Genomic DNA, 44,774 nt, shown 5'->3' with positions numbered 1-44,774 from the left:
GGATCATATTGTTCTGTACCAACAAGCTTGCCTTGATTGGCTTTGTTATGCCAGTTTGATAGCGTTTGCATGGCAATGCCAAGTTGCTTTGCAGTCGCTGAGATATTGCCGTTATTGTCTGCTATCTTCTTAACGGCTTCTGCTTTAAATTGGGTGCTATAAGTTCTGATTTTCTTGGTCATGATAAACTCCAGTTAATACGCTTAGTTTACCAAGTTTATCTCTACGGTTTCTTCAGCATAGCTCAAGCACCTGCTTGGCTATATTGTGAAAGTGAATAATAGTCAAAGACTCATCGGCATAAAGGCTGTCATACAGCTTCCTTGCCATTCGAGTTAAAGGTTTAGTTAGGACGCCAATACCGGAATCATCTTCTAGGGATGCTAGAGATATGTGTTCAAGTTTGGTATGGAGGTTCGCGGTAAACTGTCCGATTTTACCGCGGTTGAGAAGGTTGTCTCTCATTGTGTGTAATAGCTCATCATGAATAACAGATAAGTTATATCTAGCCTTAGCTAGTAACTGTAGAGGCACTGATGGATTATGTAGATTTAATAGATTAATGCTCATGTAAACGTCTTGAGCTTCATTACTTACGGGGCTGTAGATTCGTTGAACTTTTTTGTTTTGAATAATCATGGTTATACTCCCTCGCTAATAGGAGTGTTTTGATTATTCAGCCATTCGATAACATCAGCATTGCGCCATGCAGTCATAGTATTCGACAGGCGAATGGGAGAAGGAAATCGTCCATCTCTTGACCATGCCCATAAGGTACTGCTACCGAAAGGTAGAAATGGTAGAAGCTGGCTGGCACGACTCATGCCTTGCGGTGGTAAGTATTTTGCGTGTAGGTTATCTACTATTTGCTCAATATCGTTCGATATATTATTAAAGAGAGTGATAGCGGGGGTTTGTGTACTAGCGTTTGTCATGTCAATAATTCCATACTACGTGCTACTACGGTTTATAGTAGCTTGTCGTGTATGGGTTATCTTACAAAGTACAATTATTGCAGAGAATATTTATGCATCGCAAACAGTAGGGTATGCGATGCATACCATATTTCATTTATTAGTAAAAACCCCTTTACGGGCCTTACTTAAATGATCTCTAATAGTCTCGAATTCTAAATCTTCCTTGTTATGGTATTGATGTATCCATGTTGCAACTTTCTTGATGCTTATATCATTTCCCATCTCGTTTCGGCGACGCTCGTCTAATTCAAGGTACTTACGTCTTAGCTTTTCTACACGTCCTTTCCATCTGACATCGTTAGGCTTTCTATTTCTACGTGATAACTCTTGCTTGAAATTTTCCATAAACTGTAGATTTGCAAACTCCATTTGTGAATGCAGTCTCTTACATAAATTATGCAACCTCATAGCCACATAATAGTGAGAGTTAGCAAAAGCAAGTAATGAAGCTTCTCTATATAATATTGTCGCCGCTGCCATGAATAGAAATGTATTTTTTTTATGGTTTAGAATTATATTAACGAACTCTCTATTCTCTGATTCCGATAGAAAAGCTGTTAAAAAAGAGTTTATAGAGTCCTCTGTACTATAGTATGTTGAAAAATCAAAATTATTGATATTAATCTTGATATGCTTCTTTACGTCTGTTTCTATAGTATTTAATAACTCTAAATATTCAGTATTGGCTAAGTCAGTATCTAATTTAACATCATTAGGGTTATGTCTATCTGCAAAAGCTGCCCATGCTATTATTTCGTTTGTCAGTTCCTTGAGTGTATGCTCAATAGTCATATGCAAGTCTTTATTCATTCGCTCTAAATTATTTTTTTCACTGTGGGTACTCATATTTACATTCCTTAACCCTGAAAAATTAGCGGCTACTAAGGATCAACTTAGTTTTTTTTGCTTAAAGTTGCCATGTATAACGTTATCAATCTTGCCAGCGTAAGCATCATCGATGAAGTTTGCCCATTGGTGCATCATGTCTGTTCGATAAGGCAGGTGCTGCGCTCCGTTATAAGCTTTACTTATTTTGTTCTCTTTCTCATGTGCCAGCTGTAGCTCTATTGCTTCGTGCATAAACTCTTGCTCATGTAGGGTTGTGCTGGCAAGCCCTCGAAATCCGTGACCAGTCATGCGTCCTTTATAGCCCATACGCCATAGGGCAGTAATAAAAGCATTGGTACTGTAAGGTTTGCGCGTTGTCGTATTAAAAAACACATATTTATCTGAAAAGCCCATCGCTTTAATTTCTTGCAATATTTTCATTGTTTGTGGCGCGAGTGGTACGAGATGAGGTCTATCCATTTTCATCTTCTCGGCCGGTATGCGCCATATTTTGGCCTTGTAATCTACTTCCGACCATTCCATAAGACGAAGCTCTTGTGTTCGTACAAACGTGTAGCACATGAACCAAAAGCCTAGCTTGACCAGGGCGTCGCCGCCATACGCATCGATATCTTGAAGTAATTTAGGTAACTGCTGACTGGTTATGCGGCTATGGTGTTTAACCTTATGCGGCTGCAAAGCTTCCGTTAAGTCATTGGCTGGGTTATGAGTTATCAAACCCTCGCGTATAGCTTGTTTGAATATCTGCCCTGTTTGACGTATTGCGCGTCGAGCCATGTCAGTAGCGCCCCTTGCTTCGACAGCTTTGCCAATAGCAAGAATATCAGGCGCGGTAATCTCATCTATGTTCAGATGACCAATAGTAGGCTTAATATCGCGCTGGTACTGTGAATAGTCACGACTATGAGTAGTAGGTGCAATGTGGGGTTTTCGGTCCTTATGCCAGCGTTGCGCTAAAGCATCAAATGTTTTGGTGCCGTCGGTATCTGCTTGCAAGCGCTTTTTATCTTGCTTAGGATTAATGCCTTGTGCTATTAGGTCTTTGATTTGTTGATTGCGCTGGCGAGCATCGGCTAAGCTCATTGCTGGATATTTACCAATAGTCAAGCTTTGGCGTTTATCAGCGTATTTATAGTCGCATACCCATACCTTGCTACCAGTGCTACGCACCCACAAGCGTAGGTTATTACCGTCGCTATATTTGTCAGGTCGGCTAGGTGTACAAGTATCGGATGGCTTAAGACGTTTGATTTGGCTATCAGTTAGAGACATGACGGTATATTTCCATGACGGTATAAAATATACCGTAAAATATACCGCAATTTTACATGGATTACCACGTTTTATGATAGAGGACTATGGAGGGTAGTTAGCCTACAAGCGGGCAAAATAAAGGGCAGACGGTCAATGACGGTCTACCCTAATATTATGTTTGGTCGGAACGGCAGGATTTGAACCTGCGACCACTACACCCCCAGTGTAGTGCGCTACCAGACTGCGCTACGCCCCGAATGACTGACTATTTTACGCAAAATTATGCATATTGCAAGGGCTATTTATTTTAGTCAAAATCTACAATGGCATTTTACTTATCACAGTCAGTTGCATACATAGTTATTCAACCTTAACCTAGTAATTCTTTTAGGATTTGGTTGACTTGTTGCGGGTTAGCACTGCCGCGGCTGGCTTTCATCACTTGCCCAACCAAACCGTTAAAGGCTTTTTCTTTACCGCCGCGATACTCATCGACCATCGCTTGGTTTTTGGCAATAACGTCTTCAACGATGGCTTTAATTGCGCCCGTATCGGTTTCTTGCTTAAGCCCTTTTTCTTCGATGATTTTATCAGCAGCGTCATCAGCATCGCCGCCTTCACGCTCATAAAGCGCACTAAAGACTTGTTTGGCCAATTTGCCCGATAAAGTGTCATCTTTGATACGTGCCAGCATGCCCGCCAATTGTTTGGCACTGATAGGCGAGTCAGCGATGTCTTTATCATCTTTGTTAAGGGCACCGAGTAGATCGCCCATGACCCAGTTAGCGGCCATTTTGGCGTCTTGTTGTCCGACCTCAGTGACGACATTTTCAAAATAATCGGCGAGCGTACGGCTACCGGTCAAGATGCGAGCGTCGTATTCTGATAGTCCAAGCGCTTCTTCAAAGCGTGCACGGCGAGCAACAGGCAATTCGGGCATCGCAGCCTTGATGGCATCGACCGTATGCTGCTCGATACGCACTGGCAATAAGTCAGGGTCAGGGAAGTAGCGATAATCATTGGCGTCTTCTTTGGTACGCATGGTGCGGGTTTCATCGCGCTCAGGATCGTATAGCATCGTCGCTTGGATAACTTTACCGCCGTCCTCGATGATGTCGATTTGACGCTCGATTTCACGATTGATGGCGCGTTCGATAAAGCGGAATGAGTTAAGGTTTTTCAACTCCGTACGTGTTCCCAAATCTGCGCCCGGTTTACGCACAGAGACGTTACAGTCGCAGCGGAATGAGCCTTCTGCCATAATCGCATCTGAGATACCAAGCCATGTGACCAGCTGGTGAATGGCTTTGATGTAAGCAATCGCTTCGGCAGCTGAGCGCATATCAGGCTCAGAGACGATTTCGATAAGTGGCGTACCTGCGCGGTTAAGGTCAACGCCTGTCATACCATCGACGGCATCGTGTACGGATTTACCCGCATCTTCTTCTAGGTGCGCGCGGGTGATACCCATACGTTTAGGGTATTCGTTTTTCTCGCCTTCATTGACCACCACGTCAATATAACCTTTGCCAACGATAGGGTTGGCCATTTGGGTGATTTGATAGCCTTTTGGCAAGTCAGGATAGAAGTAGTTTTTGCGGTCAAAGGTGTTAAATAGACCTAATTCAGCATTGACACCGATACCAAACTTTAAGGCACGATCGACCACGCCCGTATTCAATACAGGTAAAACACCAGGCAAGCCTAAATCAACGATACTGGCTTGGGTATTTGGTTCGTGACCAAAGTCAGTCGGCGCGCTGGAGAATATTTTACTTTCAGTATTGAGCTGGCAATGAATCTCAATCCCGATGACCACTTCATAGCCATCGACGAACAGCTCTTTGCGGACAATTTCTTGCTGAGCGGCATTATCAGTAGTAGTTGCTGTGTTCATTATACCGTCTCCTTCGCGATGGTAGAGTGTTGTAAATGGTGGTCGGTATGCTGCTGGAATAGGTGGGCGGTAGAGAGCAGTTTGCTTTCTTGCCAATATTGACCAATCAATTGCAAACCAATAGGCAAACCGTTTGTGGTTAACCCAACCGGCTGACTAAGCGCAGGTAAACCCGCTAAGTTAACACCAATGGTATATACGTCCCCCAAATACATGGTTGCAGGATCAAGGTCTTCAGCAAGTTTATAAGCTGCGGTCGGCGCGGTTGGACTGGCGATGACATCACAATTGTTAAAAGCGTCTTCAAAGTCTTGTACGATGAGTCGGCGTACTTTTTGAGCCTTAGTGTAATAGGCGTCAAAGTAACCCGCGGATAGCGCATAAGTACCGGTCAAAATACGACGTTGTACTTCAGGGCCAAAGCCTTCTGAGCGTGAGCGCGTATATAAATCGAGCAGGTCGGTTGGGTTGTCACAGCGATAGCCAAAACGCACACCATCAAAACGTGATAGGTTCGATGATGCTTCAGCAGGGGCGAGCATATAATAAGTCGCAAGGGTAATTTCAGGGTCAGTGATGTTGACCTCTACAATCGTCGCACCAAGCGCTTCGTATTGTTTTAGCGCTGCACGTACCGCTTGCTCAACCTCAGCATCTAAGCCTTTGGTAAAGTACTCTTTTGCCACGCCAATACGTAAGCCTTCTAATGGCTTGGCGTTGTCGCCAGCAGTTGTGACGGCATCATTTAAGTCTTGCACGTAATCTGGCATATCATGCTTGATAGAAGTGGCATCGCGTGGGTCGTGACCAATCATCGGTTGTAGCAGATACGCACAGTCCATAGCACTGCGGCCCATGCTACCCGCTTGGTCAAGGCTTGACGCATAAGCAATCATACCAAAGCGCGAGATACGACCATAAGTTGGTTTGATACCGGTTAAACCACAAAATGAAGCAGGCTGACGGATAGAACCACCAGTATCGCTGGCAGTAGCAACCGGAACAAACCCTGCGGCAACGGCAGCGGCACTACCACCTGATGAGCCACCTGGGACGCGCTCAAGATTCCAAGGATTGTGTACCGCGCCATAATGCGAGCTCTCATTATCCGAGCCCATCGCAAACTCATCCATATTGAGCTTACCAAGGCTAATCATGCCGGCTTTATTGATATTGGTGACGACAGTGGCATCATAAGGTGACACAAAGTTATGCAGCATTTTTGAGCCACAAGTCGTTAAGACACCTTGGGTACAAAAGATATCTTTATGCGCCATCGGCACACCAAGCAGGGGACGCTTGTCACCTTGGGCACGCATCTCATCAGCGGCTTGTGCTTGCGCGCGCGCGGTTTCGGAGGTGTGGGTGATAAAGCTGTTGATCTTACTGTCGAGCGCGTCGATACGCTTGATATAGTGCTCAGTTAATTCTGCACTGCTAAATTGCTTGTCTTGCAAGCCCGTAATCAGCTGCTGGGTACTTAAAAGGTGAAGTTCAGACATAAGGTGTCGTCCGTCAAAATGTGAATAACATTAAATAAAGTGAAATACGGTAAAAATTATTGGGGCAATTATTCAATCACTTGTGGCACAAGGTATAAACCTGCTTCTACGGCAGGCGCGACCGATTGATTGCGCTCGCGATTGATATCGTGTTTGGCGACATCGGCGCGCAAATCTTGGCAAACTTCATGAATGTTTGATAAAGGTTTGATACCAGTAGTGTCGACACTGCCAAGCGTTTGCATCAATTTTAATACATCACTGATATCGTCGGCGTAGCTGTTGGCGGTGTCTTCATCAACACCGAGGCGTGCAAGACGGGCGACTTCTAAGATTTCTTGACGGCTGACATTGCTTTCAGCGGCGAGGGTTTGCTGTGACATAGTTTCTCCAGTGAAGGATGGTTTTTATTAGAGTAGGGATAAAAATAGGTAATGACTAATAACTGAATAAAGTAATAATTAACTAAATAAAACGCCAATCTCAACTTATCGTAGGCTTTTGATTTTTATAGAATTTAAAATTCTAATTGTTTTAACTGAAATTTTAAAAAATAAGTAAACCAATACCTTAGAAGAATAAGTTGAGAGTGGGGTTAAATAAAGTAATAATGTTTAAAATACACGCAAATAAACAATCTACCTGAGTATTTTATAAAGAGTGCCTTTATTATAAAGCATCTCACCGAAGATTACAGAGCAGGGCATCGATTGCTGCTGTATCTTTACTAACTTTGTTCAAATAAAGAGCATTACAAAATTGACCCAATAGTTATGGATTGATTGTCAATTGCTCAGCATTGCGTTCAGAAATACGTTACAGTATGCAGCCACTGCTCAGCGAAACGTTAAGTAAATGCCCTTAAATGACTTAGCAAAACCCGCCGCAGCAATAATACTTGGTGATCGCGCCTTGTTAGTGTTTGAATTAAATGATGTTTCATTAAATGCCATGCTCTGCTCTGTCATTTCAAACTTTGTAACATCTTTTCGCGTTTAACGGCAAAATCCTAGCGTACTGATGCAAATTTCTGTGTTTTTTTTGAGCTAAATCGGTATAATTTAGCTCAGTTTCTTCATTTCATCATTATTGCTTCGGTTTGACTTGCTGCGATGATAAACTCGCGCCATCGGTCATGTCTTACGACGACCTGCTCAACACTGACGAGTAACCCTCAGTCAATTTCGTTCGCCTCATTCGCCTCATTTGTAATACGCTGGATATATTAGCCATGAACCCGTTTGGATTTTTATCAAATAATATCGCAATCGACCTCGGTACTGCGAACACCCTTATCTTTATTCCTGGTAAAGGGGTGGTGCTCGACGAGCCTACAGTGGTCGCGCTACGTAGTAATCGTACCCAAAACCCTACCGTCGCCGCCGTTGGTATTGATGCCAAACAGATGCTAGGTCGTACGCCTGCCAACATCACGGCTATTCGCCCATTAAAAGATGGCGTGATTGCAGACTTTGAAGTGACACAAAAAATGCTCAAGCATTTTATCACTAAAGTAAAAGCCAAGCGTTTTATGGCACAGCCCAACGTGGTGGTTTGTGTGCCATGCAAATCGACGTTGGTTGAGCGTAAAGCGATTCGTGAAGCGGTATCGTCGGCTGGCGCGAGCAAAGTATTGTTGCTAGAAGAACCTATGGCCGCCGCTATCGGTGCGGGTATGCCCGTGCATGAAGCCAGTGGTTCAATGGTCGTTGATATCGGCGGTGGCACGACTGAGATTGCTGTTATCGCGCTGTCAGGCTGCGTCTATGCCGAGTCGATTCGTATCGGCGGCGATATGTTTGATGAAGCGATTATTACTCATGTGCGCCGTACGCATGGCTGCGTGATTGGTGAAACCACTGCTGAGCGTATCAAGCAAGAGGTGGGTTCGGCATTAAATGAAGACAGCCAGTTAGAAGTTGAAGTTCGCGGTCGTAGCATGGCAGAAGGCGTACCAAAGACCTTTACGGTCAATTCTGAAGAAGTACAAAAAGCCCTCAGCGACCCATTAAGCGGTATCGTCAGCGCGGTAAAAGCAGCACTTGAACAGACGCCACCTGAGTTGTCATCAGACATCGCTGAGCGTGGTATTGTCTTAACTGGCGGCGGCGCATTGCTGCGTGATTTAGACAAGCTTATCTCTAAAGAAACCGGTCTGCCTGTAACGGTCGCTGAAGAGCCATTGACTTGTGTCAGCCGTGGCGGCGGTATTGCGCTTGATTTTATCAACAACAAAAGCCTAAATATGATTTTTGTTTAAGTTGTGAATATTAAAGCGCTATAAGAATTGTTTGATTCTATTTGTTTTTTCCTATTAAAGGTAGCCAATAAGGTTGCCTTTAATGACATTTAGCCATACCAAAATGCGATAGCAGTACGATAGCAGCTAAACGTCGCTAATAATATATCGACATTATTTTGAACTGACGCTATATGCTGATATTTGTTGCTCTTATGGCGCATCACAACTGTTGCTCACCTTAAAACCTCTAGATTAGACCAATTATGATTCCAAGTATTTTTGCTCGTCAGCCGCTCGCGCTTCGTAAGACTGCTATCGTATTGGTAGTGGCGCTGGTATTGATGTGGTTTGATAGCAAGAATCCAGAATGGTTTAAGCCGATACGCTCGACCACCCATGCCGCCATGCAGCCTATTTATGAGCTGTCGTTATTACCAAGTTATGCAAAACACTGGTCGAGCGGCAGCTTGCAGTCGAAAGAAGCGCTACGCCGTGAAAACATGCAGCTAAAAACGCAACTTATCCATGCCCAAGCCAAGCTGCAGCAGCAGGATTATGTCTTGGCACAGAACGCGCGTTTGCAAGGTATTTTATCGACCACGCGCCCTGAGCAATTTGATTTAAACCTCGCGCAAGTGATTGGAACGGATACCAATCTGCTCAGGCAAATTGTGGTACTTAATAAAGGCGAGCAAGATGGCGTGCAAGTCGGTCAAACGGTCATCGATGAAGTGGGCATTTTAGGTCAGATTATTAATGTCTATCCTAATACCAGTCGCTTATTGCTGATTACCGATGAGCAGCAATCGGTTGCTGTGACCGTCAAACGCACCGGACAGCGCGCTATCGTCACGGGCGAGGGCATACCGACCTCATTACGTCTCAACTACGTCTTTAAGACCTCAGATGTGCGCGTCGGTGATGAGCTGGTGTCTTCAGGCTTGGGCGGACGTATTCCGGCGGGCTATCGCGTTGGTCGTATCGCCCATGTCGAAGACACGCAAGAGGATAACTTTAGAAGTATTGAAGTCACGCCGGCAGCAAATTTTATTGATAACGCTTATGTGTTGGTGCTGCAAGATAAACTGGTTAATAGAAGAAATGCCGGTATTAAAGAAAACTAAGGGCTTGTCAGCTTACTCATAAGCCCGCATTGCGTGTCCTCATTGATACCCTAGACATTTGCACAGACATTTACATAGACGTCTGGATAGACAGATAAGATAAATAGTATTCAAAATTATTTGGTCAACTAGCGCTGCTACTCTTTTCAATATTAACTGAACGATTAAATAGCTGCTAAACTCTCGCTAAAGGTAAGTATTCATGGCATACGCGGATTTTGATGATGCAACTGGGGTACTCCCGGCCTTGATTATACTGAGTTTTATTATTGCCTCATCGCTGAGCGTCTATCCTTTAAGCCCAAGTATGGCCGCCCTGCGCCCAATGGTCATGGTCATGGTGCTGATTTTTTGGTTACTGTTTCAGCCGCGCTATGTCGGGATTTTCAGCGCCTTTGCTATTGGCATTATCGCTGATTTATTAATGGATACCCACTTAGGTCAGCAAGCCTTCGCTGCCGTTATGGTAGCGATGGTCATCAAAATCACCAGTATCTATATCAGACAGCTTAATACCATTAGCGCTTGGCTTATTGCAAGCCTAGGATTGGTTGTTTTCCAAGTCAGCTTATGGATATTGCAGCTATTTATCCAAAATACCTTTGTTGCCCAATCTGCCTTATCGTTATTTATGAGTATCATCAGCTGGCCATTAGTGTTATTAGCATTACGGAGATTTGCCCGCTAGTTTTTTACATTTATTTGTTTCATAAAGCTGAAAAACCATAAATTTATAAAATAAGAGTTATCACAATGAATCTCATTTTAGCGTCTGGCTCACCGCGTCGTCATGAGCTACTAACCAGAGCGCAACTAAACTTTACGGTCATGAGCGTCGATATTGATGAAACGCCGCATGTGAATGAATCTCCTAAAGATTACATTGAACGTATGGTTGCTAGCAAAGCAGAAGCGGCGCTAGAGCAATTGAATAAAGAACTAAATAAAAAGCTAAACGACAGTCAAACTGATCTATCTGCATCTCTAATTATTTTAACCGCTGATACCATTGGCGTCTTAGCCGATGGCAAAACGGTATTGGTCAAGCCTGACAGCCGTGAAGACGCTTATCGCATGTGGCAACAGATGTCTGATGTCACCCACCAAGTATGGACAGCAGTGCAAGCAACTCAAGTATTGTTATCTGTTAAGCCTTCAAGCTCTCCAAACTCCGGCAGAGCATTTCAAATCGTGAATCAACAACAAATCACTGAGCGCACCGATGTCACCTTTATTCCTTTAACCGAAGAGATGATGGAAAACTATTGGGACAGCGGCGAGCCTGCTGATAAAGCTGGTGGCTACGGTATTCAGGGTTTGGGCGCCGCCTGGGTAAGCCGCATTAATGGCAGCTATACCAATGTGGTTGGTTTACCGCTGGCACAAACTGTGGCGTTGATTAAAAACATCACAACTGTTAGCGGCAATAAGAAAACCTAAGCACTGAAGAAATAAACTGAGTAAACAGATAGGTGAGAGTAGCGCGTATTTGATGTAGGATAATTAGATGGTTGGTCTTACATGAGATGGCAAAAGGCTATCACTCAATTATCTGCACATAATGACACGCTAGGATAATGGGCAAACCCAAGGTGCATTTGGTACACTGTGAGGCTACCAAACGATGAACGCTTCACAAGAAAGCTGAGTGCTAAGAGAAAATATTATGTCCGAAGAGCTGCTGATTAATATTAGTCCCATGGAATCGCGCGTCGCCGTGTTAGATAACGGGGTGTTGGGCGAGATTTATATCGAGCGTCATCATAAACTGGGCTTGGTCGGCAATATTTATTTGGGCACGGTAGTACGCGTGCTTCCTGGTATGCAAGCGGCTTTTGTCGACATCGGCCAGTCACGCACCGCGTTTTTACATGTCAATGATATGCAGCGCGAACCGCGTCCTGTCAGCGAGAGCAAAAGTAAGACCTCAGAAAATACTGATAACGAACGTCCTGTTATCGAAGCTACCGCTGATGATTTGGCGGTAACGCCACCTGTGGTCAGTGCGCACAGTACTGAGGTTGTAGCCGTTACAAAATCTCTTATCCAGCATCGGCTGCACGAAGGCCAACGTATCTTAGTGCAAGTTACCAAAGACCAGCTCGGTAGCAAGGGCGCTCGTTTAACTACCAATATATCGCTGCCATCACGTTACTTGGTCTATCTGCCATCGAGCGATCATATCGGTATCTCGCAGCGTATTGATGGCGAAGAAGAACGTACTCGTCTCAAGACTGAACTTGCGAGCCTGATGCAAACGGTCAACCTACAAGGTGGCCTGATTGCGCGTACCGCCGCTGAGCGCGTACCGGTGAATAAACTCGAAGAAGATATTTACTATCTATTGCAGCTCTGGCGCACCATTTGCGCCCGTCGCCAAGAAACCAAACCAAATCAAAGCTCTGAACTTATTTATCAAGAATTATCACTGCCTCTGCGCTCCATTCGTGACTTGGTGCATGCCGATACCGAAAAAGTGGTGATTGATAACGCGCAAATATATGAGCAAGTCCGTTATTTTGCTAAAGAGTTTGTGCCTTTCGTCTACGACCGTATTGTGCATTATACCGCCGAGCCTTCCTTGTTTGATATCCACCGTGTCGAGGATGATTTGCGTGATGCCCTAAAACGTCGTGTCGATTTAAAGTCTGGTGGCTATCTGATTATCGATCAAACCGAAGCCATGACCACCATTGATGTCAATACCGGCTCTTTTGTCGGCGGGCGCTCGTTAGAAGATACGGTATATAAGACCAATTTAGAAGCCACTCACGCCATCGCACGCCAGCTACGCCTAAGAAATCTTGGCGGCATTATTATCTTAGATTTTATTGATATGCTTGAGCAGCAGCATAAAGACGATATTTTAGAGAGCCTGCAAGCGCAGCTAGCGCAAGACTACGCCAAAACCAAAATTACCCAAGTCAGTGAGCTTGGGCTGGTTGAAATGACGCGTAAACGTACCCGTGAGTCGCTTGGACAGCAGCTATGTGAACCTTGCTCAACCTGTCAGGGTCGCGGCTTTGTTAAAACGGCCGAAACCGTTTGCTTTGAGATATTTCGCGAGATTATGCGCTGTGCGCGAACTTATAACTCGCCCAAGAAATTCACTGTGGTTGCCCATGCTGCCGTCATTGACTTACTATTGACCACCGAATCAGACACCGTCGCAGATTTAGAGTATCTATTAGGTAGAGTGATTACCTTTGAGGTCGAAAATCTCTATACCCAAGAGCAATATGACATCGTTTTAGATTAATGATAGAGTAAATTTATACCATTATAAAGTATCTTAATTGAGGTTTTGATAAGAAAATTATTGATAAAAGCGCTTGTTTATAAAGGGGGATATCTCAAAACACCGCCGATATTACTCTTGCAATGAGCGAAATACTATGTATAATACACACCACTGAATTATATATGCGCAGCCAATTAAACAGCTGGCGCTATGACAGCTAGAGCATCGTTTCTAGCACTATTTCATTATGCCTTTGCTGACATCCTATAATGGAAGGGTCGGCGGGGCTTTAAACTATTTTGCTTTTGGCACGCTATAAGTTCCGGTAACGAACTCATTCTGGTTAAGAACAGAAGGCCGCTTAAAGTGAATATTTAACCAAACGGCTTTTGCTCATATCTTTGCAAAGCAAGAATGACAAAAGCACATATTAGGAGCTTGCTGGCATGGCTAACCAGAGAATCCGTATCCGTCTTAAGTCTTTTGATCATCGTCTGATTGATCAATCTGCACAAGAGATCGTTGATACTGCAAAGCGCACCGGTGCGCAAGTTTGTGGTCCTGTACCGTTGCCGACTCGCATTGAGCGCTTCAACGTTCTAACCTCACCACACGTTAATAAAGACGCTCGTGACCAGTACGAAATCCGTACTCACAAGCGTATGGTTGATATCGTTCAGCCTACCGACAAAACTGTGGATGCGCTAATGAAGTTAGACTTAGCGGCGGGTGTTGACGTTCAAATTGCTTTGGGTTAATGCAAAACACACCCAACCCATTAATATAAGATATAAAGAGGTCTAAAATGGCGATCGGTTTAGTCGGTAAAAAATGCGGCATGACCCGTATCTTCACTGAAGCAGGCGAATCTATTCCTGTTACAGTGGTTGAGGTCCATGCTAACCGCATTACTCAAGTAAAAAATACTGATGTAGATGGCTATCAAGCCATTCAAGTTACCACAGGTACTCGTCGTGACAGCCGCGTAACTGCTGCACAGAAAGGTCACTTCGCTAAAGCTGGCGTTGCAGCTGGCCGTGGTGTATGGGAATTTCGTGCCAATGACAGCGATCTTGAAGGTCGTGAAATTGGTGGTGAGATCCTAGCTGACTTGTTCGAACAAGGTCAGATTGTAGATGTCACAGGACAGAGTAAAGGTAAAGGCTTTCAAGGCGGCGTAAAGCGTCACAACTTTAGCATGCAAGATGCCACTCATGGTAACTCAGTGTCTCACCGTGTCCTTGGTTCAACTGGTCAAAACCAGTCACCAGGTAAAGTCTTCAAAGGCAAAAAAATGCCAGGTCAAATGGGTAACAAACGCGTTACCGTTCAGGGCCTAGAAGTGATATCGGTTGATGTTGAAAAAGGGTTACTTGTCATCAAGGGTGCTATCCCAGGTGCCACCGGTGGCGATGTCATCGTACGTCCGTCAGTCAAAGCCTAAGCAAGGGGATTAACGTGGATTTAAAAACAGTTACAGGGGCGGCAGTTGAGCTTTCTGATACGGCTTTCGGTCGTGAATTCAACGAAGCATTAGTGCATCAGGTCGTCACCGCATATCTTGCTGGTGCTCGTCAAGGTACACGCGCTCAGAAAACCCGTGCCGAAGTTTCTGGTGGTGGCATCAAGCCATGGCGCCAAAAAGGTACTGGTCGCGCTCGTGCAGGTTCTATTCGTAGCCCAATCTGGCGTTCAGGTGGTCGTGCATTCGCAGCCAAACCACAAGATTGGTCACAGAAAGTTAACCGCAAAATGTATCGCGGTGCGATGCAGTGCATCCTAGCCGAATTGATTCGCCAAGAGCGTTTGATTTTGGTTGAAGAGCTAAGCGTTTCTGGTCCTAAGACCAAAGAGCTGATTGCAAAGTTAAATGATTTGGGCGCACCTCGTGCACTCATCGTCACCAAAGAAGTTGACGAAAATCTATACTTAGCTGCGCGCAACATCCCACACGTCAATGTACTTGGTACAAACGAAGTGGATCCAGTGAGCTTGATTGCTTTTGATAAAGTAATCATGTCAGTTGAAGCTGCGAAACAATTTGAGGAAGCACTAGCATGAATAACGCAAGACTTTATCAGGTCTTAAGAGGGCCTGTATTCTCAGAAAAATCTCAAATGCTTGGCGACTCACTTGGTGTACAGGTATTTAAAGTTGACTCTAATGCTACTAAGCTTGAAGTCAAAAAAGCGGTTGAGATGATGTTCGAAGGCGTTGAAGTTTTAAAAGTAAACACTTTGAATGTTAAAGGTAAGACAAAGCGTTTTGGTAAAAATATCGGCCGTCGTAATGACTATAAAAAAGCCTACGTTACCTTAAAAGCTGGTCAAGATGTACAAATGGCTGATGCTGGTGAAGAAGTCGCAAACATGACTGCTTCTACTAGTGAAACAGCGAACAACGAATAAGGATTACACTCATGCCTATCGTAAAAGCAAAGCCAACATCACCAGGCCGTCGTTTTGTTGAAAAAGTGGTGCATCCACACCTTTACAAAGGTCGTCCTTTTGCAGCGCTTCTCGAATCAAAAAGTAAGTCAGGTGGTCGTAACAATAATGGTCGCATCACGACTCGTCACGTTGGTGGTGGTCATAAGCAGCATTATCGTATTATCGATTTTAAACGTACTAAAGACAATATCCCAGCTGTGGTTGAGCGTATCGAATACGATCCTAACCGTACTGCACACATTGCTTTACTTAAGTACGCTGACGGCGAACGTCGCTATATCATTGCTGCTAAAAAACAAGCAGTTGGCGATACCGTCATGTCAGGAGAGAACTCTCCAATCCGTCCAGGTAACTGCTTACCACTGAAAAACATCCCATTGGGTACTGTGATACACAATATCGAACTTAAAATCGGTAAAGGTGCACAGCTAGCTCGTTCTGCGGGTGCCAGCGTTCAGCTACTAGGTCGTGACGGTATTTATGCTATTCTACGTCTACGCTCAGGTGAAACTCGCCGCGTACACGTGAACTGCCGTGCTGTTATTGGTGAAGTTTCTAACACTGAAAATAACTTGAAATCACTTGGTAAAGCCGGTGCTTCACGTTGGCGCGGTGTTCGTCCTTCTGTTCGTGGTGTCGCTATGAACCCGGTTGATCACCCACACGGTGGTGGTGAAGGTCGTAACAAAGGTCGCCATCCAACCAGCCCTTGGGGTCAGAAGTCTAAAGGACTTAAAACGCGTCATAATAAGCGTACTGACAGTATGATCATCCGCCGCCGCGCCAAGAAGAAATAAAGGAAGAATTTCATGCCTCGTTCATTGAAAAAAGGTCCATTCATAGACGCGCACTTATTTGCTAAAGTTGAGAATGCATTAGACACCAACTCACGCAAACCAATTAAAACTTGGTCGCGCCGCTCGATGATTTTGCCACAAATGGTTGGCCTAACCTTGTCTGTTCACAACGGCCGTACTCACGTACCGGTTATCGTAAGCGAGCAGATGGTTGGTCATAAACTAGGTGAATTTGCCCCGACTCGTACATATCGTGGTCATGGCATTGACAAGAAAGCTAAGAGATAAGGTGCTTACCATGGAAGTAACTGCAAAATTACGCGGTGCCGCCATATCGGCACAAAAAGTTAGACTCGTTGCTGATGAAGTTCGTGGCAAATCTATCGAGCGTGCTTTGGATATCCTAACGTATAGTAATAAAAAAGGCGCTGTCTTCGTTAAGAAATGTCTTGACTCAGCCATCGCCAATGCCGAACACAACAACGGTTTAGATATCGATACTCTTAAAGTATCAACCATCTACGTTGATGAAGGCATTACGCTAAAACGTATCCTACCACGTGCTAAAGGTCGCGCTGATCGTATCAGTAAGCGTACTTGTCACATCACTATAAAGGTAGGAGAATAAGTTATGGGTCAAAAAGTACATCCAATCGGAATTCGTCTTGGTGTTGTCAAAAAGCATAACGCAAACTGGTATGCTAACCCTAAACAATACTCAGAATACCTCATCAACGACATTCAAGTTCGTGAGTATCTACGCAAAAAACTAGACAACGCTATGATCAGCAACATTATGATTGAGCGTCCTACTGGTGCTGCTAAGATTACCATCGCCACTGCGCGTCCTGGTATTGTTATCGGTAAAAAAGGCGAAGATATCGAAAGACTTCAAAAAGAATTGACCAAAATTATGGGCGTACCTGCTCAGGTCAACATTGAAGAAATCACATCACCTGATCTTGATGCACGTTTGGTAGCAGACGGTATCGGCAGCCAGCTTGAGCGCCGTGTTATGTTCCGTCGTGCGATGAAACGCGCCGTACAGAACAGCATGCGTTCTGGTGCTAAAGGTATTAAAGTTGAGCTGTCTGGCCGTCTTGGCGGTGCTGAGATTGCTCGTACTGAATGGTACCGTGAAGGTCGTGTGCCATTGCATACACTCCGCGCTGATATTGACTACGCGTCAATTCGTGCAGAAACCACATACGGCACTATCGGTGTAAAAGTTTGGATTTTCCGTGGCGAAATCCTTGACGGTATGAACAGCGTGTATAATCCCGTCAAAGAAGAGCAGACTCGTGCGCCAAAACGCCGTGGTCGTGGAAACGGAAACCGTCGAAACACAGACAGAGGTTAAACTATGTTACAGCCAAAACGTACCAAGTTTCGTAAAATGCACAAAGGTCGTAACACAGGTCTTGCTCACCGTGGAAGCACCGTTGCATTCGGACAAATTGGTCTAAAATCGTTGACTCGTGGTCGTATGACTGCCCGTCAAATCGAAGCAGCACGTCGTACCATCACTCGTAAAATTAAGCGTGGCGGTAAGATTTGGATTCGTGTATTCCCAGACAAACCTATTACCAACAAACCACTAGAAGTACGTATGGGTAAAGGTAAAGGTCCAGTCGAGTATTGGGTATGCGAAATCAAACCTGGTAAAGTGCTATATGAACTCGAAGGGGTTTCAGAAGAACTTGCTCGCGAAGCGTTAACGCTTGCTGCAGCAAAACTGCCCTTTAAAACTACCATTGTTAAGCGGACGATAATGTAATGAAGATCAGTGAATTACGTGATAAATCATTAGAAGAACTGACTCAGTTACTTGATGAAAAGCAACTTGATGCTTTCCGTATTCGTATGGCTAAAGCAACGGGTCAGTTGGGTAACACCCATGAAGTCAGAAGCAATCGTCGCACGATTGCTCAGATTCAGACTTTGATTAACGAGAAACAACGAGGCGACTCATGAGCGATAACAATCAAACAGCTAATGCTAGCGTATTGACAGGACGAGTTGTCAGCGACAAGATGGACAAATCCATCACAGTTTTGATTGAGCGTCTGGTTCGTCATCCTTTGTATGGCAAACAGCTTCGTCGTTCTACAAAAATCAAGGCTCATGATGAAGATAACGTTTGTCAACAAGGCGACCTTGTCCGCATCAAAGAAACGCGTCCAATCTCAAAAACCAAGTCTTGGACTTTGGTTGAAGTGGTTGAAAAAGTAGAAAAAATCTAAGTAAATTGCATTAAAAGCCAGAAGCTGTTAAAATAGCCGCCTTTTTAAGGATGCTGATTGCGCCGAGCGTATATCACTCACATTAAGAGTAGCAGCGGTTATTAATATTAAAATGCCGACTACTCATTCTGTGCTAGCGGCAGCAACTGGTTTTTATTGCTCATACGTGTGGAGTAACGCTATGATTCAGGTTGAATCGATGCTGGAAGTTGCAGACAATAGCGGTGCAAGACGAGTTCAGTGCATTAAAGTACTGGGTGGCTCTCATCGTCGTTATGCATCAGTTGGCGACATTATTAAAGTAACGGTTAAAGAAGCCATTCCGCGTGGTCGTGTTAAAAAAGGCGACGTGATGAATGCTGTAGTTGTACGTACCAAAAAAGGCGTTCGTCGTCCTGATGGTTCAGTTCTGCGTTTTGATGACAATGCTGCGGTATTGTTGAACCAAAACAAAGCACCGATAGCAACTCGTATTTTTGGACCGGTAACTCGTGAACTACGTGGTGATCAGTTTATGAAAATTGTATCACTAGCACCAGAAGTATTGTGAGGTAATCCATGTCAAAATTACGTAAAGGCGATACAGTTATCGTGATTGCTGGGAAAGACAAAGGCAAGCAAGGTACTGTACAAGCTGTAAAAAACGATCGTATTAAAGTTGAAGGCATCAACATTGTCACCAAACATCAGAAACCAAATCAGGCAACTGGTACTGAAGGTGGCATCGTTAAGCAAGAAGCTTTTTTGCATATCTCAAATGTCGCAATTTTAAATGCGCAAACCCAAAAAGCTGATCGTATTACTTATCAGTTCGGTGAAGACGGCAAGAAACAACGCGTCTATCGTTCGAACGGTGAAGTAGTGGCGACTGCGTAAGACACTAAGGGTGTAATGGTAATGGCAAGATTAAAATCTTTATATAACGAAGAATTAAAGCAACAAATCAAAGAAGAGCTTGGTTTGGCGAACGTGATGCAAGTGCCTAAAATCACTAAAATCACGCTTAATATGGGTGTAGGCGGCGCGTCTCAAGACAAAAAATTGCTTGAAGGTGCTGTAGCTGACATGACCGCTATCGCTGGTCAAAAACCTGTCGTCACCAAAGCGCGCAAATCAGTTGCTGGCTTTAAAATTCGTGAAGAATGGCCAATTGGCTGTAAAGTAACGCTGCGCGGTGAGCAAATGTACGAATTTTTAGATCGTCTCATTGCCATTGCAATTCCTCGTATTCGTGATTTCCGCGGTTTTTCACCTAAAGCCTTTGACGGACGTGGTAACTACTCATTGGGTATCAAAGAACAAATCGTATTCCCAGAAGTAGACTTTGACAAGATTGATCGTATCCGCGGTATGGATGTGACCATCACCACGTCAGCTGGTAATGATGAAGAAGGTCGTGCGTTGCTTAAAGCATTCGGCTTCCCATTTAAATAAGGTAAAGACGTTATGGCAAAGAAGAGCATGATTAACCGCGAATTAAAACGCGAAAAAATGGTTGCTAAATATGCTGAAAAGCGTATTAAGCTAAAAGAAACTATCAGTGATATCAACGCATCAGACGAAGAGCGTATGGAAGCGATGCTAGAGCTACAAGCCCTACCACGCAACGCATCACCAGTACGTCTACGCAACCGTTGTGCTATCACTGGTCGTCCTCACGGTTACTTCCGCAAGTTTGGCTTATCACGCAATATGCTGCGTGAGCGTGTCATGCAAGGCGATGTGCCTGGTGTTCGTAAAGCAAGCTGGTAAGGAGTAACGATATGAGTATGCAAGATACCGTTGGGGATATGCTAACCCGTATTCGTAACGCACAAATGGCTAATAAAGTATCGGTAGCAATGCCGAGCTCTAAACTACGTAAATCAATCGCTGACTTATTAGTAAGCGAAGGTTATGTAGCCAGCGCTGTTGTGACTGAGCAAGAAAATAACAAAGCAACTTTGACCATCGAGTTAAAATACTTCGAAGGCAAAGCGGTTATTGAAACGATCCAACGTTATAGCCGTCCTGGCCTACGCCAGCATCGCGGTAAAGACGCTATCCCTACTGTTAAACAAGGTATGGGTGTTGCTATCGTATCAACCAGCCAAGGTATCATGAGCGATCGTGCTGCACGCGCTGCTGGTATCGGTGGTGAAATCGTTGCATTCGTTGCTTAATTAGCAATCATTGCTATCGGTAACGAGACGATAAAGTCTACTTGATCTTCGTTGGGCACTTATCAATTTTATCATACATATTTTTTAACATTGATAGGTGCCTAATGCAGTCAATTATGCTAAACTAACACGCTTTTTAGCCTGTTAGTTTTTTCGCTAATAAAAGTAAGTTAATTTTTTTAAGGAATATTCCTATGTCTCGTGTGGCTAAAGCCCCAGTAGCACTGCCTAGCGGCGTAAGTGTTACTTTGAACGATCGGCAGGTCGAAGTTAAAGGCAAAAATGGCAATATGTCTTTACGCCTGCATGAATTGGTCGAGCTAAAACAGGAAGATGATGCAATTCTTCTCTCACCTGCAGCCGATTCAAAAGAAGCCATGATGCATACTGGCACCATGCGCTCTTTACTAAACAATTTAGTAATAGGCGTAAATGAAGGTTTTGAAAGACGCCTTCAACTTATTGGTGTTGGTTATCGCGCTCAAGCTACTGGTAATAAAGTAACGCTAAACGTTGGTTACTCACATCCAGTAGAATATACGCTACCTGAAGGTGTATCAGCTGAAACCCCAACGCAAACTGAAATCGTTTTAAAATCAAACGATAAGCAGCAGCTTGGTCAAGCAGCGGCTAATATCCGCGGTTTCCGCCCACCAGAGCCTTATAAAGGTAAAGGTATTCGTTATAGTGACGAGCATGTGATTCGCAAAGAAGCCAAGAAAAAATAAGGTGAGTTGAAATGTTTGATAAAAAAGCAGCTCGTCTACGTCGAGCAAAGAAAACCCGTGCACATATCCGTTTTTTAGGCGTAAATCGCTTAACGGTTAATCGCACCCCAAGACATATTTATGCCCAAATTATCTCTCCAAACGGTGGTGAAGTGATTGCTCAGGCATCTACCTTAGACAGCAGCTTACGTTCAGGTGCAACTGGTAACGTTGATGCAGCGACGTCTGTGGGCCAATTGATCGCAGAACGCGCAAAAGCAGCTGGTATTACTAAAGTTGCCTTTGACCGTAGTGGTTTTAAATATCATGGTCGAGTAAAAGCTTTAGCTGAAGCTGCTCGCGAAAACGGATTGGAGTTTTAATCATGGCTAGAAATGATAAAAATGATAAAAATGAACAGACTGACGGTCTAGTAGAACGCTTAGTTACCGTTGATCGCGTTGCAAAAGTGGTTAAAGGTGGTCGTATTTTCTCATTTACTGCGCTAACCGTAGTGGGTGATGGCAATGGCCGTGTTGGTTTTGGTCGTGGTAAAGCACGTGAAGTGCCAGCTGCTATCCAAAAAGCACTTGAAGCTGCTAAGCGCAACATGATTACTGTTGAGCTTGATGGTGCAACATTGTTCCATCCGATCAAAGCACGTCATGGTGCTAGTAAAGTCTACATGCAGCCTGCATCTGAAGGTACTGGTGTAATCGCTGGTGGCGCAATGCGTGCAGTATTAGAAGTTGCTGGTGTTAAAGACGTTTTAACGAAATCTCATGGTTCTACCAACACGGCAAACGTTGTACGTGCAACATTCAACGGTTTACGTGATATGTCAACTCCAGAAAAGATGGCAGCAAAACGTGGTAAATCTGTAGACGAAATCTTGGGTTAACTTAGAAACTAGGTGAGTTACGATGAAAAAAATGAAAGTCACTCAATTTAAATCGGGTGCCCATCGCCTCAAGAGCCACAAAGCGAGCTTGAAAGGATTGGGTTTACGCCGTATTGGTCATACTGTTGAAGTAGAAGATACTCCTTCAACCCGTGGTATGGTCAATCGCGTCAACTACATGGTAAAAGTGGAGGAAGCGTAATGGGACTTAGATTAAATGAATTATCACCAGGTGTTGGCGCGAAAAAAACTGCCCAACGTCGTGGTCGTGGTATCGGTTCAGGTCTTGGCAAAACTGGTGGTCGCGGTGTAAAAGGTCAGAAATCTCGTTCAGGTTCTAGCATCCGCTCAGGATTTGAAGGTGGTCAAATGCCTTTATATCGTCGCCTACCAAAATTTGGCTTTACCAGTAAAATGGCAATGACGACTGCTGAAGTTCGTCTGTCTGAATTAAACAAAGTCGAAGGCGATGTGGTTAGCATTGAAACACTAAAAGCTGCTAACGTTATCCGTCATGACATGAAACGCGTTCGTATTATGTTGTCAGGCGAAGTCACTAAAGCTTATACTTTTAAAGGTATCAAAGTGACTAAAGGCGCCAAGCAAGCAATCGAAGCTGCTGGTGGTAGCATCGAGGAGTAGTAACGTGTCAAAACAATCAATGTCATCGACTGGTATACCGCTCAATCCATTTGCCTTTATACGTAAGTATGATGAATTATGGACGCGTTTATTATTCTTAATCGGCGCATTGATTGTTTATCGTTTAGGGTCACATATTCCAGTACCGGGTATCAATCCGGTTAACTTGGCTGATCTGTTTTCGCGCAACGAAAATACCATTTTGAGCATGTTTAACATGTTCTCAGGTGGTGCACTAGAACGTATGTCCATCATGGCACTTGGCATCATGCCATATATTTCAGCATCTATTATCGTTCAGATGATGTCGGCGGTATTGCCATCGCTTGAAGCCCTCAAAAAAGAAGGCGAAGCGGGACGACGTAAGCTAAACAAGTACACCCGTCAAGGGACACTTGGATTAGCACTAGTACAGTCATTAGGAATGTGTGCTGGCCTTATCAGTCAGAATCTTACCTTATCTACTGGTTTGACTTTTTATATTCCAGCGGTTACCTCATTGGTAGCTGGCGCTATGTTCCTAATGTGGCTTGGTGAGCAAATTACAGAACGCGGCGTGGGTAATGGTATCTCAATGCTCATCTTTGCGAGTATTGTGGCTGGTACGCCAGGTATGATTTCGCAGTCTATCGAACAGGTCAATCAAGGGCAGATGAACTTGATTGTACTTTTTATCTTTGTATTGCTAGGCATCGCGGTGACTGCCGGTATCGTTTATATTGAACGAGCGCAGCGCCGTGTCCCAGTAAACTATGCGCAGAAGCAACAACAAGGTCGCAAAATTTATGCTCAGCAGCAGTCGCATTTGCCGCTTAAGCTAAATATGGCAGGGGTTATTCCCGCTATTTTTGCCAGCTCGTTATTGTTGTTTCCAGCAAGTTTAGGACAATGGGTTGGTCAATCGGCTGATCCTACTTTTACACAAAAGATATTACAAAATATGGCATTGGTGTTGTCTCCAGGGCAGCCGCTGTATTTGGTTCTGTTTGGCGCAATGATTATTTTCTTCTGTTACTTTTACACGGCATTGGTATTTAGTCCGCGTGAAGTTGCTGAAAACCTTAAACGTAGTGGTGCGTATATCCCAGGTATTCGCCCCGGACAACAAACTCAGCGTTACCTTGATCATGTATTAAACCGACTGACCTTTATTGGCGCGATGTATATGACGGTTATTTGTTTAATGCCAATGGTCGTGCAGTCATCGTTTGGTGTGCCGTTTCAACTTGGTGGTACGTCATTACTGATTATGGTGGTTGTGGTAATGGACTTCATTTCGCAAATCCAAGCGCATTTGATGACCCATCAATATCATGATCAGACGTTAATTCAATCGCCCACTCAACCTTAAATGAGCGGTACGATATCTCAAAGGAGTATGCTATGAAAGTTCAAGCATCAGTTAAGAAGATTTGTGGTAGCTGTAAAGTTGTGCGCCGTAAAGGTCGTGTACATGTTATTTGTACCGCAGAACCTCGCCACAAGCAACGTCAAGGTTAATGTTTTAAAGACATAAAGCGTCACGCTTATTGGTTTTATAAAATTAATACTTGAAAAATAACGGCGGATGCGATATCATCCGCCACTTGCCGTAGTTTATGCAAAATCTTTTATAAAATGGTCAATGAAGAGACTTGTTATCAAGTTGAAGCAGCGATAATAATTATAAAAGCTTTAGTATTGACAGCAACAAATCTGAAAAATAACGCTTTATTAATGAATAAAGCTTATTTTTCTTTAATGGAGAGAAATCAATGGCTCGTATTGCCGGCGTAAACATTCCGGATAATAAGCATGCTGTTATTTCACTAACTTATATCTTTGGTATAGGTCGTACCACTGCTCAGAAAATCTTAGAAGCAGTTGGCATTGCCCCTACTACTAAAGTTAGCCAGTTAGATGATACACAGTTAGATGCTATCCGTGCACAAGTTGCAAATTACATGACTGAAGGTGATCTTCGTCGTGAAGTGTCAATGAATATCAAGCGCTTGGTTGATCTTGGTTGTTACCGTGGCATCCGCCATCGCCGTAACCTACCAGTTAGAGGTCAGAACACCAAGAACAACGCTCGTACTCGTAAGGGTCCGACACGCCCTCTCAAAAGATAATTAACTTAGGAAGCTAAAAGATGGCTAAAGACACTCGTAGTCGCAAAAAAGTGACTCGTCGTTCAGTATCGGAGGGCGTTGCCCATATCCATGCGTCTTTTAATAACACCATTGTTACGATTACCGATCGTCAAGGTAATGCACTGGCTTGGGCCACTTCAGGTGGACAAGGCTTCCGTGGTTCACGTAAATCTACACCATTTGCAGCTCAGGTTGCAGCTGAAGTCGCTGGTAAAGCGGCTCAAGAATACGGTGTTAAGAATATCGACGTTTTGGTCAAAGGACCAGGACCGGGTCGTGAGTCTGCGGTAAGAGCACTTGGTGCATTGGGTTATAAAGTTAACAGCATCTCTGATGTGACCCCAATCCCACACAATGGTTGCCGTGCGCCGAAAAAGCGCCGCGTCTAATATTAAAGACGAAGCTTTTTATCATAAGAGCTTATAGGAGACATAACAATGGCCCGTTATATTGGACCAAAACTCAAATTATCACGTCGTGAAGGTACAGACTTAGGCCTTAAGTCTGGTGTTAAACCATATGACGTAAAAACGAAAAAAGCGGCTCGTCCACCTGGTCAACATGGTGTCAGCCGTAATAAGAGCTCAGAGTACTCTCTACAGTTACGTGAAAAACAAAAAGTTAAGCGTATCTACGGTGTACTAGAGCGTCAGTTTGCTAACTACTATAAAGAAGCTGCTCGTAAGCGTGGCGCTACTGGTGAAAACCTACTAGCAATGCTTGAGAGTCGCCTTGATAACGTCGTTTATCGCATGGGCTTTGGCTCAACTCGTGCTGAAGCACGTCAGCTAGTTAGCCATCGCACTGTGATGGTAAAAAAAGCTGGCCGCGATGAGTTTGTTCGTGTGAACATTCCATCAATTCAGTTGCAAGATGGTGATGTCGTCGCTATCCGTGAGAAGTCTCGCGAACAACTACGTATTAAAAACGCTATTGAACTAGCGACACAACGTGGTATTCCAGAATGGCTAGATGTTGACCACAGCAAGCTACAGGGCACGTTTAAACAAGCGCCTGATCGCATTGATCTACCTGCTGAAATCAACGAAAGCTTGATCGTTGAGCTATACTCTAAGTAAGTAACGTACTGCTCGATGTTATAATAATAGCATTGAGCAATTGACGTTAATTAAACCAGTTTAATAAATCGAGGTGACATCATGATGCTAAGTGCAACTGAGTTTCTAACGCCGAACGCCATTAACGTGGATACGGTTAATGAAACAATTGCGAAAGTCACGCTCGAACCGTTAGAACGCGGCTTTGGGCATACTTTAGGTAATGCCTTACGTCGCATCTTGTTATCTTCATTACCTGGTGCTGCAGTCATTGAAGCTGAGATTGATGGTGTTGACCATGAATATTCAACGCTTGAAGGACTACAAGAAGACGTGCTTGACTTGCTTTTGAACTTAAAAGGCTTGGCAATCACCCTTCATGACCAAAATGAAGTATTCTTGACCTTGGATAAACAAGGTCCAGGCACTATTACTGCTGCAGACATCACGTTGCCGCATAATGTCGACATTATCAATCCAGAATTGGTATTAGGTACATTAAGCGACCGTGGTCATCTTAAGATGCGTTTGCGTGTGGTAATGGGTCGTGGATATGAGCCAGCAAACCAGCGCCGTGAAGATGGTGACACTAAAGCGATTGGACGCTTAAAGCTTGATGCAAGTTTTAGTCCAGTACTGCGTGTTGCTTATCAGGTTGAGAACGCACGTGTAGAACAACGTACCGATCTTGATCGTCTTATCATCGAGCTTGAAACTAATGGCACTATCGATCCAGAAGAAGCAATTCGTAAAGCAGCCACTATTTTACAACAGCAGATTTCTATCTTTGTTGACCTAGAAGCTGAAGAAGCGCCTGAGCCTGTGAAAGAAAAAGAAGAGGTTGATCCGGTGCTATTACGCCCTGTGGACGATCTTGAACTAACGGTTCGCTCAGCCAACTGCTTGAAAGCTGAAAACATTTACTATATCGGTGATTTGGTACAGCGTTCAGAGACTGAACTACTAAAAACCCCAAATCTTGGTAAGAAATCATTGACCGAAATCAAAGACGTATTAGCGTCTAAAGATTTAGAGCTCGGTATGCGCCTAGACAATTGGCCACCAGCTGACCTTCGTGTCGATGATCGCTTTTCTTATCGTAGCCGTTAAACTTTAAGGATTTTTGACTATGCGCCATCGTAAGAGTGGAGTCAAGCTGGGTCGTACCGGCAGTCATCGTAAGGCAATGTTTCAGAACATGACCAACTCATTATTTGAGCATGAACTGATCAAAACAACTTTACCAAAAGCAAAAGAATTGCGCCGTGTTGCTGAGCCATTAATCACTTTGGCTAAAGAAGACAGCGTTGCTAATCGCCGTTTGGCATTTAGCCGTATGCGTAGCAAAACTATGGTAGGTAAATTATTTGGCACGTTAGGTCCTCGTTACCAAACTCGTCCAGGTGGTTATTTGCGTATCGTAAAATGCGGTTACCGTGATGGTGACAATGCGCCAATGGCTTATGTAGAATTGGTTGATCGTGACTAATTTTATACGCTCATTGTATAATAAAAAAAGCTCCAATAATTTGGAGCTTTTTTTATGCCTTTTATTCTTAAAATTTTTTTATGGTACGAGTGAGCTGACGTCAGCAGCACCTTGTCTGATGATTTCGGGCTGATTAGTGGTCATATCGACGATAGTAGTCAGTTTGGTGGTTTTGATACCCGCATTAATGAGACCATCTATTTGATTACCGAGTAACTCTTCAATCTCAAATGGATCATCCAATATCTCATCTCGATGCGGCAATATGAGTGAACTGGTCAATATAGGTTCATCCATCGCTGCTAGCAATGCTTGCGCAATAGGATTGCTTGGCACGCGAATACCAATGGTTTTTTTCTTAGGATGCGCCAACTTCTTAGGTACATCTTTGGTGGCGTTTAAGATAAAGGTAATCGGTGCCGGTGTATGGGCTTTTAGCTGTTTAAATTGCACATTGTCTACCGTGGCATAGTTGGCAATTTCACTTAAATCGCGACATAACAAGGTAAATTGATGCTTATCATCAAGCTCACGGATGTGTTTTAATTTTTCTAGCGCGTCTTTAGCGCCTAAGCGGCAGCCAAACGCATAACTGGTATCGGTAGGATAGATAACTAATTGATCATTACGTAATAAATCCGCTGCTTGTTCGATAAGCCGCGGTTGTGGGTTGTCCGGATGAATGTAAAATACTTGCATGATTTTTCCTTATTTTTTAATTATAGAGTGCTTCGTAGGTAGTTTTTAAAAAATGAAATTTTTTTGTTTTTTAGCATATCTCTCTGACAGCATCAAAAGATAGAACTACTATTCAATCAGTATAACGCAAAGTAAATATAAGTTTATTAGCAAGGCGTTACGGTGGGTAGGGAAACGTTAACACTATAGTTGTGGACCGCTTTCGACAGGAAATACATATATAGAGCGCAGTTTTTCATCGCTAATTAGCAGTACAAATCGTTAATAATGCTTGCAATAATATTTTGGCATCACGTGGTATGACGTGAGGTTCAGCGATATATGCTTTGGCCTGCTGATAGACGTCCTGCGCAAAGGTGCTGGTACTGGTATCAAAGGTGGCAAACAGATTGTCTTGCGAGACTTGAAAAGGAAGTCTGCACGCTAAAGTAAATAAACACTCTAACGCTTGGGGCTTGATTTCTACACGCTCAAACGCTTGTTGTTGAGCCTCTGTGCGCCCATCGGGAGCATACCAGTAGCCAAAGTCAGAGAGCTGTCTACGACGCTCACCTGCAATAAAAAAATGGCTTAGCTCATGCAATGCGCTTTGAAAGAAACCATGGGCAAATTTAATACGTGCTGGCTGATTGTCTTTGGCAGGAAAGTACTCTGGTTCGCCAGCGCCACGTACTAGGATAACGTGCTGGTGGGCAAATAACGTATTAAAGAGACTTATCAGCCAATCGGTCGCTGTTTTTTCATTCTCATCAACAGTGTTGATATTTTCAGCATGGATAATTTTCTGCCATTGTTCTGACAGTGCGTTTAACTGCATCTTTGAAATAGTGCTCAAAGACTCAGGTGGCTTTTTGGTTTCTAAAGTATTTAAACGATGTAGCAAGCGTTTTGCGTCAGAAACAGAAAGCAAAACAGAAAAGTCAGGATCCACAGCAGGCGATATCATATGAATATATTAACCAAATAAAAAGGTAGAGCGCATGATTTGCAACGCGAGCAAGCCAAGGTAAATGCAAACTTAATACGAAAGCACTTACCAAAAATCTTAACATACTAGCCCTAGCGCTCATCAGCGCTTTCCGTTAGTATGGCAGGCAATATTATACACCGTTTTTGATGAATGAGGCCGCGCATGTCAAGCACTCCAATAAACAAGCCGTCAGCGCTTCAGGCTGACAAAACAGCAGCTACGATGTCGAGCAACTTGCCAGAGGATATCTCTTTAAGCAAATGGGAAGACAGTGGCTTTGAATGGTCAGGGCAAGTTGCGCCGCGTTCGTTTGAGCGCCTAAATGCCATCTTGTCAACTGAGCACGAGCAATCAAACCTTGAGCTTAAAGCCAATCTATATCGCCATAATAATGTGTTGCATTTGTCTTTTACTTTCACAGGTGAGATATGGTTGACTTGTCAGCGTTGTTTGCAACCGATTGCTATTAATTTGACTGATGGCTATGATATTGCATTATTAGATAACGAAAGCCAAGTGCGTTTGGTCGGTGAAGAGCAGGATTACTTGCTGCTCGATGAAATTATCACTGAGCCTGCGCCTGAGCGTTTATTGCCGTTTAAAAAATTGATCGAAGATGAAATTTTGCTAAAAGCGCCCATGGCACCAAAGCACGATGATTGCGAGATGAGCGTTGAGCAGTTTGGTGACATTCCAGAAGAAGAGGAAAATGAGAATCCTTTTGCAGCGTTAGCATCGTTAAAGGGCAAGTTATAGCCGCGTAACTGGCAGTATAACGTCGATAAATCATTACTTTCTACCTTTTATCAGCTTTTTACCCAAGAGTGAAAAGCAAGGCTTTATTAATTGGCGAAACATGCGTATAATGTCCCGTTTATTGCATTCTAGCAACCTGCCGCTGGCAGAGAGAAGCTAGCCTTGCAAACGAACTATAGATTTTAGACGTAATCAGCGCTTTAATACGTGTGGCAATCTATTTAACTAATGATGCGTAAGACTTAGGTTGTTGTGATTATATAGCCTCTGTCGGTATCGATTAAAGCTGAATTTCAAGCTTAACCCTTTTAAGTATAGGAGCTATATCATGGCTGTTCAAAAAAGTCGTAAAAGTCGTTCTCGTCGTGACATGCGCCGTTCACATCATCGTATGGAAGTGGCTGAATTAAGCATCGACGCTACTACTGGTGAAAAACATCGTCGTCATCACATGACTAAAGATGGTTTCTATCGTGGTCGCCAGCTTTTCAAAGTTAGTCAAGACGCTTAATTTATTTGCGCGCTGATGGTTGATGCAAAATGCTGGTAGTTCTAATGACTATCGATGATTTTACACAGTTGTTATGGTGCAAGCAGTTTAAGCAAACAAGAGCCAAGTTATCTCGCTATCATATATTATGAAGTCAGATATCTTGGCTTTTTGTTATCTATTTTTTATCAAGTAGTGATTATAGAGATAACACATTTTAAGCGTTCAGTCTTTGATAGCTATGCTTATTGTCTGCGTCAGTGTATAGTTTAATAGCAGTCAGCTGTCTTAAAGGAATAATGATAGCGGTGCTTTGTACAGCGAATCTTTTTATTAGTCTCTAATTCTATAATAGACCCCATTCATTTAGGGGTATTTCCAATTAAATAAGGAATATTGGTTATGGCCTCTGTACCCGATATGGTAAAAAAACAACCCACCCGTATAGCTGTGCTATTCCCTGGACAAGGTTCACAAGTGGTCGGTATGCTGAGCGAGCTTGCTGAAACCTATCCTGAAATTCGTGATACCTTTACCGAAGCCAGTACAGCGCTTGGTGAAGACTTATGGGTAATTTGTCAGGACGAAGACAAACTGAACCAAACCCAATATACTCAGCCGGCTTTATTGACTGCTAGTATCGCTATTTGGCGCATCTTACAACAAAAAATAGAAGATAAGCCTTGTTACCTAGCGGGCCATTCCTTGGGTGAATATAGCGCCTTATGTGCTGCTGGCGTAATATCCTTAGCTGATGCGGTCAAACTGGTGCATAAACGCGGTCAATTGATGCAAGAGGCGGTGGCAGGGGTCGATACAGCGATGGCAGCGGTACTGGGTCTTGAAGACCACCGCGTCGAAAACTTATGCGAACAAGCGACCGAGCACGTTGATGATGCCATTGTTGGCGCCGCAAACTTTAATAGTCCAGGTCAAGTGGTGGTTTCAGGTAACGCCGCTGGTGTCAATGCCGTGATTGATAAAGTTCAAAATACCGGTAAAAAAGCCATCCCATTAAAGGTTAGTGTGCCGTCGCATTGTGCGCTTATGGAACCTGCGACTAGCGCTTTGGCGCAAGAGTTGGCAGCCATTCAATTTGATCAAGCGGCCATTCCAGTGATTCAAAACCGCCATGCGCGCGTTGAAAGCAATGCAGTCGCTATCAAGCAAGCATTGACCGAGCAGCTCAGTGAACCAGTCTTATGGTCAAAAACCATGCAGGAATTGGCCGACAAGCAAATTAATATTTTAATCGAATGTGGCAGTGGTAATGTTTTAAGTAATTTGGCCAAGCGTCAAGCACATCCTATTGTGAGTTATCCTACCGACAAGCCTGCCCGTTTAGATAAGTTGATGGAGGTATTATCATGAGCCGTACGATTACATTAGTGACAGGCGCAAGCCGCGGTATCGGTAAAGCCGTTGCCAAACGTTTTGCCAAAGAAGGACACTTTGTCATTGGCACCGCGACCACCGAAAAAGGCGCAGCACTTATCGAAGAATACTTAAACGATAGTGGCGGTATCGGGCGCGTGCTAGACGTGCGCGATACGGCGCAGATTGATAAGTTATTTGAAGAAATCGAAAGTGTTTACGGTGCCGTACAAGTGCTGGTTAATAATGCCGGTATTACTCAAGATGGTTTATTGATGCGTATGAAAGATGAAGATTGGGACAATGTTGTCGATACCAATCTGACTTCGGTTTATCGTATGAGTAAGCGGGCAGTACGCGGAATGATGAAAGCGCGTCGTGGTCGTATCATCAATATTACTTCTGTGGTTGCACAAATGGGCAATGCGGGTCAATCTAACTATGCGGCCACTAAAGCCGGCGTCGAAGGCTTTAGCCGAACGCTAGCGCGCGAAATCGGCTCACGCCAAGTGACGATTAACTGTGTGGCACCGGGTCTTATTGAAACCGATATGACCGATGAGCTTGACGAGCGCCTACTTAACTCAATGCTTGATGCGGTTCCAATCAGCCGTCTTGGTCAGCCAGAAGATATTGCCGCCGCCGTATTTTTCTTAGCAGGTGATGAAGCCAGCTATATTACTGGCGCGGTTATTCCTGTCAATGGCGGTATGTACATGTAGGGTTAGAAGTTATTATTCTAATTTAGCGTTATTTATTATTATAACGGTGCGTTACATAGTTATAATAAAAAAATCTGTGAACGAGTGTAAACTATAATAAAGGGTGCTATAATAGCGGATACTTTTTTGTCAAAGCCCTGTATGATAGCTAGGTTTTAGCAGACATTAGTCAAAACGTGTAATTGGTTATCTGTCTTCTAGACAGCCGTGATAATTTGACCAGCCCATTTTATATATACTGCCATAGTGCTTTATCATAAGACTATGGCAATTTGTCGAAATAATAGATCAAAAAGGAGAAATCTACATGAGTAATGATACCGAGCTAAGAGTTAAATCTGCGGTAGCGGAACAATTAGGTATGAACGTTGAAGATATCAATAATGATGCTTCATTCATGGAAGACTTAGGCGCTGATTCATTAGACCTAGTTGAATTGGTTATGTCATTCGAAAGCGATTTCGGCATCACTATCCCTGATGAAGATTCAGCAGAACTAACGACTGTTCAAAAAGCCATTGATTACGTACAAGCGCAATTGTAATTAATCCTTTGCTTAGTAAGTGTGCTATGACCGTTTATCTTTATTGATAAGCGGTTTTTTTAACGCTATTTTTTAGAGGTAGTGATTATTTCTCTGTTTTACTGCTTATATTTGCTCAATTCACTGCCATATTTGAATGGTAGCTATTAATAATAAAGTTACATAAGCTACGCCAAATCAACATTACTCAACATACTATTACTAGAGACGGTATTTGCCATTGTCTATACTAAGAATGGTAAGCAGTAATAAGGTGATATTTGTTATATCGATTAAAACCACTGTTTATAGATAAAAGTTATGTTCATATGTAGGCGATGCGAGAGTGACAAACGTTAAATACATTGCCTATTAAAACAATAATGATAAATAATAGATAACAATATTTTAAGGAGCAATTTTATGGGTATGTTCAGTTTTGCAAAAGACATCGGTGAAAAGATTTTTAACCGTGACGATGCCAAGCATGACGCTAAAGCAGAAACCAAAGCGGATGCTAATACTCCAGTTCAAAGCACAGAGCCTTCTGCTCAGTCAGTTGCCAATATTTTACTACGCCGTATTCAGCAGCAAAATCTGAATATCAGTAATCTAAAAGTAAAATATAACGGTTCTACAGATACCGCAGAAATCAGTGGTAAGGCCAAAACCCAAGCAGATCGCGAAAAAGCCATTATCGCTATCGGTAACGTGCAAAACGTCGCTAAAGTTATTGATAATATCGATATTGAAGAAGATGCGCCTGAATCTACCATGTACACAGTAAAATCTGGCGATAGCTTATCTAAAATTGCCAAAGAAGTGTATGGTTCAACTGGCGATTATATGAAAATATTTGAAGCCAACAAACCAATGCTTTCTGATCCCGATAAGATTTATCCAGGTCAAGTTCTACGTATTCCTAAGCCGTAATAGGCTGTTAAGTGCTTATGTTTAAATATAAGTATTTAAACATAAGCGCTTAAACACAGATATTTAAAGTTATGTGCTAATAAAAATGCCTCTTAATATAATTAGAGGCATTTTTTTGGTCTTTATTTTCCATAGCATTTACGGTTTTAAATTTTCTAATTTTTCCTGTTGTTCTTTAATTGCCCAATGGATATGATCGTCTAGCATGGCATTATGAACGCCTAATTTTGCTTGCAGCTGAGTAATTATTTCCGTACTACCATCTGCATTGCCAAGACCAATGGCGATATTGCGTAAAAAATTCACGTAACCGGTGCGTCTAAGCGGACTGCCTTCGGTTTTTTTCATAAACTCCGCTTCTTGCCATTGCCATAGCTCAAGTAAACTGCTGTTATCAAGATTATGCCTTGGGGAAAAATCTTCTACTGGGGTGATATTGGCATAGCGATTCCACGGACAAATAAGCTGACAGTCATCACAGCCAAAGATGCGATTACCGATGGCACGGCGATATTTGCTGTCAATAATGCCGTCGTGTTCGATGGTAAGGTAAGAGATACAAGCAGAGGCTTTAAGCTCATAGGGCGCAATAATTGCTTGCGTAGGGCAGACGTCAATACAGGCGCTACAACTGCCGCAATGCTCCTTGACCGGTTCGTCATCAGGCAGCTCAAGACTCATAAATAGCTCGCCTAATACAAAAAACGAGCCAGCTTGCTTGTTTATGAGCAGGGTATGTTTGCCCGTCCAGCCAAGCCCCGCCGCATCGGCAATAGGACGCTCAAAGATAGGCGCAGAATCGCTAAAGGGGCGAAAAATAAAATCCTGCTCTGAGCCAATATTAATATGCTGCCATTCAGGTAGCATGGCTTCAATTTTTAATGCCAATTGCTTTAAGCGACTGCGCATGGTCTTATGATAATCACGCCCCCTAGCATAACGGGCGATGATACCTTGATTGGGATAAGCGTTATCAGTAACTGCGCGCGGCGTGGGAGTTTGAGTTAAATAATCCATGCGCACGCTGATGATGGTTTTTGCGCCTTCTACCAATTGCTCAGGTTGGGCCCGCAGATGATGGTTATGATGCATAAACTGCAATTGCCCCTCATACCCTTTTGCCAGCCATTGCTTTAGATGTTCTGTTTGCTCGATAAATAAAGGATGATGCACCGATAAAAAACCACAGTCAGCAAATCCTAGGCCTTGCGCTTGGGTTTTAATCCATTGTTTGACGTCTGCCGGTGTAGCAAATTCTGACGCATTATGAACGGCAATTCTTGCTTGCTCTACACGATTAGGCGCAGACGCCTGCGCTGCCAAGTTGTGAGCATCTGAGGTCTGTGCGTCTGGCTGTGTCGATTGAAGTTGTTTAGGTTGGGCTTTGCTATTCATAATGCGCTATAAATGATAATGTGAATAGCAGTATGATAAGCCAGTGAGCGACGAGCGCAAGTAGCAAAACCAATAAATCTGTATTTATACCAAGCTGTAAGCTCTCGTAAAATTTGATAGAGCTGATACCACCCATACATTATCTTATGATTAAAATAATAAAACCAGCCAATAAAAATAAGCGAGGATGAACCATGCCAGTAGCAACCGATGTATCCACAAAAACGACCATACCAGTAGCGTTGTATAGTAGTCAGCAGATTTATGCTATGGAGCAGGCATGGTTTGGCGCAGGTCATGATAGTTTTGGATTAATGCAGCAGGCTGCATGGCAGATGGCACATTATATTGTGGTGCTTTATGAGCAAAAAATGCTTAATTCTTATTCCTCAGCACTTACTAACACTGATAATCGCAATAATTGTTCGCCTCGAGTAAGTATTTGGGTTGGAAAGGGTAATAATGGCGGTGATGGTTGGTTGATTGCTTATTATTTGCAGCAAATAGGCTGGCAAGTACAAATCATCACGGTTGGCTTTGATAAACAAGTTTTTGCGATAGCTGAGACAACGCAGTCATCTAACAAAGAAGCTTCTTTATCTGATGCCAACCAAGCTCTACAAATAGCGCTGTCTGCTAACTGTGATTATTTACGCTTTGAAGACATGAGTTCTGATGACAAGCAAAACGTAAGTGAGCAGCTACAAGCCGACGTCTACGTCGATGCGTTATTTGGTATAGGTTTAGACCGCGCGCCTGATGGTATTTATAAACAGGCAATTAATAGTCTTAACGATGCTGCGCAGTACAACGGCGCTTTGGTTATTGCGGTTGATGTGCCCAGTGGCTTGGTTGCTTCTACTGGGCAAGTATTCGACCAAGTAGCTGTAAACGCTGATGCGACATTATGTTTGATTGCGCGCAAATTTGGTTTGCATACTAACGATGGTATGGATTATAGCGGACAAGTTATTGACATTCCGCTCATACCTTATCAAATGGCTAGTAAAGAATTTAAGCCAATTGCCAAGCTACTGACAGCAGCTTATCCATTAAATCCACGCCGTCAAAACAGTTATAAAGGCAGTTACGGGCATGTATTGGTGATTGGCGGTAATCGCGTTGATAGCTCGCAGGGCATGGGCGGTGCTGCTATCCTCTCGGCTTCAAGTACGATGGCGACTGGTGCGGGTAAAATTACCGTCGCCTGTCATGAAGCATTTCATGGAGCGCTATTAACTTCATTGCCTGATGCGATGACCATCAATTTACACGATACAGATGGCGTAAAAAACCTCATCCAAGAAGCCAGTGTTATTGCTATCGGCATGGGACTTGGCCGTGATGACAAAGCAAAAGCGTTGTTTATAAATTATATCCAAACGGCGATAGAAAACAGCAAACCAATAGTGATTGATGCGGATGGTTTATACCATTTGGCAACATTGCAGGCAGAGCAGTATAAACTGGTTACACAGCTAAAAGCGTATAGTAGCGAACATCAAGTTTGCCTAACACCGCATAGTGGTGAAGCGGCAAGATTGTTGAATAAAGAGGTCAATGAAGTAGAAGAGGATAGGCTAGCCATGATAAAACGGTGCGCCAAAATCTATGGCGGCGATTGGGTGCTAAAAGGGGCAGGGTCGTTAGTACTAGAACAAAAGGCTGAAGAAAGACAAATTTACGTTTGTGGCGTCGGCAATGCAGGGATGGCAAGCGCTGGCATGGGCGATGTGTTATCAGGCGTCATTGCAGGTCTGCTAGCGCAAAAGGATTTGACCGAAGAAGCGCGTAGTTTGCACCAAGCGGTTCTGCTTCACGGTCTGGCAGGCGACTGCTTAGCGGGGCAGGCAGAAAATTTAGAAAGTCTTAGCCATACTCATAATTGTCGCTCATTATTGATCGGCCAACGAGGCTTGCAAGCACAGGATATGCCCGTTGCTATCCGCCATATTATGCACCTGATAACTGACTGAATCATCAGTTATCAGTATCAATGACTAACGTTGAATAGAGCAGTGATGGTATTATTCAAAGGTATATAAAGACCGAGTTTAGGTACCATTACAATATTGATTGATGGCTTGCTGTACACGCTCGCGTTTTAGCTCAATTTCACGTCCATCTAAATATTGACGTTTACCATTGGCATCCATCTCATAGATACGCCCACCAACATTTAGGTTGGTTAAATTATTGCGTAATGACTGGCAACGCTGAGCATTCGCCTGTGCTTCTTGTTCTTTAATGCGCGCCTCTAGCTGAGCCACGCGCTGTTCTTCAGCACTTTGCGGAGCCGCTTGATTGGCTTCGGTTTTCCCTGCCAATTGTCCGGCGTTACTTTGTCTGCCGTCACTACGAAACTCTATCACTTCAATATTTCTACCATTTTGCGGGGCGTGTTGGCTGTACTTCACCTCGCCATGCGCGCCGATAGATTTATAAACCTGAATGGCATGACTGGCATTGATTGGCAGCATGAGCATACACGCCGTGCTGATACTTAGAAGCAGTTTGGTAGCGGTGTTCACACGAAACGCAGATGCCATGGTAACAATTGCCATAATGACAATCCTCTTAATAGGTAAGAAACGGACGTATTTATCAGATAAGGATAATATTTAATCGTCTCGATAACAATATAAATACACTAGCGTTTGATTTTAGCAAATAATACTTATAGATGTACATTATTTAATAACTAATAGTTAGGGATAGGGTTTAGAAATTTTTCTTGACAAAGGTGCTTAAACCATCGAATATAATAGCAGTTGATTGGTCAGTGAGCGGCTTTTATAAAATTGCCGTGGCACTTGAAAATAAGGACTACGGGTTGCTTATCAGTAGCTTGCTCAGTTTTATTTTCTTTGTGACAAAAATATAAAGTAGATGGTCATTATCGCAATGATTATCAGATTCTATATTTATTGTCTGCGGACTTATCTGTCTACAATGACTAAGATAAACTTATTATTACTGTGGTTCGTAAGATTTGGCTGTAATAAACAATAGGGCGCAATGTATAGTTTTAACAACAACTCATAAAATAAGTTATAAGATTTAGCGATCCTATAGCGTGCCAATATTATTGAGAGTCGTTTCATATCCTGCCTCCCTTTATTTATTACTGTCGTAACTTGGTATTCTCAAAATAATAAGCCTCTTTTATAGGTGCATTCGCATCTTGTCACTGTCTGTCGATAAAATCCCGCCACAAAGCTGACCTTACATATATTGCTGTGTTTGAGGGCCATGCTGTTCTATATAACAGTGTTACTTGAATATAGTAGGCACACATTCTTGATATGGATAAGAATCCCAAGTCTTCTTTATAAGACCAATAACCTTGTAAAAACGGTGTTTTCTTTTATAAATGAGCGACCATTCTTACCACAAAAAAAGGTGATGACAGTGACGCAAACCACGCAAAGTCCGAATATGACTGGACATACCCAAACGGGTAATGCCGCCAAAAATTTTGAAGAAAAGCAACAACGCCTTGCAGAGGGTAGCGAGCAGCCTGTGATGCTATCTGGCGCTGAGATGTTGGTGCAGGCACTGACCGACGAAGGGGTCAAATATATTTTTGGCTATCCAGGCGGCGCCGTTCTACATATCTATGATGCCTTGTTTCAACAAGAAAATATTGAGCATATTTTAGTGCGTCATGAACAAGCAGCCGGCCACATGGCAGATGCTTATTCACGCGTGACCGGTCAGACAGGTGTGGTGCTTGCGACCTCAGGTCCAGGTGCGACCAATACCGTGACGGCAATCGCCACCGCGTTTATGGATTCTGTGCCGATGGTGGTTATTTCAGGTCAGGTACCTAGTAGCCTAATCGGTGAAGATGCCTTCCAAGAAACCGATATGGTCGGTGTATCACGTCCTATCGTCAAGCATAGCTTCCAAGTGCGCCATGCTAGCGAAATCCCTATGATTGTCAAAAAAGCCTTTCATATCGCTCAGTCTGGACGTCCAGGCCCAGTAGTCATTGACGTACCAAAAGATATGACAGCGCCAAGTGAAAAATTTGCCTACGCTTATCCAAAAGATGTGTTTATCCGCTCGTATCAGCCCTCACTAAAAGGTCATAGCGGTCAAATTAAAAAGGCCGTTGAAACTTTATTGTCAGCACAGCGTCCTGTTATTTATGCAGGCGGCGGGGTCATTTGGAGTAAAGCCAGTAAAGAGTTGACTGAGCTTGCTCATCGCTTAAACTTACCAGTTACCAATACCTTAATGGGTTTGGGTACTTTCCCAGGTTCTGATAGTCAGTTCTTAGGCATGCTTGGGATGCATGGCACCTATGAAGCCAATATGAGTATGCATCACGCTGATGTCATCTTGGCAATCGGTGCACGTTTTGATGACCGCGTTACCAATAATGTCAAAAAATTCTGTCCGAATGCCACGATTATTCATATCGATATTGATCCGGCATCCATTTCAAAAACCATTAATGCCCATATTCCAATCGTCGGCGATGTTAAAGCGGTTTTGACCGATATGTTAGAGATCATCGGTGATGATAAAGAGCTTGAGCAACATGCCTTGTTAGATTGGTGGTCACAAATTAATGAATGGCGTACGCGTCATGGTCTACGCTATGACACCAATACCGATAATGGTATTAAGCCCCAAGCGGTGGTGCAAGCTTTGGATAAAGTAACCAATAGTAACGCCATTATCACCAGTGACGTCGGTCAGCATCAGATGTTTGCCGCGCTTTATTATACTTATAATGAGCCCGGTCAATGGTTGAATTCCGGCGGATTGGGCACCATGGGTGTGGGCTTACCTTATGCCATGGCGGCAAAACTTGCCAATCCTGAGCGCGACGTGGTGTGTATTACTGGTGAAGGCTCTATTCAGATGAATATTCAAGAGTTATCAACCTGCTTACAATACAACTTGCCAGTCAAAATTTTGAACCTAAACAATGCACAGTTAGGTATGGTTAAACAATGGCAAGACATGCTGTATGAAGGCCGTCATGCGCAGTCTTATATGAACTCACTACCAGACTTTGTCAAATTGGCTGAAAGCTATGGTCACGTCGGTATTAAGATCACCGATCCTGCGACTATGGAGGCACAATTGGCTGAAGCTATGGCTATGACTGATAAATTGGTATTTATCGACGTTTATGTCGATCGTAATGAGCATGTTTATCCGATGCAAGTCGCTGGGCAAGCGATGCGTGATATGTGGTTAACAAAAGGGGAGCGTACCTAATGCAACAACAACATCTGATTTCGGTATTGATGGAAAACGAAGCGGGTTCGTTGTCGCGGTTAGTCGGCTTGTTCTCCCAACGCGGCTATAACATCGAGACGTTAAACGTCGCCCCTACTGATGATCCAAGTATCTCACGTCTGACGGTCACTACCATTACCTCGCCTGAAAGAATCGAGCAAATCACCAAGCAATTGCATAAATTGATTGAAGTGGTTAAAGTGCTCAATCTAACAGACAATGTGCACGTCGAGCGTGAGCTCATGCTTATTAAAGTACGAGCGTCGGGCGGTGTACGTGAAGAGATTAAACGCAGTGCTGATATTTTCCGCGCTCAAATCGTTGATGTCAATTCTAACCTATACACCATTCAAATCGTTGGTGATAAAGCCAAGCTTGACGGCTTTATCGATGTGATTGGTCGCGAGCGCATTATGGAAGTGGTGCGTTCGGGTGTGATTGGCATTGCACGCGGCGAAAAAACACTAAGCTTATAATTTTATAATCGTTATTAAAAACCTTAATTTATTATCAACAGCGCGCTCATTTTAGCCAACACTTTAGAGTTTCGGTTAGAGCAGGAGCGCTTATTATCCATGGCCAGCCATGTTTTAGGAAAAGGACTCTATTTATGAACGTTTATTATGACAAAGACTGTGACCTATCAATCATCCAAGGCAAAAAAGTTGCCATTATTGGTTACGGTTCACAAGGCCATGCACACGCGTTGAATTTACAGGACTCAGACGTCGATGTCACCGTTGGTCTACGTGCCAATTCTAGCTCATGGAAAAAAGCGGAAAACGCGGGCCTTAAAGTTGCTGAAGTAGAAGAAGCGGTAAAAGCGGCTGACGTCGTGATGATTTTGACCCCTGATGAGTTCCAAAAACAGCTTTATAGCGATGTGATTGAGCCAAACATCAAAGAAGGTGCCACCCTTGCTTTTGCTCATGGTTTTGCGATCCATTACAACCAAGTAGAGCCACGTAGCGACCTTGACGTTATTATGGTGGCGCCTAAGGCACCAGGTCATACCGTACGTTCAGAATTTACCAAAGGTGGCGGTATCCCAGATTTAATCGCTATCTATCAAGATGCGTCTGGTCAAGCTAAGCAGTTAGCCTTGTCTTATGCTGCTGGTGTTGGTGGTGGTCGTTCAGGCATCATCGAAACGACCTTTAAAGATGAAACCGAAACCGACCTATTTGGTGAGCAAGCGGTGCTTTGTGGCGGCGCGGTTGAGCTGGTAAAAATGGGCTTTGAAACCCTAACAGAAGCCGGCTATGCTCCTGAAATGGCTTACTTTGAGTGTTTACATGAGCTAAAGCTTATCGTTGACCTCATGTATGAAGGCGGTATCGCTGATATGAACTATTCAATCAGCAACAACGCTGAGTACGGCGAATATGTGACTGGTCCAGAAGTGATCAACGAGCAATCACGTGAAGCGATGCGTAATGCGCTAAAACGCATCCAATCTGGTGAATACGCGAAGATGTTCATCAGTGAAGGCGCAACCAACTATCCTTCAATGACTGCGCGTCGTCGTAACAACGCTGAGCACCAAATCGAAGTGACTGGTGCTAAACTGCGCGGCATGATGCCTTGGATTGGTGGCAATAAAATCATCGATAAAGACAAAAACTAATTTATTAGTGATTAATCAGGCAATTAAGCGATTAATCAACACTTGATATTTTAATCATCTAAAAATTAAAACCCGTGTTATCACTCGATAGCATGGGTTTTTTAATGGCTAGCAATTCAATAATCTAGAGAAAGTTGTCCCAGTAATCACTTGTTAGTGGTTGAAAACTATTTATTACTGCCTCATATAAGCAGACTTGCTTATTTTATTTAAAAAAATACTAAAACCAAACGCTAAAGAATGATCTGAGCGCTTGATTTTTTATTCTTATTCTTTCTTGATTACAGGTTGTCTGTTGTGCAAATACCAAGTCCTAACTGGCTGACGCCGCAATTTATCTACATTACTCTGAGCGCTGTGGTAGCAGTATTGATTTGGATAGAAGGCGAGATGCTCAAGCGCAACCAAGGTAAGCTGCTGCAATCTAAGTTCTTTCGCATCAGCTCTTTACTTGATACCGCTTGGTTCTTTGTCTCTACTCTGGCGTTGTACGTCATTGATTTGGCGCCGTTGGCCATTGCCGTGCCAGTCGCTTATAGCATCTATACCATCTACGGCTGGATATATGGCACGCGTCTGCTCAAACGCAAAGGCATACCAGATTCGCCAAAGGATTTGGTGGTGCCAGCTAAATATATCGCCTATAGCCAATCCTTTTCTTTGATATTTTTTGCCTTATGTCTACTGGTTTTATTATCGCCCTGGTTACCGCTACCTGCATAACAATGTTTTAGCGCTTAGATGATGTTTTTGGTTGTTATGTTATTAAGAGCATGGAAAATCAATTTTTTAGCTTAAATGTTATAAAATAGTTATTAAAATCAACTATTTAAATAATAAATAGTTATTTAATGATAAAGCTAGCAGAAGACCGCGGTTTTTTACAAAAAAAAATAATTTAACCTGTTGCAGTTTAGAAAAGCTGCTATAATCAGCTTGTACTCGTAGGATTTTAGGCAAGAGCTTGAGGTTATCTTCTAGATAAATCAAGGGTTTAAGCCGATGCATTTAGCAAAAAGCACTCGAGTATATATCAATCAATCGGTGATGACACACGTCTCGCCAACAGTTAAAGAGTTAGGAAAATTTATGTCAGAGAAAGTTGAAGGCACTGTAAAGTGGTTTAATGAAGCTAAAGGTTTTGGTTTTATCGCTCAAGACAATGGCGGACAAGACGTATTCGCTCACTACAGCGCTATCCAAGGTAACGGTTTCAAAACTCTAGCCGAAGGCCAAAAAGTGTCTTTCATCTTAGGTGATGGCAAAAAAGGCCCACAAGCTGAGCAAATCGAAGCTATCTAATCTTACTGATTATTGAGTAAACTGATTTATCAGCCAACTTGATATCATAAAGATGATCGATAAGTATTGATTCCTTTGTTTGTTAAAACAATAAAAATACTGTTTAGACGTTAAAAAAAAGCAACCATTCATCAGGTTGCTTTTTTTATGATGTTTTTTTGAGGAAGTGACTTAAATTCTGTAAGTTTGGACAAAGTGTGATTATTTATTGTTGACAATAATGCTGTTATCTTAATAGAGGATTAGTTTAAAAAAGTTTTTAGACGTTAAAACCAAATAAAAAAGGCGAGTGTATGCAGTGGGAAAAATGGTTTGCGATTGAATGGCAGCAAATAGTTGGCATTTCACTATCGGCGCTTGGATTATACTTGGGACTCATTTTGTTTACGCGGTTGATGGGGTTACGCAGTTTTTCCAAGCTTTCAAGCTATGATTTTGCCATGACCGTCGCTATTGGTAGCATACTGGCGTCAACCATCTTATCTGACAGTCCATCTTTGTCACAAGGCTTAGTCGCTGTTGCGGTGTTGTTTCTTATTCAAGGGTCTATATCTCTTATTAGGCGTAAATTTAAGCCTCTAAAATCGCTGATTGATAATCAAGCAATCATATTAATGGCGCACGGAGAGTATTTTTGCGATAATTTAAAAGAGGCCAATCTGACCAAAAGTGACGTGCAAGAAGTATTGCGTAAGAATGGATTGAAATCAAAGAGCGAAGTATTCGCCGTTATTATGGAAACGACCGGCGATATGAGTTTCATTAAGCAGGATAATACCGCGCCCGACTGGTCACTGTTTGACGACATTCGCGACAGCCATTTGTTGACTGATTCTAACAAATCTGATAACCCACTTAAACAATAAAAAGTCAGTAGAGCAAGTCATAAAAAATAATCAGTCATTAGAAGCTTGTTAATGTCGTAAATATCGAGAGCGTGAGCGTTTTTACGCTTAGATTAACACACCAAGTGCAACGCTTAATTAATATTATAGAACGCCTGCATAGGCGTTTTAAACCCTAATCGTTTTCTTGGTCTGTTGTTTAGTTTGTTCTC

Annotated in this window: 57 protein-coding genes, 1 tRNA gene and 1 pseudogene; 46 read left to right on the top strand and 13 right to left on the bottom strand. The window is 43.2% G+C overall.

Translation table 11 applies throughout. From position 1 onward, the window contains the following. From FOR85_RS10625 to gatC, 9 genes are all read right to left on the bottom strand, one after another. A partial coding sequence (locus tag FOR85_RS10625; RefSeq protein ID WP_144297889.1) for a transposase occupies positions 1 to 182 on the bottom strand: 182 nt, incomplete at its 3' end. Between the two features lie 52 nt (positions 183 to 234). Continuing rightward, positions 235 to 639 carry a hypothetical protein gene (locus tag FOR85_RS10620; RefSeq protein WP_144297888.1) on the bottom strand — a complete coding sequence of 135 codons (405 nt, stop codon included), beginning with the start codon at positions 637 to 639 and terminating at the stop codon, positions 235 to 237. Between the two features lie 2 nt (positions 640 to 641). Next, the gene (locus FOR85_RS10615) at positions 642 to 935 is read right to left on the bottom strand and encodes an AlpA family transcriptional regulator (RefSeq protein WP_144297887.1); all 294 of its coding nucleotides are present in this window, start codon (positions 933 to 935) and stop codon (positions 642 to 644) included. A gap of 132 nt (positions 936 to 1,067) precedes the next feature. After that, positions 1,068 to 1,823: a hypothetical protein gene (locus FOR85_RS10610; protein WP_144297886.1), complete on the bottom strand. Its 756-nt coding sequence runs from the start codon at positions 1,821 to 1,823 to the stop codon at positions 1,068 to 1,070. A 42-nt stretch (positions 1,824 to 1,865) separates the two neighbouring features. Beyond that, complete coding sequence (locus FOR85_RS10605; protein WP_144297885.1) at positions 1,866 to 3,098, bottom strand: integrase arm-type DNA-binding domain-containing protein; 1,233 nt, start codon at positions 3,096 to 3,098, stop codon at positions 1,866 to 1,868. 161 nt (positions 3,099 to 3,259) lie between these two features. Then, positions 3,260 to 3,336: transfer RNA gene (locus FOR85_RS10600), tRNA-Pro, on the bottom strand. 114 nt (positions 3,337 to 3,450) lie between these two features. Beyond that, positions 3,451 to 4,977: an Asp-tRNA(Asn)/Glu-tRNA(Gln) amidotransferase subunit GatB gene (gene gatB, locus FOR85_RS10595; RefSeq protein ID WP_144297884.1), complete on the bottom strand. Its 1,527-nt coding sequence runs from the start codon at positions 4,975 to 4,977 to the stop codon at positions 3,451 to 3,453. Further along, positions 4,977 to 6,479 carry an Asp-tRNA(Asn)/Glu-tRNA(Gln) amidotransferase subunit GatA gene (gatA, locus tag FOR85_RS10590; protein WP_144297883.1) on the bottom strand — a complete coding sequence of 501 codons (1,503 nt, stop codon included), beginning with the start codon at positions 6,477 to 6,479 and terminating at the stop codon, positions 4,977 to 4,979. Before gatA ends, gatB begins: the two co-directional genes overlap by 1 nt. 68 nt (positions 6,480 to 6,547) lie before the next feature. Continuing rightward, positions 6,548 to 6,862: an Asp-tRNA(Asn)/Glu-tRNA(Gln) amidotransferase subunit GatC gene (gene gatC / locus FOR85_RS10585; RefSeq protein WP_102077544.1), complete on the bottom strand. Its 315-nt coding sequence runs from the start codon at positions 6,860 to 6,862 to the stop codon at positions 6,548 to 6,550. 848 nt (positions 6,863 to 7,710) lie between these two features. Between gatC and FOR85_RS10580 the strand changes: the two genes are divergently transcribed. The 33 genes and pseudogenes from FOR85_RS10580 to rplQ all read left to right on the top strand — a co-directional run bounded on the left by FOR85_RS10580 (position 7,711) and on the right by rplQ (position 27,667). Continuing rightward, positions 7,711 to 8,739, top strand: a complete 1,029-nt coding sequence (locus FOR85_RS10580; protein ID WP_102077545.1) for a rod shape-determining protein — start codon at positions 7,711 to 7,713, stop codon at positions 8,737 to 8,739. Between the two features lie 245 nt (positions 8,740 to 8,984). Then, positions 8,985 to 9,845, top strand: a complete 861-nt coding sequence (gene mreC, locus FOR85_RS10575) for a rod shape-determining protein MreC (RefSeq protein ID WP_144297882.1) — start codon at positions 8,985 to 8,987, stop codon at positions 9,843 to 9,845. A gap of 202 nt (positions 9,846 to 10,047) precedes the next feature. After that, complete coding sequence (gene mreD, locus FOR85_RS10570; RefSeq protein WP_144297881.1) at positions 10,048 to 10,533, top strand: rod shape-determining protein MreD; 486 nt, start codon at positions 10,048 to 10,050, stop codon at positions 10,531 to 10,533. A 65-nt stretch (positions 10,534 to 10,598) separates the two neighbouring features. Then, the gene (locus tag FOR85_RS10565; protein WP_144297880.1) at positions 10,599 to 11,285 is read left to right on the top strand and encodes a nucleoside triphosphate pyrophosphatase; all 687 of its coding nucleotides are present in this window, start codon (positions 10,599 to 10,601) and stop codon (positions 11,283 to 11,285) included. A 226-nt stretch (positions 11,286 to 11,511) separates the two neighbouring features. Continuing rightward, the gene (locus FOR85_RS10560; RefSeq protein WP_144297879.1) at positions 11,512 to 13,104 is read left to right on the top strand and encodes an Rne/Rng family ribonuclease; all 1,593 of its coding nucleotides are present in this window, start codon (positions 11,512 to 11,514) and stop codon (positions 13,102 to 13,104) included. Between the two features lie 428 nt (positions 13,105 to 13,532). Then, positions 13,533 to 13,844, top strand: coding sequence for a 30S ribosomal protein S10 (gene rpsJ, locus FOR85_RS10555; protein ID WP_010196670.1), 312 nt, complete (start codon positions 13,533 to 13,535; stop codon positions 13,842 to 13,844). A 47-nt stretch (positions 13,845 to 13,891) separates the two neighbouring features. Next, the gene (gene rplC, locus FOR85_RS10550) at positions 13,892 to 14,530 is read left to right on the top strand and encodes a 50S ribosomal protein L3 (protein ID WP_068408481.1); all 639 of its coding nucleotides are present in this window, start codon (positions 13,892 to 13,894) and stop codon (positions 14,528 to 14,530) included. A gap of 14 nt (positions 14,531 to 14,544) precedes the next feature. Continuing rightward, positions 14,545 to 15,147 (top strand): 50S ribosomal protein L4, encoded by a 603-nt coding sequence (gene rplD, locus FOR85_RS10545; RefSeq protein WP_068408479.1) that lies wholly within the window; start codon positions 14,545 to 14,547, stop codon positions 15,145 to 15,147. Continuing rightward, positions 15,144 to 15,494, top strand: coding sequence for a 50S ribosomal protein L23 (gene rplW, locus FOR85_RS10540; RefSeq protein ID WP_144297878.1), 351 nt, complete (start codon positions 15,144 to 15,146; stop codon positions 15,492 to 15,494). The genes rplD and rplW overlap by 4 nt, the downstream gene beginning before the upstream one ends. 11 nt (positions 15,495 to 15,505) lie before the next feature. Beyond that, positions 15,506 to 16,333: a 50S ribosomal protein L2 gene (rplB, locus tag FOR85_RS10535; RefSeq protein ID WP_068408475.1), complete on the top strand. Its 828-nt coding sequence runs from the start codon at positions 15,506 to 15,508 to the stop codon at positions 16,331 to 16,333. Positions 16,334 to 16,345: 12 nt separating this feature from the next. Beyond that, on the top strand, positions 16,346 to 16,621 hold the full coding sequence (gene rpsS / locus FOR85_RS10530; RefSeq protein ID WP_010196682.1) for a 30S ribosomal protein S19: 276 nt from the start codon (positions 16,346 to 16,348) through the stop codon (positions 16,619 to 16,621). Between the two features lie 10 nt (positions 16,622 to 16,631). Continuing rightward, complete coding sequence (rplV, locus tag FOR85_RS10525) at positions 16,632 to 16,961, top strand: 50S ribosomal protein L22 (RefSeq protein ID WP_068408473.1); 330 nt, start codon at positions 16,632 to 16,634, stop codon at positions 16,959 to 16,961. A gap of 3 nt (positions 16,962 to 16,964) precedes the next feature. Then, positions 16,965 to 17,799: pseudogene (rpsC, locus tag FOR85_RS10520) on the top strand (30S ribosomal protein S3). Continuing rightward, positions 17,697 to 18,110, top strand: a complete 414-nt coding sequence (gene rplP, locus FOR85_RS10515; RefSeq protein WP_068034608.1) for a 50S ribosomal protein L16 — start codon at positions 17,697 to 17,699, stop codon at positions 18,108 to 18,110. The pseudogene rpsC and the gene rplP overlap by 103 nt, the downstream one beginning before the upstream one ends. Next, a complete protein-coding gene (gene rpmC, locus FOR85_RS10510; RefSeq protein ID WP_068408469.1) occupies positions 18,110 to 18,307 on the top strand; it encodes a 50S ribosomal protein L29 in 198 nt (65 codons plus the stop codon). The genes rplP and rpmC overlap by 1 nt, the downstream gene beginning before the upstream one ends. After that, on the top strand, positions 18,304 to 18,576 hold the full coding sequence (gene rpsQ, locus FOR85_RS10505) for a 30S ribosomal protein S17 (RefSeq protein WP_068408467.1): 273 nt from the start codon (positions 18,304 to 18,306) through the stop codon (positions 18,574 to 18,576). Before rpmC ends, rpsQ begins: the two co-directional genes overlap by 4 nt. Before the next feature lie 181 nt (positions 18,577 to 18,757). Next, positions 18,758 to 19,126: a 50S ribosomal protein L14 gene (gene rplN / locus FOR85_RS10500; RefSeq protein WP_010196702.1), complete on the top strand. Its 369-nt coding sequence runs from the start codon at positions 18,758 to 18,760 to the stop codon at positions 19,124 to 19,126. 8 nt (positions 19,127 to 19,134) lie between these two features. After that, positions 19,135 to 19,452 carry a 50S ribosomal protein L24 gene (gene rplX / locus FOR85_RS10495; RefSeq protein ID WP_068408465.1) on the top strand — a complete coding sequence of 106 codons (318 nt, stop codon included), beginning with the start codon at positions 19,135 to 19,137 and terminating at the stop codon, positions 19,450 to 19,452. A 21-nt stretch (positions 19,453 to 19,473) separates the two neighbouring features. Next, the gene (rplE, locus tag FOR85_RS10490; RefSeq protein ID WP_068408463.1) at positions 19,474 to 20,010 is read left to right on the top strand and encodes a 50S ribosomal protein L5; all 537 of its coding nucleotides are present in this window, start codon (positions 19,474 to 19,476) and stop codon (positions 20,008 to 20,010) included. 12 nt (positions 20,011 to 20,022) lie between these two features. After that, positions 20,023 to 20,328, top strand: coding sequence for a 30S ribosomal protein S14 (gene rpsN / locus FOR85_RS10485; RefSeq protein WP_068408462.1), 306 nt, complete (start codon positions 20,023 to 20,025; stop codon positions 20,326 to 20,328). An 11-nt stretch (positions 20,329 to 20,339) separates the two neighbouring features. Continuing rightward, complete coding sequence (gene rpsH / locus FOR85_RS10480) at positions 20,340 to 20,738, top strand: 30S ribosomal protein S8 (RefSeq protein WP_068408460.1); 399 nt, start codon at positions 20,340 to 20,342, stop codon at positions 20,736 to 20,738. A gap of 194 nt (positions 20,739 to 20,932) precedes the next feature. Next, complete coding sequence (rplF, locus tag FOR85_RS10475) at positions 20,933 to 21,466, top strand: 50S ribosomal protein L6 (protein ID WP_068408459.1); 534 nt, start codon at positions 20,933 to 20,935, stop codon at positions 21,464 to 21,466. An 11-nt stretch (positions 21,467 to 21,477) separates the two neighbouring features. Further along, complete coding sequence (gene rplR / locus FOR85_RS10470; RefSeq protein WP_068408457.1) at positions 21,478 to 21,828, top strand: 50S ribosomal protein L18; 351 nt, start codon at positions 21,478 to 21,480, stop codon at positions 21,826 to 21,828. Positions 21,829 to 21,830: 2 nt separating this feature from the next. Continuing rightward, complete coding sequence (gene rpsE, locus FOR85_RS10465; protein WP_068408455.1) at positions 21,831 to 22,346, top strand: 30S ribosomal protein S5; 516 nt, start codon at positions 21,831 to 21,833, stop codon at positions 22,344 to 22,346. 22 nt (positions 22,347 to 22,368) lie between these two features. Beyond that, positions 22,369 to 22,548 (top strand): 50S ribosomal protein L30, encoded by a 180-nt coding sequence (gene rpmD / locus FOR85_RS10460; protein ID WP_068408453.1) that lies wholly within the window; start codon positions 22,369 to 22,371, stop codon positions 22,546 to 22,548. Further along, entirely contained in the window at positions 22,548 to 22,988 is a 441-nt protein-coding gene (rplO, locus tag FOR85_RS10455) for a 50S ribosomal protein L15 (RefSeq protein ID WP_068408451.1), read from the top strand. Before rpmD ends, rplO begins: the two co-directional genes overlap by 1 nt. A gap of 19 nt (positions 22,989 to 23,007) precedes the next feature. After that, positions 23,008 to 24,339 (top strand): preprotein translocase subunit SecY, encoded by a 1,332-nt coding sequence (gene secY, locus FOR85_RS10450; protein ID WP_180952577.1) that lies wholly within the window; start codon positions 23,008 to 23,010, stop codon positions 24,337 to 24,339. Between the two features lie 32 nt (positions 24,340 to 24,371). Beyond that, the gene (gene rpmJ, locus FOR85_RS10445; protein WP_011279805.1) at positions 24,372 to 24,488 is read left to right on the top strand and encodes a 50S ribosomal protein L36; all 117 of its coding nucleotides are present in this window, start codon (positions 24,372 to 24,374) and stop codon (positions 24,486 to 24,488) included. A gap of 254 nt (positions 24,489 to 24,742) precedes the next feature. Next, entirely contained in the window at positions 24,743 to 25,099 is a 357-nt protein-coding gene (gene rpsM, locus FOR85_RS10440) for a 30S ribosomal protein S13 (RefSeq protein ID WP_058025564.1), read from the top strand. A 20-nt stretch (positions 25,100 to 25,119) separates the two neighbouring features. Beyond that, a complete protein-coding gene (gene rpsK / locus FOR85_RS10435; RefSeq protein ID WP_058368279.1) occupies positions 25,120 to 25,509 on the top strand; it encodes a 30S ribosomal protein S11 in 390 nt (129 codons plus the stop codon). 48 nt (positions 25,510 to 25,557) lie between these two features. After that, complete coding sequence (gene rpsD / locus FOR85_RS10430) at positions 25,558 to 26,199, top strand: 30S ribosomal protein S4 (RefSeq protein WP_068408447.1); 642 nt, start codon at positions 25,558 to 25,560, stop codon at positions 26,197 to 26,199. 81 nt (positions 26,200 to 26,280) lie between these two features. Further along, positions 26,281 to 27,288 (top strand): DNA-directed RNA polymerase subunit alpha, encoded by a 1,008-nt coding sequence (locus FOR85_RS10425; protein ID WP_068408445.1) that lies wholly within the window; start codon positions 26,281 to 26,283, stop codon positions 27,286 to 27,288. A gap of 19 nt (positions 27,289 to 27,307) precedes the next feature. After that, positions 27,308 to 27,667, top strand: coding sequence for a 50S ribosomal protein L17 (rplQ, locus tag FOR85_RS10420; RefSeq protein ID WP_068408443.1), 360 nt, complete (start codon positions 27,308 to 27,310; stop codon positions 27,665 to 27,667). A 78-nt stretch (positions 27,668 to 27,745) separates the two neighbouring features. Here the strand turns inward: rplQ and FOR85_RS10415 are convergent, their stop codons facing one another. Next, a complete protein-coding gene (locus tag FOR85_RS10415) occupies positions 27,746 to 28,366 on the bottom strand; it encodes an L-threonylcarbamoyladenylate synthase (RefSeq protein WP_093069565.1) in 621 nt (206 codons plus the stop codon). A 241-nt stretch (positions 28,367 to 28,607) separates the two neighbouring features. Beyond that, the gene (locus FOR85_RS10410; RefSeq protein ID WP_144297877.1) at positions 28,608 to 29,312 is read right to left on the bottom strand and encodes an elongation factor P hydroxylase; all 705 of its coding nucleotides are present in this window, start codon (positions 29,310 to 29,312) and stop codon (positions 28,608 to 28,610) included. Between the two features lie 186 nt (positions 29,313 to 29,498). Between FOR85_RS10410 and FOR85_RS10405 the strand changes: the two genes are divergently transcribed. The 6 genes from FOR85_RS10405 to lysM all read left to right on the top strand — a co-directional run bounded on the left by FOR85_RS10405 (position 29,499) and on the right by lysM (position 34,134). After that, a complete protein-coding gene (locus FOR85_RS10405; RefSeq protein WP_144297876.1) occupies positions 29,499 to 30,092 on the top strand; it encodes a DUF177 domain-containing protein in 594 nt (197 codons plus the stop codon). Positions 30,093 to 30,420: 328 nt separating this feature from the next. Further along, on the top strand, positions 30,421 to 30,603 hold the full coding sequence (rpmF, locus tag FOR85_RS10400; RefSeq protein ID WP_068408434.1) for a 50S ribosomal protein L32: 183 nt from the start codon (positions 30,421 to 30,423) through the stop codon (positions 30,601 to 30,603). Positions 30,604 to 30,984: 381 nt separating this feature from the next. Then, positions 30,985 to 31,953: an ACP S-malonyltransferase gene (gene fabD / locus FOR85_RS10395; RefSeq protein WP_144297875.1), complete on the top strand. Its 969-nt coding sequence runs from the start codon at positions 30,985 to 30,987 to the stop codon at positions 31,951 to 31,953. Beyond that, positions 31,944 to 32,678 carry a 3-oxoacyl-ACP reductase FabG gene (gene fabG / locus FOR85_RS10390; protein WP_223808606.1) on the top strand — a complete coding sequence of 245 codons (735 nt, stop codon included), beginning with the start codon at positions 31,944 to 31,946 and terminating at the stop codon, positions 32,676 to 32,678. The genes fabD and fabG overlap by 10 nt, the downstream gene beginning before the upstream one ends. Before the next feature lie 307 nt (positions 32,679 to 32,985). Then, complete coding sequence (gene acpP, locus FOR85_RS10385) at positions 32,986 to 33,222, top strand: acyl carrier protein (protein WP_068034635.1); 237 nt, start codon at positions 32,986 to 32,988, stop codon at positions 33,220 to 33,222. Positions 33,223 to 33,624: 402 nt separating this feature from the next. Next, a complete protein-coding gene (gene lysM / locus FOR85_RS10380; protein WP_144297874.1) occupies positions 33,625 to 34,134 on the top strand; it encodes a peptidoglycan-binding protein LysM in 510 nt (169 codons plus the stop codon). 138 nt (positions 34,135 to 34,272) lie between these two features. On the opposite strand, the gene queG is transcribed toward lysM, so the two are convergent. Further along, entirely contained in the window at positions 34,273 to 35,529 is a 1,257-nt protein-coding gene (queG, locus tag FOR85_RS10375; RefSeq protein WP_144297873.1) for a tRNA epoxyqueuosine(34) reductase QueG, read from the bottom strand. Between the two features lie 194 nt (positions 35,530 to 35,723). Here queG and FOR85_RS10370 point away from each other — a divergent pair, with 194 nt between their 5' ends. Further along, complete coding sequence (locus FOR85_RS10370) at positions 35,724 to 37,505, top strand: NAD(P)H-hydrate dehydratase (RefSeq protein WP_144297872.1); 1,782 nt, start codon at positions 35,724 to 35,726, stop codon at positions 37,503 to 37,505. 78 nt (positions 37,506 to 37,583) lie between these two features. On the opposite strand, the gene FOR85_RS10365 is transcribed toward FOR85_RS10370, so the two are convergent. Next, positions 37,584 to 38,093, bottom strand: a complete 510-nt coding sequence (locus tag FOR85_RS10365; protein ID WP_223808605.1) for a DUF4124 domain-containing protein — start codon at positions 38,091 to 38,093, stop codon at positions 37,584 to 37,586. Between the two features lie 841 nt (positions 38,094 to 38,934). Here FOR85_RS10365 and FOR85_RS10360 point away from each other — a divergent pair. The 6 genes from FOR85_RS10360 to FOR85_RS10335 all read left to right on the top strand — a co-directional run bounded on the left by FOR85_RS10360 (position 38,935) and on the right by FOR85_RS10335 (position 44,583). Beyond that, positions 38,935 to 40,767 (top strand): acetolactate synthase 3 large subunit, encoded by a 1,833-nt coding sequence (locus FOR85_RS10360; protein WP_180952479.1) that lies wholly within the window; start codon positions 38,935 to 38,937, stop codon positions 40,765 to 40,767. Then, positions 40,767 to 41,264 (top strand): acetolactate synthase small subunit, encoded by a 498-nt coding sequence (gene ilvN, locus FOR85_RS10355; RefSeq protein ID WP_068408422.1) that lies wholly within the window; start codon positions 40,767 to 40,769, stop codon positions 41,262 to 41,264. Before FOR85_RS10360 ends, ilvN begins: the two co-directional genes overlap by 1 nt. A 134-nt stretch (positions 41,265 to 41,398) precedes the next feature. Next, positions 41,399 to 42,415 carry a ketol-acid reductoisomerase gene (gene ilvC / locus FOR85_RS10350; RefSeq protein WP_068408420.1) on the top strand — a complete coding sequence of 339 codons (1,017 nt, stop codon included), beginning with the start codon at positions 41,399 to 41,401 and terminating at the stop codon, positions 42,413 to 42,415. A 297-nt stretch (positions 42,416 to 42,712) separates the two neighbouring features. Further along, complete coding sequence (locus FOR85_RS10345; protein WP_144297871.1) at positions 42,713 to 43,138, top strand: hypothetical protein; 426 nt, start codon at positions 42,713 to 42,715, stop codon at positions 43,136 to 43,138. Between the two features lie 366 nt (positions 43,139 to 43,504). Further along, a complete protein-coding gene (locus FOR85_RS10340; RefSeq protein ID WP_068408416.1) occupies positions 43,505 to 43,717 on the top strand; it encodes a cold-shock protein in 213 nt (70 codons plus the stop codon). 293 nt (positions 43,718 to 44,010) lie between these two features. Next, positions 44,011 to 44,583 carry a DUF421 domain-containing protein gene (locus tag FOR85_RS10335; RefSeq protein WP_144297870.1) on the top strand — a complete coding sequence of 191 codons (573 nt, stop codon included), beginning with the start codon at positions 44,011 to 44,013 and terminating at the stop codon, positions 44,581 to 44,583. Positions 44,584 to 44,774: the final 191 nt, after the last annotated feature.

Source organism: Psychrobacter sp. YGAH215, from assembly GCF_007280595.1.
Lineage (GTDB): Bacteria > Pseudomonadota > Gammaproteobacteria > Pseudomonadales > Moraxellaceae > Psychrobacter > Psychrobacter faecalis.
Note: the sequence above shows the minus strand (reverse complement) of the source record. Positions and strands in the feature narration are given on the sequence as shown.

Excerpts from the sequence above, each read along its gene's own strand:
- FOR85_RS10620 (WP_144297888.1), bottom strand. The coding sequence starts at position 639 with ATGATTATTCAAAACAAAAAAGTTCAACGAATCTACAGCCCCGTAAGT.
- FOR85_RS10615 (WP_144297887.1), bottom strand. The coding sequence starts at position 935 with ATGACAAACGCTAGTACACAAACCCCCGCTATCACTCTCTTTAATAAT.
- FOR85_RS10610 (WP_144297886.1), bottom strand. The coding sequence starts at position 1,823 with ATGAGTACCCACAGTGAAAAAAATAATTTAGAGCGAATGAATAAAGAC.
- FOR85_RS10605 (WP_144297885.1), bottom strand. The coding sequence starts at position 3,098 with ATGTCTCTAACTGATAGCCAAATCAAACGTCTTAAGCCATCCGATACT.
- gatB (WP_144297884.1), bottom strand. The coding sequence starts at position 4,977 with ATGAACACAGCAACTACTACTGATAATGCCGCTCAGCAAGAAATTGTC.
- gatA (WP_144297883.1), bottom strand. The coding sequence starts at position 6,479 with ATGTCTGAACTTCACCTTTTAAGTACCCAGCAGCTGATTACGGGCTTG.
- gatC (WP_102077544.1), bottom strand. The coding sequence starts at position 6,862 with ATGTCACAGCAAACCCTCGCCGCTGAAAGCAATGTCAGCCGTCAAGAA.
- FOR85_RS10580 (WP_102077545.1), top strand. The coding sequence starts at position 7,711 with ATGAACCCGTTTGGATTTTTATCAAATAATATCGCAATCGACCTCGGT.
- mreC (WP_144297882.1), top strand. The coding sequence starts at position 8,985 with ATGATTCCAAGTATTTTTGCTCGTCAGCCGCTCGCGCTTCGTAAGACT.
- mreD (WP_144297881.1), top strand. The coding sequence starts at position 10,048 with ATGGCATACGCGGATTTTGATGATGCAACTGGGGTACTCCCGGCCTTG.
- FOR85_RS10565 (WP_144297880.1), top strand. The coding sequence starts at position 10,599 with ATGAATCTCATTTTAGCGTCTGGCTCACCGCGTCGTCATGAGCTACTA.
- FOR85_RS10560 (WP_144297879.1), top strand. The coding sequence starts at position 11,512 with ATGTCCGAAGAGCTGCTGATTAATATTAGTCCCATGGAATCGCGCGTC.
- rpsJ (WP_010196670.1), top strand. The coding sequence starts at position 13,533 with ATGGCTAACCAGAGAATCCGTATCCGTCTTAAGTCTTTTGATCATCGT.
- rplC (WP_068408481.1), top strand. The coding sequence starts at position 13,892 with ATGGCGATCGGTTTAGTCGGTAAAAAATGCGGCATGACCCGTATCTTC.
- rplW (WP_144297878.1), top strand. The coding sequence starts at position 15,144 with ATGAATAACGCAAGACTTTATCAGGTCTTAAGAGGGCCTGTATTCTCA.
- rplB (WP_068408475.1), top strand. The coding sequence starts at position 15,506 with ATGCCTATCGTAAAAGCAAAGCCAACATCACCAGGCCGTCGTTTTGTT.
- rpsS (WP_010196682.1), top strand. The coding sequence starts at position 16,346 with ATGCCTCGTTCATTGAAAAAAGGTCCATTCATAGACGCGCACTTATTT.
- rplV (WP_068408473.1), top strand. The coding sequence starts at position 16,632 with ATGGAAGTAACTGCAAAATTACGCGGTGCCGCCATATCGGCACAAAAA.
- rplP (WP_068034608.1), top strand. The coding sequence starts at position 17,697 with ATGTTACAGCCAAAACGTACCAAGTTTCGTAAAATGCACAAAGGTCGT.
- rpmC (WP_068408469.1), top strand. The coding sequence starts at position 18,110 with ATGAAGATCAGTGAATTACGTGATAAATCATTAGAAGAACTGACTCAG.
- rpsQ (WP_068408467.1), top strand. The coding sequence starts at position 18,304 with ATGAGCGATAACAATCAAACAGCTAATGCTAGCGTATTGACAGGACGA.
- rplN (WP_010196702.1), top strand. The coding sequence starts at position 18,758 with ATGATTCAGGTTGAATCGATGCTGGAAGTTGCAGACAATAGCGGTGCA.
- rplX (WP_068408465.1), top strand. The coding sequence starts at position 19,135 with ATGTCAAAATTACGTAAAGGCGATACAGTTATCGTGATTGCTGGGAAA.
- rplE (WP_068408463.1), top strand. The coding sequence starts at position 19,474 with ATGGCAAGATTAAAATCTTTATATAACGAAGAATTAAAGCAACAAATC.
- rpsN (WP_068408462.1), top strand. The coding sequence starts at position 20,023 with ATGGCAAAGAAGAGCATGATTAACCGCGAATTAAAACGCGAAAAAATG.
- rpsH (WP_068408460.1), top strand. The coding sequence starts at position 20,340 with ATGAGTATGCAAGATACCGTTGGGGATATGCTAACCCGTATTCGTAAC.
- rplF (WP_068408459.1), top strand. The coding sequence starts at position 20,933 with ATGTCTCGTGTGGCTAAAGCCCCAGTAGCACTGCCTAGCGGCGTAAGT.
- rplR (WP_068408457.1), top strand. The coding sequence starts at position 21,478 with ATGTTTGATAAAAAAGCAGCTCGTCTACGTCGAGCAAAGAAAACCCGT.
- rpsE (WP_068408455.1), top strand. The coding sequence starts at position 21,831 with ATGGCTAGAAATGATAAAAATGATAAAAATGAACAGACTGACGGTCTA.
- rpmD (WP_068408453.1), top strand. The coding sequence starts at position 22,369 with ATGAAAAAAATGAAAGTCACTCAATTTAAATCGGGTGCCCATCGCCTC.
- rplO (WP_068408451.1), top strand. The coding sequence starts at position 22,548 with ATGGGACTTAGATTAAATGAATTATCACCAGGTGTTGGCGCGAAAAAA.
- secY (WP_180952577.1), top strand. The coding sequence starts at position 23,008 with ATGTCATCGACTGGTATACCGCTCAATCCATTTGCCTTTATACGTAAG.
- rpmJ (WP_011279805.1), top strand. The coding sequence starts at position 24,372 with ATGAAAGTTCAAGCATCAGTTAAGAAGATTTGTGGTAGCTGTAAAGTT.
- rpsM (WP_058025564.1), top strand. The coding sequence starts at position 24,743 with ATGGCTCGTATTGCCGGCGTAAACATTCCGGATAATAAGCATGCTGTT.
- rpsK (WP_058368279.1), top strand. The coding sequence starts at position 25,120 with ATGGCTAAAGACACTCGTAGTCGCAAAAAAGTGACTCGTCGTTCAGTA.
- rpsD (WP_068408447.1), top strand. The coding sequence starts at position 25,558 with ATGGCCCGTTATATTGGACCAAAACTCAAATTATCACGTCGTGAAGGT.
- FOR85_RS10425 (WP_068408445.1), top strand. The coding sequence starts at position 26,281 with ATGATGCTAAGTGCAACTGAGTTTCTAACGCCGAACGCCATTAACGTG.
- rplQ (WP_068408443.1), top strand. The coding sequence starts at position 27,308 with ATGCGCCATCGTAAGAGTGGAGTCAAGCTGGGTCGTACCGGCAGTCAT.
- FOR85_RS10415 (WP_093069565.1), bottom strand. The coding sequence starts at position 28,366 with ATGCAAGTATTTTACATTCATCCGGACAACCCACAACCGCGGCTTATC.
- FOR85_RS10410 (WP_144297877.1), bottom strand. The coding sequence starts at position 29,312 with ATGATATCGCCTGCTGTGGATCCTGACTTTTCTGTTTTGCTTTCTGTT.
- FOR85_RS10405 (WP_144297876.1), top strand. The coding sequence starts at position 29,499 with ATGTCAAGCACTCCAATAAACAAGCCGTCAGCGCTTCAGGCTGACAAA.
- rpmF (WP_068408434.1), top strand. The coding sequence starts at position 30,421 with ATGGCTGTTCAAAAAAGTCGTAAAAGTCGTTCTCGTCGTGACATGCGC.
- fabD (WP_144297875.1), top strand. The coding sequence starts at position 30,985 with ATGGCCTCTGTACCCGATATGGTAAAAAAACAACCCACCCGTATAGCT.
- acpP (WP_068034635.1), top strand. The coding sequence starts at position 32,986 with ATGAGTAATGATACCGAGCTAAGAGTTAAATCTGCGGTAGCGGAACAA.
- lysM (WP_144297874.1), top strand. The coding sequence starts at position 33,625 with ATGGGTATGTTCAGTTTTGCAAAAGACATCGGTGAAAAGATTTTTAAC.
- queG (WP_144297873.1), bottom strand. The coding sequence starts at position 35,529 with ATGAATAGCAAAGCCCAACCTAAACAACTTCAATCGACACAGCCAGAC.
- FOR85_RS10370 (WP_144297872.1), top strand. The coding sequence starts at position 35,724 with ATGCCAGTAGCAACCGATGTATCCACAAAAACGACCATACCAGTAGCG.
- FOR85_RS10365 (WP_223808605.1), bottom strand. The coding sequence starts at position 38,093 with ATGGCAATTGTTACCATGGCATCTGCGTTTCGTGTGAACACCGCTACC.
- FOR85_RS10360 (WP_180952479.1), top strand. The coding sequence starts at position 38,935 with ATGACAGTGACGCAAACCACGCAAAGTCCGAATATGACTGGACATACC.
- ilvN (WP_068408422.1), top strand. The coding sequence starts at position 40,767 with ATGCAACAACAACATCTGATTTCGGTATTGATGGAAAACGAAGCGGGT.
- ilvC (WP_068408420.1), top strand. The coding sequence starts at position 41,399 with ATGAACGTTTATTATGACAAAGACTGTGACCTATCAATCATCCAAGGC.
- FOR85_RS10340 (WP_068408416.1), top strand. The coding sequence starts at position 43,505 with ATGTCAGAGAAAGTTGAAGGCACTGTAAAGTGGTTTAATGAAGCTAAA.
- FOR85_RS10335 (WP_144297870.1), top strand. The coding sequence starts at position 44,011 with ATGCAGTGGGAAAAATGGTTTGCGATTGAATGGCAGCAAATAGTTGGC.